The following is a 56,491-nucleotide window of genomic DNA, read 5'->3' as shown; positions in this document are numbered from 1 at the left end:
CGCGCTGATCTACCGCCAGATGCATTACCGGGAGCTGTTCGGCAAGACCGTGCAGCTTGAGTTCATCGTGCCGATGTCGCGCACCACGATGGAACTGCCGGGCGCCACGCGCGACCGCCAGACCGGCGTCGGCGATGTGACGCTGGGGTCGGCCATCTGGCTCTACAACAATGAGCAGACCAAGACCTGGTTTGCCTGGGAGCCGTTCGTGGTGGTGCCGGTGGGCCGCTACGACGGTTCGCGCCCGGACACGTCGCCGGGCAAGAACCGCTGGTCCACCATCCAGGACTTCTCGTTCGTCAAGGGCGTTGGCGAATCCACCTTCCTGGAGGCCATCGGCGAAGTGGAGATCTACGGCCGCAACAGCGACTGGATGAGCCAGACCCTCAAGAAAGACCCGTCCTTTCGCTTCTTCGCGCTGGCCTCGACCAATATCACGGACAACACCTACACCGGCATCCGCTACCGCTACGAGACCGGCGGCCGCGAGCGCGCCGCCGGCGAAACGGTGACCAGCCGCGCCCGCAACCACCAACTGGCGCTGGAGCTGACGCACCAGATCAACGACGCCAACCAGATCCAGATGCAGTACATCCACGACCTCAAGGTCGAGAACGGCCCGCGCATGCGGGGCGTGCAGATGCGCTACGTCTACGCCTTCTAGGAGCAACGGACATGACAGCAGGAGAGATCCAATGATTGCGCTTTGTGCCAACAGGGGCGCCGCGCGGGCGGGCAAATGGGCGCTGTGCGCGGCCCTGGCCGCCGCCGCCGGGCTTGCCCGCGCCGACCTGCCGGTCGAGGAGCTCAAGGGCGGCACCCGCCTGCCGCCCGCCACGCCGCACCGGCTGTACGTGATGGACGCGGTGTTCAATCACCTGGTCGACAGCCGCGTCAACATCTACGACGGCGACACCCTGAAATTCCTGGGGCTGGTGCCCTCGTCGTTCAACGGCCACATGACGGTGTCGGCGGATGGCAAGGACATCTACATCATGACCACCTATTACGAGCGCCTGAACCGCGGCAAGCGCACCGACGTGGTCGAGGCCTGGGACGCCGAGACGCTGACGCCCAAGTACGAGGTGCCGATACCCGAGAAACGCGCGCAGGCGCTGAACTACCGCAACTACCTGCAGCAGAGTTCCGACGGCGGCCTGTTGTTCGTGCAGAACGCCACGCCGGCCTCGTCGGTCACGGTGGTCGACCTGAAGACGCGCAAGTTCGCCGACGAAGTGACCGCGGCCGCCGGCTGCTGGAGCATCATCGTGCCGCCGTCGCGGCCGCGCAGCTTCGCCAGCATCTGCGGCGACGGCTCGTTCGTCACGGTCGACCTGGACGCTGCCGGCAAGCCGTCGGGCCAGCAGCGCAGCAAGCCCATGTTCGAGGTCGAGAAGGATCCGATCTTCACGCATACCGATCGCCTGGGCGACACCTTCTACTTCGTCTCATACAACGGCAACGTCTACAGCGCCGATTTCAGCGGCGAACAGGCCCGCTTCGGCGAGCGCTGGTCGCTGCTGGACGCTTCGGGCAAGGATCGCGGCTGGCGTCCCGGCGGCTACAACCTGCTGGCGGTGAATCGCGCCAGCAAGCGGCTGTACGTGGGCATGCATCCGAATGGCGCCGAGGGAACGCACAAGACGCCGGCGGCCGAGATCTGGGTCTACGACCTGGCCACGCACAAGCGGCTGGCGCGCATTCCCGGCAAGAACGCGTTGTCGATGTCCGTGTCGCAGGACGACAAGCCGCGCCTGTTCACCATCGACGGCGGCAATGTCAACATCTATGACGCGGCGCCAGCGGCGCCGGTGCTCAAGGGCACGATCCAGGGCGCCGGCGAGACGGCGCTGCAGGTCGAGCCGCAGCCGGGAGGCGCGCAATGACCGATCCCGTGCTGCTCTATGCCGCCAGCGCGGCGCTGGCCTGCGTGCTGCTGCTCGGCGCGCTGGAAAAACTCAAGGATATGGCGGCGTTCAGCGCTGCCGTGCATGCCTACGACATTTTGCCGACCGGGTTGGCCAGCCTTTTCTCGTGGGGCTATGTGCTGGCCGAGGCGCTGGCCGGCGCCTTGCTGCTGGCGCCGGGCCTGCGTGCGGCGGGGGCCGCGCTGGCATTGCTGGTGCTGGCCCTGGCGACGGCTGGCGTGGCCCTGAACCTGGCGCGCGGCCGCCGCGATATCGATTGCGGCTGCGGCGGTCCCGCCTTCCGGGGCGCGGCGGCGCGCGGCGCCGGGCTGTCCTGGTGGATGGTGCTGCGCAATGCCCTGCTGGCGTCGTGGACGCTGCCGGTGTTCGCCGCCGCGCAGGGCGCGTCACGCAGCCTCCAATGGACCGACGCCGCCTCGGTCTTCGGCCTGGCGATGAGCGCCGTGGCCCTGTATTTCACCGCCAACCACCTGCTGGCTTCGCACCTGAAACTGCGGCACCTGCACATCTAGGAACAACGGAGCGACACGATATGGAAGCCTTGATCATTTCCAATTTTCTGCTGTGGGGCGTGGTGCTCTGCCTGCTGCTGGTCATCCTGGCGCTGTCGCGCCAGATCGGCGCGGCGTGCTGTATGAACGCGTGGCGCCGATGGGGGCGCTGACCATGGACAAGGGGCCGGCGGTGGGCGAAGCCGCACCGCGCTTCGAACTGGCCGACCTGCTGGGCCGGCGCCTGACTATCGGCGAGCGCGGCCAGCACAGCCAACTGCTGTTCTTCCTGTCGCCGACCTGCCCGGTGTGCAAGAAGCTCTTGCCGATCCTCAAGTCGGTGGCCGGCACGGAAAGCGCGTGGTTGCGCATCGTCCTGGCCAGCGACGGCGAGATGCCGGAGCATCTGGCGTTCTACCGCCAGGCCGGGCTGGAGCGCTTTCCCTACCTGCTGTCGACCGAGCTGGGCATGAAGTTCCAGATCAGCAAGCTGCCGTACGCGGTGTTGATCGACGAGTCCGGCGTGATCCGCGCCAAGGGCCTGATCAATTCGCGCGAACAGTTGGAAAGCCTGTTCACGGCCAAGGAGCTGGGCGTGGCCTCGGTGCAGGAATTCCTGGCCGGCGGCGCGCTGGAAGAGACCCGCATTTCACGCAAGGAGAACGGCAATGCGCTGGTTGGATAAGCTTGGAGAGCGCGCCACGCGCTCCGTCGCCCACGCCACGTCGCGTCGCAGCGTGCTCAACCGCATCGGTCGCGTGCTGGTCGGCACCGCCTTCCTGGTGCCGGTGCTGCCGGTGGCCCGATCCGCGCCGGCGGCGGCCAAGAAGCCGCAGACCGACGAGACCGCCTGCGACTACTGGCGCTATTGCGCGGTGGATGGCTTCCTGTGCTCGTGCTGCGGCGGCAGCATGACCTCTTGCCCGCCGGGCACCTCGCCGTCGGCGGTGTCGTGGGTCGGCACCTGCCACAACCCGCTGGATGGCAAGGACTACCTCATCAGTTACAACGACTGCTGCGGCAAGACGGCCTGCGGCAAGTGCATGTGCGCCTCGGCCGAACGTGAGCGGCCGGGCTACCAGATGTTCCTGCACAACGACGTCAACTGGTGCATGTCCAACGAGTCGTCGATCTTCCACTGCACCACCTCCGTGATCGTGGGGTTGGCCAAGAAGAAGCCATGATGGACGCGGCGGGACGGGGCAGCGGGCGAGGGCGGTGGCGCGGGGCCGCTGCCGGGCTGGCCTGCGCGGCGATCGGGGCGGCGGCCGTGGGGGCGGCGGCGCTCGCCGACGAAGCGGTGCCTGCGGCCGCGCAGGCCGCCGCGGGGCCGCAGGCAGCGGCGAATGGCGTGCCCGGCGCCGACACGCTGAGGCAGGCCGCGCGCGCGGACTACGTGCTGCAATGCGCCGGCTGCCACCGGGTCGACGGCCGCGGCAGCACGCCGCACGGCATTCCCGATTTCCGCAATTCGGTGGGCGCCTTCACGCACCTGCCGGCCGGACGCGAATACCTGGTCCGGGTCCCGGGCGCGGCCTACTCGCAGTTGAGCAATGCCGAGTTGGCCAATGTGTTGAACTGGCTTTTGCTCACGTTCAGTCCAGCGCAATTGCCGGCCGATTTCACGCCCTATACGGAGAGCGAGGTGGCGGCGGCGCGGCCGCGCCGCTACGACGACGTGGTGCCGGTGCGCCATGGCCTGGCGCGCGAGCTGGCGGCGCTGGGCCTGGCGTTGTCCGACTATTCATATGGCAGCGCCCGCAAGCCCTGAGGCCGCGCGGCGCCCGGAGCCTGTGCGGGGATCCTGGCAGGGTGAGCTGGCCCTAGGGGTTGTCACGGATACTCCCGGCCGGGGGCTCGGTGATAGAAAGAAGACCGCCTTTTGTTCCATGCCGCGCGCCGGAGCCGCCATGTCCCACCCTCTCTTACGCAGCGCGCCCCAGCAGTTCCTGGATTGCGCAAGCTGGAAGGAAAACATCAGCAACACCTTTGTGCCGCTGGAGGTGTCGGCCGCCGATCCAAAGCGTTTTCGCAGCAGCGTGGCGGTGGATTCGCTGGGCTGGATGCAGGTCTGCGAAATGCGCACCGGCGCGCAGCGCGTGCGCCGCACGCGCTTGCTCGCGGAGCGTGCCGAGGCGTCCGGCTATAAGGTCACGCTGCAGCTCGATGGCCGCAGCGAGATCCGGCAGGCGGCGCGCACCGCCTTGCTGATGCCGGGCGAGTGGGGCATCTACGACACCACCCGTCCGTACGAAGTCGACGTCGACGACGACGCCCATTTCCTGGTGATGCAGGTGCCGGGCAAGCAATCCGAGGCCTGGCTGCCGGCCATGCGCAACGCGGTGGCGCGCAGCTTCAGCGCCCGCCACGGTTGCGGCCGCATGGCCATGGACCTCTTGCGGGTGGCGTTGAGCGAGCACGCCCATCTGTCGGACAGCGCGGCGCGCGATGCGGCCAACGCCGTCATGCAGATGATGGGGCTGGATATCAGCGAGCGGGCCGGCGGCGCGGGCGCGCTGGACCAACGCGAAATGCGCCAGGCGCAATTGCGCCGCGTGCAGCAGTACCTGATCGAAAACCTGCATGACCCGGACCTGTCGCCGGCGACGGCGGCCGAGGCCCTGCGCGTGTCGCGCCGCTATCTATACAACCTGTTCGCGCAGGCCGCCACGACGCCGGCCGATTTCATTCTCAGCGCGCGCCTGGAGCGTTGCCGCGACATGCTGGCCGACGCCGCGCAGACCGGGCGCCAGATCGGCGAGATCGCGTTTCGTCATGGGTTTTCGGATGCGGCGCGTTTCAGCCACGCGTTCCGCAACCGCTATGGGGTATCGCCGTCGGAATACCGGCGCCAAGGGCGCCTGCCGGGCGAATCGGCCTGATGCGGGAGCTACCGCCCGCGGGCGGGACGACCCGGCGTGATCAGAGGTTTTCCTCGTTGATGAGGTCTTCCTTGCCGTAGAACTTCACGCCGATGTGGATGCGCTCGCGCCCCTGCGCACGGCGGTGGCGATTGGTGTCGCGCAGCGAATAGACGCAGCCGCAGTATTCCTGCTGGTAGAAGTTCTCGCGCTTGCTGATCTCGATCATGCGCGACGAGCCGCCGCCCTTGCGCCAGTTGTAGGTCCAGTAGATCAGGTCGTCGTAGCGCGCGGCCGCGCGTTCGCCGCAGCCGTTGATCTGGTTCATGTCCTTCCAGCGCGAGATGCCGAGCGAGCTGGTGATGGTGTCAAAGCCATGCTCGTGGGCGTACAGCGCGGTGCGCTCGAAGCGCATGTCGAAGCAGGCGGTGCAGCGCTCGCCGCGCTCGGGGGCGTTTTCCATGCCCTTGACGCGCTCGAACCAGTTGTCCATGTCGTAGTCGGCGTCGATGAACTCGATGCCGTGCTGCTCGGCGAAGCGGATATTCTCCTGCTTGCGGATCTCGTACTCCTTGACCGGATGGATGTTCGGGTTGTAGAAGTAGATCGAGTAGTCGATGCCGGAAGCCGTCATGGCTTCCATGACCTCGCCGGAACAGGGCGCGCAGCACGAGTGCATCAGCACCTTGCGGCGGCCGGCGGGCAGGTCGAGTTTGGGGCGCACGAATTCGGACATGATTGAAAGCAGGCGGTAAGGCGGAAAAGTCCTTATTTTACGCTGAGTTGCCGCCTTGGCCTTGGGGCGGCGGCCCGCGCCGCCAGCAAGCCCTTGCCGCGGCTTACCCCAGCACCGCGTCCCATAGCTCGCGCACCGCGGCGCGTTCGGCCTGCAACTGGTCGGGCGCCACGCGGGCTTTCTCCACGCCCTGCATGCGCAACTGGTGCTGCACGCGCCGCAGCGTGCGGTAGGCGTCGCCGGCCCGGGCGGCCAGCGCCGGATCGATCAGCCCGGCCTCGCCGGCCAGGCGCAGCAGGGTGATGTTGCCCAGGTTGCGCACCAGCAGGGGATGGGTGCCCGCGTGGCACAGCACCAGGTACTGGGTCACGAATTCGACGTCGACCATGCCGCCGGCGTCGTGCTTCAGGTCGAACCTGTCGGTGCTGTTGGGATGCCCGGCGTTGATCTTCTCACGCATTGCCAGCACTTCCTGGCGCAGCTTGGCCGTGTCGCGCGGCATCACCAGTATGGCCTCGCGGATCTGCTCGAAGCGCTGGCCGACCCCGGCGTCGCCGGACGCGTAACGGGCACGCGTCAGGGCCTGGTGTTCCCAGGCCCAGGCGTGCTTCTGCTGGTACTGCTCGAAGGCCTCGACTGACACCGCCAGCAGGCCGGCGTCGCCGTCCGGGCGCAGGCGCAGGTCGACCTCGTACAGGCGGCCCGACGAGGTCATCGTGGACAGCCACGAGGTCATGCGGCGGCCCAGCTTGGCGTAGACCTCGGCGGCATCCTCGCGCGGATCGTCATACAGGAACACCAGGTCCAGGTCCGAGGCGTAGCCCAGTTCCTTGCCGCCCAGCTTGCCGTAGGCGATGACGGCGAAGCGCGGCGTGGCGCCGGCGACCTTGTTCACCAGCGGCCAGGTGCGGCGGATGGTTTCCGTCAGCAGCAGGTCGGCCAGCGCCGACAGTTGGTCGGCGAGCTTTTCAACGGTCAGCTCGCCTTCCAGGTCCTGCGCCAGCAACTGGAAGCTGGCCTGGCGCTGCACGTCGCGCATCAGGTTCATCTGGCGCTCGATGTCCGGGTCGCCATCGGGCAGGCGGCAGGCGTCGAGGTCGGCGGACAACTGGCGCGCGATCTGGGCGAAGTCGAGCGGCTCGAACAGCGTGCGCCAGTCGATCAGGCTGTCCAGCAGCAGCGGGTGCTGCGTCAGGTACTGGGCCGCCCAGGGGCTGGCCGCGACCATGCGCGCGACCCGCGCCAGGGTGTCCGGATATTCGGCCAGCAGGGCCAGGTAGGCGCTGCGCTGGGCGATCTTCTCGATCAGGTCGAACAGGCGCACCGCGGCGTCCAGCGGCGCGCTGGTCTGGCGCGCGGCGCGCAGCGCGGCCGGCAGCAGCGTTTCCAGGCGGCGCCGGCTGCTCTCGGGCAGGCTGCGCACGCGGTGGCTGCCCAGCAGCGTTTCGGCGCGTCGCAACAGGTCGTCGGCCTGCTCGCCGAAGGCCTGGCGGATCTGCTCGGCCAGGGCGCATTCCTCGTCGGGTTCGTCGGCGGGCGTGTCGGCGCCGGCATCGGCGGTGTCCTCCTTGTCCATGCCCACCATGCGGAACACGTTACGGAAGGTACGCGAGACGAATTGGCGGTGCGCGGCCAGCGTGCTTTCGAAATCCTGCGGGCTCAGCCCCAGCGCGGCGGCCAGCGCGGCGCGCTGGCCAGGGTCGCCCGGCAGCAGGTGGGTCTGCTCATCCTCGCGGTATTGCAGCGCGTGTTCGGTGCGGCGCAGGAAGCGGTAGGCCTCCTCCAGGCGGCGCGCGTCGTCCTCGGGCACCAGCCCGGCGACCTGTTCGGCGTGCAGCGCCGCCAGCAGCCCGCGCTGCTGCAGCGCCGGCATGCGGCCGCCGCGGATCAATTGCGCCAGTTGCACCACGAACTCGATTTCGCGGATGCCGCCGTCGCCCAGCTTGATGTTGTTGGCGCTGTCGATGCCGTTGCGCGCCGAGGCGCGGCGCTGCCAGTCCTGGCGGATGCGCTCGCGCAGCGCGCGCAGCGCGGCCAGCGCGTCGAAATCGAAATACTTGCGATAGACGAACGGCACGCGCAGGCTTTCCAGTTGGCGGGCCTGGGCCGCGCTGTCGCTGCCCTCGAAGGCCTGGGCCGGCATCAGGCGGGCCTTGAGCCAGGCGTAGCGCTCCCATTCACGGCCCTGGCCGATCAGGTAGTGTTCCAACGCGTCCAGGCTCCAGGCCAGCGGGCCGGCGTCGCCGTCCGGGCGCAGGCGCAGGTCGGTGCGGAAGACCTGGCCGTGGGCGTCGACTTCGGACAGCACCGGCATCATGCGCCGCGTCAGGCGGCCATAGAACTCGTGGTGGCTGATGCGGCGCGGGCCGTCGGTGTCGCCCTCCTCGCCGTACAGCATGATCAGGTCGATATCGGACGAGACATTCAATTCACCGCCGCCCAGTTTGCCCATGCCGACGATCAGCATTTCCTGCGGCAGGCCGGTGGCCGGATCGCGCGGCACGCCGTGCACCGCGGCCAGGTCGGCGGCCACGCTGCGGTAGGCGGCGGCCACCGCCGCGTCGGCCAGCGCCGTCATCGCGCCCACCACTTCTTCCAGGGGCGCCTGGCCGGACAGGTCGCGCACGATCAGGGTGCTGAAGACGCGTTCGCGCAATTTGCGCAGCACCTGGCGGCACAGATCCACTGGCAGGACGTCGGGCGCGCCGGGGCCGGCCAGCTCCGCCTGCCATTGCGCCAGCCGCTCGGCTGTGACCGGCTGTTGCACCGCTTCGGCCAGCCAGGCGGCCAGATCCGGATGGGCGTCGAGACGGCGGCGCAGATGGCCGGACCAGGCGAGGGCGGGGGCAAACAGGGCGGGCGTGGACATGGCGATCGGACGGAGACGAATGGACGCGTTTCAGGTATAAGTGGGGACGATACCGCAAGACTATTCTCCTGCCCACCGATCCGTGTCTGTTTCAAAAAAAGTGCTCTGCTGCCTGTTCTGGGCGGCGCTGACCGTGTACGGCGTCGTGGCCATCGGGCTCCTGGGCGTGCGCTATTGGGTCTTGCCGCGCGTGGACCAGTGGCGTCCCCAGATCGAAGCCTACGCCAGCCAGGCGTTGGGCGCCCGCGTCACGATCGGCGCCATCCAGGCGGACTGGCAGGGGCTCAATCCGCGCCTGGATCTTTCCTCGGTCCAGGTCTACGACGACCAGGCCGCGCCGGTGCTGACGCTGCCTTCGGTGTCGGCGGTGCTGGCCTGGCGCAGCCTGCTGACGCTGTCACCGAAGTTGGTGCGGCTACGCCTGGAACAACCCGAACTGACCCTGCGCCGCGATGCCGACAACCGCCTGTGGGTGGCGGGGCAGGGCATCGACCTGAATGCCAGCGATCACCGCTCGGACCTGGATCATCCGGCGCTGCGCTGGCTGACCGCGCAGCGCGAACTGCTGGTGCGCGGCGCCCGCATCCGCTGGCAGGACGAACTGCGCCGGGCGCCTGAACTGGTCCTGAGCAATGTCGATTTCCTGGTGCGCAACGGCAGCCTGTCGCACCGTTTCGTGCTGCGCGCCGATGCCGATCCGGCGCTGGCGCGCAGGGTGGACCTGCGCGGCGAGTTCAACCGCAGCCTGTTCAGCGCCAGCGCCGCCAGTCCGGCCAACTGGAGCGGGCAGGTCTACGCTGACCTGGATGACGCCGAGCCGATGGCCTGGGCGCCCTGGATGTCGCCGCCGGCCATCAAGGGGCGCGTCAGCGCCCGCGCCTGGCTGCAGTTGGATCATGGCGCCTTCACCAAGCTGACCACCGACGTCGCGGCGCGTGGCGTCGATTGGGCGCCGGCGCCGGATGGCCCGGCGGCGCGGGCCGGCTACGCGCAGTTCCGCATCGAAGGCACGCCGGGCGATTTCGTTCAGAGCGAGCAGGTGCCGCTGGCGCGCAGCGGGGGCGCGGCGGACCTGTCGGTCAGCGGCCGCGTCGAGCAATTGCGCGTGGCCTTGCCCGGCATCTTCGAACAGCCCGAGCTGGGCGCCAGCGAGATCGCGCTGGATGCCCACGTCAAAGGCGCCGACGCGCGCGACTGGTTTGTCGAGGTGGGCCAGCTGCGGGTCGTCAACGACGATCTCGACGTCCGCTTGCGGGGCCAGTGGCGCAAGGAAGGCAAGAGCGCCGCGGGCAGCGTCGACATGCGCGGCACGCTGGTGCGTGGCGCCATGAATGCGATCCACCGCTACCTGCCGCTGGAGGTCAATGCGGACGCGCGCGAATGGCTCGCGACCGGCTTGCCGGCCGGCCAGATGGAGTCGGCCGCCATCACCCTCAAGGGCGACCTGGACGAATTCCCCTTCGGCGCTCCAGGTTCCACCGGAGAGTTTGTCATCGCCGGCGCCTACACCGGCGCCAAGGTCGATTACGCGCCGGCCCGGCCGCATCGCAAGGGCTGGCCGATGCTGGAGAACCTGTCGGGCAACTTCCGAGTCGACAAGGTCGGGCTGGTGCTCGACAGTCCGGGCGGCGCGGTGGCCCATACCGGGCCGGGCCAGACGGTAACGCTGGGGGCGGTTACCGCCAGCATTCCCGACATGGAGCACAACGCCGAGTTGACGGTCAGCGGCGACACCAGCGGGACGGTGCCGGCCTACCTGGCGCTGTCGGACAGCTCGCCGCTGGGCCAGTTGCTGGACGGCGCGCTCGACGAGGCGCGCGGCACGGGTAACTGGCGCATGCCGCTCAAGCTGAAAGTGCCGTTGATGAACACCGACGACACCCAGGTCGAAGGCAAGATCCAGTTCGCCGACAACACCTTCACTTTCATGCCGGAAATGCCGCTGCTCAGCCAGATGCACGGCGACCTGGAGTTTTCGGAAAAGGGCGTGCGCACTAAGGAAATCCGCGCGCAGTTCCTGGGCGGCCCGGTCAAGATCTCGGGCAGCCTGGCGCAGCCGACGGATGCCCTGCGCTTCGAGGGCGTGCTGGCCGGGTCCGGACTGACGCAGATCAGCAATACGCCGTCGATGGGACGCTTTTCGGGCAAGACGGCCTACAAGGGCAAGGTCGGCTACCAGCGCGGCGGTTCGGTGGAGCTGTCGATGGAGTCCGACCTGACCGGACTGGCCATCGACATGCCGGCGCCCGTCGGCAAGGCGGCGCCGCTGGCGCGGCCGCTCAAATTGCAATGGGGCGCGGCGCAGGACCGCGGCGCCAAAGGCCGGCGCTGGCTGACCGCCAGCCTGGGCGACAACATCAACGCGCTGTTCGAGCGCGATCCGGCCGATGCCGCGCCGTCGTACTTCGCGCGCGGGGCGCTCGGCATCGACCGTCCAGCCAGCCTGCCCGAGCGCGGCCTGAGCCTGAGCGCCAGCCTGCCGGAACTGGACATGGATGCCTGGGAGAAGGTGTCCGACGGTTTCGACCCGCCACCCGTCAAGGGACGCGCGGCGCCGCGGCCGCTGCTGCCCGTGGCCGAGCGCATCAGCCTGGCCACCGGCGTGCTGCGCGCCAGCGGCTATACGCTCAACGACCTGACCCTGTACGCCACCCGGCCGGCCCCGGCCCAATGGCGCGTGGATATCCAGTCGCGCCAGGCGGCGGGCTCGCTGTCGTGGCGCGAAGCCTCCGGCGCCATCGCCGGCCAGATCACCGCGCGCTTCAAGCACCTGGCGCTGGGCGGCGCGGACGACGCCAACGAGGCCGACAAGGCGCTGTCCTCGGGCAACGACCTGTCGGACATTCCGGCGATCGACCTGCAGGCCAAGGAATTCCGCCTGTACGGCAAGAACCTGGGGGAGCTGCAGGTGCTGGGCACCAACCTCGAACGTGGCCGCCAGTGGCGCCTGGACAAGCTGTCGATCACCAATGACGCCGCCACCTTGAACGCCACCGGCGCCTGGCGCCTCGAAGGGCCGGACCGCGGCCTGACGGTGGATGCCACTGCCAAGTTCGAGAACGTAGGCAGCTTCATGGACCGCATCGGCTTCGAGCGCGTGGTGTCGGGCGGCACCGGCGCCGTCAAGGCCAATGTGACGTGGCGCAACTTGCCCTGGACCCACGATATCGCCGACGTCATCGGCGATGCCGAGATCTCCCTGGACAAGGGCCGCTTCATGCACGTCAATTCGCGCACGGCGCGCCTGCTGGAGCTGCTGTCGCTGCAATCGCTGCAGCGCCTGGCGCGGCTCGACGTCAACCCGACCAACCTGCTGCGCGACGGTTTCCCGTTCGACACCGTGCGCGGACAGCTCAAGCTGGCGGACGGCGCGCTCAAGACCGAGGGCTACAAGATCAACGGCCCGGTCGCCGCCATCGTGCTGGCGGGCGACGTCAATATCGTGCAGGAGCGCTGGAACCTGAAGGCGGTGGTGATTCCCAACCTGGACGCCAGCGGCGCGGCGATGGTGACGGCGCTGGCGGTCAACCCGCTGATCGGCCTGGGCGCCTTCGTGACGCAATGGTTGCTCAAGCAGCCGCTGGCCCGCGCCATGACCATGGAATACGCCGTGACCGGCAGTTGGGACGATCCCAAGATCGACCCGATCGACGACTCGGGCAAGCCGGCGCCCAAGCAGACACCCAAGCCGCGCAGCCTGGAAGAGTTCATCGAGCACTGATCCGGCGGCCGCCGCCACCTGACATTGGGATACAGACCGGATGGAGTCTTCGCATGGCCAAGTCCCGCATCCGCCTGGCAACCGTCGTCGCATTGACGAGTGTTTCCGCCTGGGCCCAGGCCCAGAACCTGGTCCTGCCCACCATTCCGGAGGCGACGGATGCGATCGTCGACATGCTCGCGGGCACCGGCCTGTCGCGCCCGTCCGAGGTCAAGCTGGGCACCTGCGTGGCCGCCGGGCAGGCCAGCCACCCGGGGCAGGTCGCCTGCACGGTGGCGGTGACGATGGGCGCCACGGTCAACGAGAACCAGATGGACTTCTACAGGCAGGGCAAGACGTGGAAAGCCCAGCCCAGCATGTCCCAGGACAAGCTGCCGTTCCCCGATCCCAAGTTGCGCTGAACGACGGCCGGGCGGCGGATCGGTTGCGGACCGGCCGTGCGCGCTGCCGCGGATAGTGTGCGGGCCGACGGGCCCCCTGCGTGGATTCAATGCGGGCCGGCTCGAAACGCCGGCCCTGAAAGCATTTGGCGAGGACCGCCGTGGGGCAATCCTCGCCAGATCGATGCGTGCACCCGGCGCGCCGGGCGGCGACGGCTTACTTCTTCTTCATCATGTCGAAGAATTCGGCATTGGTCTTGGTGGCGCGCATCTTGTCCAGGATGAATTCCATGGACTGGACTTCGTCCATGTCGTGGATGAACTTGCGCAGCACCCAGACCTTCTGCAGCAGGTCCGGCGCGATCAGCAGTTCTTCGCGGCGGGTGCCCGACTTGTTCAGGTTGATGGACGGGTAGACGCGCTTTTCCGCCAGGCGGCGTTCCAGGTGCACTTCGGAGTTGCCGGTGCCCTTGAATTCTTCGTAGATGACTTCGTCCATGCGGCTGCCGGTCTCGATCAGCGCGGTACCCAGGATGGTCAGCGAACCGCCTTCCTCGAGGTTGCGCGCGGCGCCGAAGAAGCGCTTGGGACGTTGCAGGGCGTTGGCGTCGACACCGCCGGTCAGCACCTTGCCGGAGGCCGGCACCACGGTGTTGTAGGCGCGGGCCAGGCGGGTGATCGAGTCCAGCAGGATCACCACGTCCTTCTTCATTTCGACCAGGCGCTTGGCCTTTTCGATGACCATTTCGGCGACCTGCACGTGGCGGGTGGCGGGCTCATCGAAGGTCGAGGCGACCACTTCGCCGCGCACGGTGCGCTGCATTTCGGTCACTTCCTCGGGGCGCTCGTCCACCAGCAGGACGATCATGACCGCGTCGGGATAGTTGGTGGTGATGGCGTGCGCGATGTGCTGCATCATCACCGTCTTGCCGGACTTGGGGCTGGCGACGATCAGGCCGCGCTGGCCCTTGCCGATGGGGGCGAAGACGTCGAGGATACGGCCGGTGAGGTTTTCCTCGCTCTTGATGTCGCGTTCCAGGCGCAGCGGCTGGTTCGGATGCAGCGGCGTCAGGTTCTCGAACATGATGCGATGCTTGATCGCCTCGGGCGCCACGCCGTTGACCTTGTCCACCTTGACCAGCGCAAAATAGCGCTCGCCATCCTTGGGCGTGCGCACTTCGCCTTCGATCGAGTCGCCGGTGTGCAGGTTGAAGCGGCGGATCTGGGACGGCGAGATGTAGATGTCGTCCGTGCTGGCCAGATACGAGGTCTCGGGCGAGCGCAGGAAACCGAAGCCGTCGGGCAGGACTTCCAGCACGCCGTCGCCAAAGATCTGCTCGCCCTGCTTGGCGCGCCGTTTCATGATGGCGAACATCAGCTCCTGCTTGCGCAGGCGGTTGGCGTTCTCGATTTCCAGGCCAGCGGCCATTTCCAGCAGCTGCGAGACATGCAGCGCCTTCAGTTCGTTGAGGTGCATCGCGGTGAGTGTTGGGGGAAAAGTAAAGGAGGGTTCTGGCGGCGCGCCACGGACGGGCTCGCGCGGTATGGAAGCAGCGCCGCCCCCAGGGCGGCGCCTTCGTTCACAGCACGCAGTTTACAACGCGCCGTCCAGGAATGCGGTGAGTTGCGACTTCGACAGCGCGCCAACCTTGGTGGCGGCAGCCTGGCCGTCTTTAAAGAGCATGAGGGTGGGGATGCCACGGATGCCGTACTTGGCGGCGGTGCCCTGGTTTTCGTCCACGTTGAGCTTGGCGATCGTCAGGCGACCGGCGTATTCGGTGGCGACTTCTTCCAGGATCGGGGCGATCATCTTGCAGGGGCCGCACCAGGCAGCCCAGTAGTCCACCAGCACCGGCTGGCCGGACTTCAACACATCGGCATCGAAGCTCGCGTCACTGACGTTCTTGATTTGGTCGCTCATGATGGTGATTCTCGGGTTCGGCAGCAAAAGGCGAAAAGAGGGACGCCTTGCCGTTGTTCTTGTTTGTGGATTGGATTAAAGCATACCACTGTCAAAAACAACAGGCATACCACTGTTTATAACAACAGTATTCGCCGCTTTTGTGTAGGATATCGCGGCGCAGTTATCGCGATCCGGGGCGTTGAACCCGGATCCGCTGGCTGTGTCTCTATCGTCATCCTACCGAATTCGGAGCTGGTCAGGTCGTGCGCATCCCACCCGGAGCCGCGCAGAATCTGGGCTTATCCGTAAAATGTCGGTTTTTTTCCACAGATGTTGGGGATAACTTGGCCACTCCACGTTACAACGAGGCGTCCATCCGCGTCCTGAAGGGGCTGGAGCCCGTGCGGCAGCGCCCGGGCATGTACACCCGCACCGAAAACCCCCTGCACATCGTGCAGGAAGTCATCGACAACGCCGCGGACGAGGCCCTGGCCGGTCACGGCAAACAGATCCTGGTCACGCTGCACATCGATGGCAGCGTCTCCGTCGAGGACGACGGCCGCGGCATTCCCGTGGGCCTGCACCCCGAGGAAAACGCCCCCGTGGTCGAGCTGGTCTTCACCCGGCTGCACGCGGGCGGCAAGTTCGACAAGGCTGGCGGCGGCGCCTACGCCTTTTCCGGCGGCCTGCACGGCGTCGGCGTGTCCGTCACCAACGCCCTGGCCACCCGCCTCGAAGTGGTGGTCTGGCGCGACGGCGCCGTCAATCGCCTGGTGTTCAAGGGCGGCGACGTCGCCGAACCGCTGGCGCCCTACGACCAAGGCGGCCGCAAGAAATCCGGCACCCGCGTGCGGGTCTGGCCGGACGCCAAATATTTCGACAGCCCCAATATCCCGCTGGGCGAGCTGACCCACCTGCTGCGCAGCAAGGCCGTGCTGCTGCCGGGCGTGAAGGTCTCGCTGGTCAACGAAAAGACCGGCGACACCAAGACCTGGCAGTACCAGGACGGCCTGCGCGGCTACCTGTCCGAGGCGTTGGCGGGCGCGGAACTGATGGTGCCGTTCTTCGAGGGCCAGCAGTACGCCGGCGCCGACCACGAAACCTTCGCCGAAGGCGAGGGCGCCCAATGGGTGGTGGCCTGGACCGAGGACGGCAACGCGGTGCGCGAGTCGTACGTCAACTTGATCCCGACGCCGGCCGGCGGCACCCACGAGTCGGGTCTGCGCGAAGGCCTGTTCGGCGCCGTCAAGGGCTTTGCCGAACTGCACAGCCTGCTGCCCAAGGGCGTGAAGCTGCTGCCCGAAGACGTGTTCGCTCGCGCCAGCTTCGTGCTGTCCGCCAAGGTGCTGGACCCGCAATTCCAGGGTCAGATCAAGGAACGCCTGAACAGCCGCGACGCCGTGCGCCTGGTGGGCGGGTTCGCCAAGAGCGCGCTCGACCTGTGGCTGCACAGCAATGTCGAATACGGCAAGAAGCTGGCCGAACTGGCCATCCGCCAGGCGCAGGCGCGCCAGCGTTCGGCGCAGAAGGTCGAAAAGCGCAAGAGTTCCGGCGTGGCGGTGCTGCCCGGCAAGCTGACCGACTGCGAATCCAGCGATGCCGCCCGCACGGAGGTCTTCCTGGTCGAGGGCGATTCGGCCGGCGGCTCGGCCAAGATGGGCCGCGACAAGGAATTCCAGGCCATCCTGCCGCTGCGCGGCAAGGTGCTCAATTCCTGGGAGGTCGACCGCGACCGCCTGTTCGCCAACAACGAGATCCACGACATCTCCGTCGCCATCGGCGTCGACCCGCACGGCCCGGGCGACACGCCTGACCTGTCGGGGCTGCGCTACGGCCGCATCTGCATCCTGTCCGACGCCGATGTCGACGGTTCGCACATCCAGGTGCTGCTGCTGACGCTGTTCTACAAGCACTTTCCCAAGCTGGTCGAGGCCGGCCACGTCTACGTCGCCAAGCCGCCGCTGTTCCGGCTGGACGTGCCGGCGCAGGGCAAGCGCCCGGCGCGCAAGATCTACTGCCTGGACGAAGGCGAGCTGGAAGCGGCGCAGGACAAGCTGCGCAAGGAAGGCTCGCGCGAAAGCAGTTGGTCGGTCAGCCGCTTCAAGGGCCTGGGCGAAATGAACCCCGAGCAGTTGTGGGAAACCACCATGAATCCGGACACGCGCCGGCTGCTGCCGGTGGGCTACGGCGACCAGACGCCTGAAGACACCACCCGCATGTTCGACATGCTGATGGGCAAGGGAGAGTCCTCGCAACGCCGCGCCTGGATCGAAGAGAAGGGCAACCTGGCGGAGCTGGACATTTGATGTCGTTGCCCTCGTCCCCGCCGCCGTCCGCCGCCATGGCGGTCGACCTGACCGCCGACGACTACGCCGAATTCGCGGCCTACGTGTACAAGCGGCCCGAATTGCGCCGGCGCCGCTACCTGTCGCACCTGCGTTTCGCGGTGTTGATGGTGGTGGTCCTGCTGGGCTACCTGGTCTGGCAGACCTGGGACGGGCACGGCCCGAACTGGGGCCTGCTGCTGCCGGTGTACTTCGAGGGGTTGGCGGTCGGCCTGGGCATCCTGGCGCTGCTGGCGCTGGCCTACGAGTTCGTGCTGCCGGGCCTGGTGCGCATGAACACGCGCCGCATGCTGGCCAAGCGGCCCGACGGCTTGTTCCTGGGGCGCCACCAACTGGTGTTCGGCGCCGACGGCATCGAGGACAGCATTGCCGACGCCTCGGGGCGCATCGACTGGGGCGACGTGCGGCGGGTCGAGGAAACGCCGCAGCATCTGTATGTCATCCTGGGGACGCTGCATGGCGTGATCATTCCCAAGCGCGGGCAGGACGCCGCCACCCTGGACGCGGTGCGCGCCCAGTTGCGTGAGCACGTGGCCGATACCCAGTTGCTGGGCGCCGCGCGTCCCCAATGACGCCGTTTCAATGAATTTGTCTACCTGAAACCATCATGACCGACAGCAATCAACAAGGTTTGTTCGACGCCGCGCCCGACGGGGGCGGCGATGCCGCCATCACCCTGGCGCGCTATGCCGAACAGGCCTATCTGGACTATGCAGTGTCCGTGGTGCGGGGCCGCGCCCTGCCCGACGTCGGCGACGGGCAGAAGCCCGTGCAGCGCCGCATCCTGTTCGCGATGCAGGCCATGGGACTGGGCGCGGGCGCCAAGCCCGTCAAGTCGGCCCGCGTCGTCGGCGACGTGCTGGGCAAGTACCACCCGCACGGCGACCAGGCCGCCTATGACGCCATGGTGCGCATGGCGCAAGACTTCTCCCTGCGCTATCCGCTCATCGATGGCCAGGGCAACTTCGGCTCGCGCGACGGCGACAACGCCGCCGCCATGCGCTACACGGAAGCGCGCCTGACGCCGATCGCCAAGCTGCTGCTGGACGAGCTCGACGAAGGCACGGTCGATTTCGTGCCCAACTACGACGGCAGCCAGCAGGAGCCGCAGATGCTGCCGGCGCGCCTGCCGGTGATGCTGCTGAACGGCGCATCCGGCATTGCGGTCGGCATGGCCACCGAGATCCCGCCGCACAACCTGCGCGAGGTGGCGCAGGCCTGCGTGGCGCTGATCAAGCACCCGCAACTGCCGGACGCCGAGCTGTTCGGCATGATCCCCGGCCCGGACTTCGCCGGCGGCGGCCAGATCATCACGCCGGCCGCCGACATTGCCCAGATCTACGCCGGCGGGCGCGGCTCGCTCAAGGTGCGGGCGCGCTGGCAGTTCGAGGAAATGGCGCGCGGCCAGTGGCAGTTGGTGGTCACCGAGCTGCCGCCGGGCACCTCGTGCCAGAAGGTGCTCGAAGAGATCGAGGAAATCACCAACCCCAAGGTCAAGAGCGGCAAGAAGAGCCTGACGCCCGAGCAGACGCAGGCCAAGGCCGTGATGCTGAACCTGCTGGATGCGGTGCGCGACGAGTCCGGCAAAGACGCCGCCGTGCGCCTGGTGTTCGAACCCAAGACCTCGCGCGTCGACCGCGACGAGTTCGTCAACACGCTGCTGGCGCAGACCAGCATGGAAAGCAGCGCCTCGGTCAACCTGGTCTGCATTGGCACCGACGGCCGTCCGCGCCAGAAGGGGCTGCGCGACATCCTGACCGAATGGCTGGCGTTCCGCACCAATACCGTGCTGCGCCGCACCCGCTTCCGCCTGGACAAGGTCATCGACCGCATCCACGTGCTGGAAGGCCGCATGGTGGTCTACCTGAACGTGGACGAGGTCATCCAGACCATTCGCGAATCCGACGAGCCGCGCGTGGCCTTGATGGAGCGCTTCAATCTGTCCGAGCGGCAGGCCGAGGACATCCTGGAAATGCGCCTGCGTCAGTTGGCGCGCCTGGAAGGCTTCAAGATCGAGCAGGAGCTCGAGGACAAGCGCAAGGAGCAGGTTGCGTTGCAGGAACTGCTGGATAATCCCAACACCCTCAAGCGTCTGTTGATCAAGGAAATCGAGGCCGACGCCAAGCAGTATGGCGACGATCGCCGTACCCTGATCGAGACCGCCGAGCGCGCCGTGCTCGAGACCAAGGTGCTGGACGAGCCGGTCACCGTGATCGTGTCGCAGAAGGGCTGGCTGCGCGCGCGCCAGGGCCACGGCCACGACGCCTCGCAATTCGCCTTCAAGCAGGGCGACGATCTCTACGGCGCCTTCGAATGCCGCACCACCGACACGTTGATCGCCATGGGCGACAACGGCCGTGTCTATTCGGTGCCGGTATCCGGCCTGCCGTCGGCGCGTGGCGACGGCCAGCCGGTCACCACCATGATCGACCTGGAAAGCGGCACCCGCATCGTCCATACCATCGCGGCGGCGGCCGACAGCCGCTGGTTGCTGGCCACGCGCGGCGGCTATGGCTTTGCCGCCAAGCTGTCGGACATGACCAGCCGCCAGCGCGCCGGCAAGCAGTTCATCACGCTGGAGGCGGGCGACGAACTGTTGCGTCCGGTGCCGCTGTTCGAGGGCGCCACGCAACTGGCGCTGCTGTCGCAGAAGGGCAAGTTCCTGGTGTTCGGGCTGGACGAGGTCAAATCGTTGTCCGGCGGCGGACGCGGCACCATCCTGATGGGGCTGGACGGCGCCGACAAGCTGGATCAGACCGTGCCGATCGGCGCGCTGGGCCTGCGCGCGGCGGGAATCTACCGCAACAAGCACACCGAGGACATCCTGGCGGGCGCGGCGCTGGCGGTGTACGTGGGCAAGCGCGCCCGCAAGGGGCGGGCGCTGGACGTGCGGCCCAAGCAGCCGCTGCTGTCGCCGGTGCTGGGCTGACCGCGGCTGGTCGGCGCCATCGATGAACGGCGGCCCCCTGGGGGCCGCCTTTTTTCTGGGGTGCGCTTGACCGTGCACGCGTCGCCGATATTTAATAGATAGACCAATCAGTCTATTAATAAACACCTTCGCAGCATGCGCAAAATCGATCCCGCCCGGCAGCAGGAGCGGCGCCGCCAGATCCTGGCCGCCGCCGCCGAGTGTTTCGCCGAAAACGGCTTTCATGCCACCTCGACCGCGCAGATCTGCGCGCGCGCGGCGATGAGCCCCGGCAACCTGTTCCACTACTACGCCAGCAAGGCCGAGATCATCGAGGCGCTGATCGCGTCCGACACCGACACGCTGCGCGAACGCCGCGAGGCCGGCGACGCGGGCGATGCGCGCGCCGCGCTGACTGGCTGGGTCGACGCAAACCTGGCGCAGTACCGCGATCCCGGTTTCGTCCGCCTCGGCATGGAAATCCTTGCCGAGGCGGTGCGCAACCCCCGGGTGCACGCGTTGGTCATGGCCAACGAAAGCGAACGCAAGGCGTCGCTCGCGGCGCTACTGGCGGCGGTATGGCGGGACGTGCCGCCGGACGCCATGCCGCGACCCGTGTCCGAAATGGCCGATCTGCTGTTGCTGCTGCTGGACGGCATCTATAGCCGTTCGGTGGTGGATCCGCGGTTCGACGCGGCGGCCGGCGGGCGGTTGCTCGACGCGGCATTGCAGGGTTGCCTGCCGCCGGCGCCCGGCGCGGCGGGAGGGCGGCCATGAGCGTCCCCCTGAACGCTCCTGCCAGCGCCGCTGCTGGCGCCGCCGCGACCGCGCCGCAGCGCCTTGCCCACGTCGACGCGCTGCGCGGCTTCGCGCTGTTCGGCATTCTTGTCGTCAACATCGGCGTGTTCGCCTCGCCGTTCTACGCCAACGGCATCACCGACCCCGGCTTCTCGGGGGCGTGGGACGTGGCGGTGCGTTGGCTGGTGGCGTGGTTGTTCGAGACCAAGTTCTACCTGCTTTTCTCGTTTCTGTTCGGCTACAGCTTCACCTTGCAGATGAGCGCGGCTGAACGCGGCGGCGCCGCGTTCGGGCCGCGTTTCCTGCGGCGCCTGGCCGGCCTGGCGCTGCTGGGGCTGGCGCATGCGGTCCTGTTCTACCAGGGGGACATCCTGCTGACGTACGCGGTGCTGGGGCTGCTGTTGATGGCCTGCCGCCGCATGGAGCCGGGGCGCGCCTTGCGCCGCGCGCTATGGCTGATCGGACTGGCGTCGCTGGCCTGGGCCGTGTTGGGAGCGTTGAGCCTGCTCGATCCCGCCGGCACCGTCGAATTGAGCCGTGCCGCCAATGGGGTTTCCGTGGCGGATGCGCAGGCCGCCATCGAAGCCTATCGCGGCACCATCGGCAGCACGGTCGCCCGCCATTGGCATGAGCTGACCACCAGCATCTGGGGCGTCATCCTGCTGGTGCAGGGACCGTTTGTCTTTGCCATGTTCCTGGTCGGCTACGCGCTGGGCCGCCGCCATGCGCTGGCCGATCCGTGGCGCCAGCCGCGCGCGTTGTGGCTGCTGTGCGCGCTGGGAGCGTTGCCCGGGCTGGCCGGGTCCGCCGCTTATGCGACCTCCGCCTTGCCGTCGATATCCCCATTGTGGGAAACCCCGGGCCTGGCCATGGACCTGTTCACGGCGCCGCTACTGAGCATGTCGTATGCGGCGGCGTTGCTGTTGGCGATGCGCACGCGGCCGGGCGCGGCGCTGGCGCGCACGCTGGCGCCGGCCGGCCGCATGGCGCTGAGCAACTACCTGATGCAGTCGGTCGTGTGCGCCTTCCTTTTCACAGGCTGGGGCCTGCGCCTGACGGGCAGCGTGTCGCCGGGGGCTGGCCTGGCGATCGCCGTGGCGATCTTTCTGGCGCAGTTGCCGCTGTCGGCGTGGTGGCTGCGCCGCCACGCCTACGGCCCGGTCGAATGGCTGCTGCGCGCGCTGACCATCGCCGCCTGGCCGGCGTGGCGCCGGCAGTCGGCGCCAGGGGCCGGCTAGGTCGCCTGCGGCTCAGCGGCCACTGTCGGCAATGGCGGCGTCGATGGCGCCAGCCAGGCGTTCGGTCAACTGGTCCAGTTCGTCGTCGGTGATGATGAAGGGCGGGGCCAGCAGCACGTGATCGCCCTGGCGGCCGTCGATGGTGCCGCCCATCGGATAGACCATCAGGCCGCGCGCCATGGCTTCGCGCTTGATGCGCGCATGCAGCGACAGAGCCGGGTCGAAGGTCGCCTTGCTGGCGCGGTCCTGCACCAGCTCCACGCCCATGAACAGTCCGCGGCCGCGGATATCGCCGACGTGCGGATGGTCGCCCAGCGCCTGGTGCAGGCGCTGGCGCAGCCCCTCGCCCTGGGCGCGCACGCGCGCCAGCAGGTTGTCGCGCTTGATCACCTGCTGCACCGCCAGCGAGGCCGCGCACGCGGTGGCATGGCCCAGGTAGGTGTGGCCGTGCTGGAAGAAGCCGCTGCCCCGCTGCATCGCCTGCACGATGCGTTCCTGCGCCATGACCGCGCCGATCGGCTGGTAACCGCCGCCCAGGCCCTTGGCGATGGTGATCAGGTCGGGCGTGATGCCTTCCTGTTCGACGGCATACAGCGTACCGGTGCGGCCCATGCCGCACATCACCTCATCGGCGATCAACAGCACGCCGTGGCGGTCGCAGACCTCGCGGATGCGGCGGAAATAGCCCGGCACCGCGGTCACCGCGCCCGAGGTCGCGCCCACCACCGGCTCGGCGACGAAGGCCATCACGCTGTCGGGGCCGAGACGCTGGAAGGTCTGCTCCAGTTCCTGCGCCAGGCGTTCGGCGTATTGGTCATCGGTTTCGCCAGCCGTTTGGTCGCGGTAGGCATAGCACGGCGACACGTGCGCCACGTCGATCAGCAGCGGCGCGAACTGCGCCCGGCGCCAGGCGTTGCCGCCCACCGCCAGCGCGCCCAGCGTGTTGCCGTGGTAGCTCTGGCGCCGGGCCACGATGTGGCGGCGCTGGGGCTGGCCGATCTCGACGTAGTACTGGCGCGCCATCTTCAGCGCGGCCTCGATCGCCTCCGAGCCGCCGGAGACGAAGTACGCATGCGAGGTGCCGGCCGGCGCGTCGGCGACGAGCGTCGCGGCCAACCGCTCGGCGACCTCGGTGGTGAAGAAGCTGGTGTGGGCATAGGCCAGCGCGTCGATCTGCGCGTGCATCGCGGCCTGCACGTCGGGATGGTTGTGCCCCAGGCACGAGACCGCGGCGCCTCCCGAACCGTCCAGATAGGCGCGGCCGTCCTGGTCATAGAGCCAGGCGCCCTGGCCGCGGACCGCGACCGGGGGCGTGCTGCGCAGGGAACGATGAAGGACTCGGGTATGGGTCATGATGAGGAGCTCCGGAGCGGGAAGGGCGGATGACGGATGGCGAAGAGGTGGGAAGCGGCGCGCGGCGGGGTCATTCCGGAGCCGGCGCCGCGCTGCGCCCGCGCGGCGGCTCGCGCCAATAGGCGCCGTCGGCCTGCAGCCGCGCTTCGATCTCGTCCAGGCGTTGCAGCACCGCCTCGCCGCCGCGGGCCGCGAGCCGCGCGATCAGGTGTTCGGCCAGGCCCAGCAGACCCGCGGTGCTGTGGAAGAAGGACGCGGGATCCCGCGCCTCGCCGTCATCCGGCCCGGTGTCGGCGGGACGGGTGAAGCGCAACACATGGCGGGCGGCCCGCGCCACCGGGCTGGTGTCGCTGTCGGTCAGCGCCAGCACGGCAACGCCGCGGGCGGCGATCTCGCGGGTCAGGCGCACCGTCGCGGTCGGATAAGGGGCCTGCGATATCACCACGAGGGCGTCGCCGGCCTGCAGGCTGTCGGCATCCTCGGCCGCGGCGCCGCCCAAACCATCGATCAGGATGCCGTTGCGGCGCAGCAGGTGGTAGGCATAGCGCATCTGGAAGGCGACGCCGAAGGCCGAGCGCGTCCCCAGGAAGCCGACCTGGCGCGCCCGCAGCAAGGTATCGACGGCCGCGTCGAACGCCATCGCGTCGTTGGCTTGCCAGACCGAGGCCAGGGCCGCCGTCTGCCATTGCGTCAGCGCATCCTGCCCCGTGCCGCCGGCCGGGTGGGCGTGCGCGGCCTGCAGACGCGCCGCGCGCTCGCGCAAGCCGTTGTCGGCGGCGCCGGCCAAAGCGCGTTGGAATGGCGCGCGAAAGGCCTCGTAGCTGTCATGCCCGGCAGCGCGCGCCAGGCGCAGCATGGTGGCGGGGGAGACGCCCACTGCCTGCGCCTGCCGGCGCATCGACCACAGTCCCACTTCGGCCGGATTGGCCAGCACCCAATGCGCCGCGCGCTGCAATTCGGCGGGCAGGGTGGCGCTGAGGCGGCGCAGGTGGTCTTGCAGGGGCGCGATCATGGCGGAAAAAGTGAAAGGAATAAAACAAATGCTACCGCTGTCTGGATAAAAATAAAACAGATGTTTTATTTGCGAAATGTAGAACGATTCCCGCAAATCGTAACGACCGCCGTTCCCGGGAACGCCCCCGGCGACTTGACGACGGAATGCGCGGAAATGATTACAAAATGAGGGTCGATCCGGTTTGACACAGGGATAGGTCACCCATATCATTCGTATAGAAATCAATTTAGCTGAACTAATTCAGTCATGAATAAACAGACCGTAACCGACCCCGCGCAGCAATATGACCTGCGCATCCTGCGGGCGCTGCGCCGGATCACACGATCCATCGCGTTGCATTCGCGCCAGTTGTCGGCGGTGAGTCATATCACCGCGCCGCAGCTTATGTGCCTGCGCACGGTCATTGCCAATGGGCCGATGACGGCCACGGCGATCAGCCGCGAGATCCATGTCAGCCCCAGCACGGTCGTCGGCATTCTCGACCGCCTGGAAGACAAGGGCCTGATCCGCCGCGAACGCGGCCGTGAAGACCGCCGCATTGTTTTCGTGACTGCCACCGACGCCGGCCGCGAGGTCGCGCAGCAGGCGCCGTCGCCGCTGCAAAAGCACCTGGCCGACGCGCTCAACGCGTTGCCGGAGCTGGAGCAGGCCACCATCACCCTGTCGCTCGAGCGCATCGTCGCGCTCATGGAAGAAGAGAGCGGGGTGGCGACGGAACCCCAGGGCGACGCGTCGTCGCCCATCCTCGAGGTGCCCACCGGTGGCGCGCCTCCCGAATCAGGATTGGTTGTATGAGAGCAAACGAACTGCACGACCCTACGAACTCAAGTGCCGTGGCGCCGGCGGCGGGCAGCAAAACGCATCTGTTGCGTGAGCCCCGCCGCAAGGACGGCGCCGCGATCCACCAGCTCATTTCCGAGTGCCCGCCACTCGACCTCAATTCCCTATACGCGTACCTGCTCCTGTGCGAGCACAACCGCGGCACCTGCGTCCTGGCCGAAAGCGCCGGAGGACGCATCGATGGATTTATCTCCGCTTACGTGCTTGCCGACCGGCCCGACGTGTTGTTCGTCTGGCAGGTCGCCGTGCACACCCGCGCACGCGGCCAACGGTTAGGCCGCGCCATGCTTCGGGCGCTCTTGCAACGCGAGGGGCTCGCGCATGTTCGTCATCTTGAAACCACGGTGGCGCCTGACAACCAGGCCTCGCGCCGCACCTTCGCCGGCCTGGCCGGCGAACTGGGCGCCCACGTCTCCGAGCAGCCGTTCTTCGACCGGCAACTGTTCGGCGGCGCGGACCATGACGACGAGATGTTGTTGAGGATAGGCCCGTTCACCTTGCCCGCTCCCTAGGCGGCAACGCGGACCTGTCGAAAACCGGGATGGCTTTGACGCATCCGGATGCGCCTAGCGCATGCGGAAGGGATCTGGCCGTCTGTCAACTTATGAGATGAAAGGGAGGAATAATCACATGGACTTGAAAATCTTCGACCGGATGGAGTCGGAAGTACGGGGCTATATCCGGTCGTTTCCCGTGATCTTCAGCCAGGCCAGGGGATCGACGCTGGTGGATGAGGACGGTGGCGAGTACATCGACTTCTTCAGCGGCGCCGGCACGTTGAACTACGGCCACAACAATCCCATCTTCAAGGAAAAGCTGCTCGAGTACGTGCAGGCGGACGGCGTGGTGCACGGCCTGGACATGGCCACCAGCGCCAAGAAAAGCTTCCTCGAGGCGGTCGACCGCGTGCTGCTCAAGCCGCGCAACTGGCAATACACCCTGCAATTCACCGGCCCCACCGGCACCAACGCGGTCGAGGCGGCGCTCAAGATCGCGCGCCAGGTGAAGGGGCGTCCCAATGTGATTTCCTTCACGCACGGCTTTCACGGCGTCAGCGGCGGCTCGCTGGCGGTGACCGCCAACATGAAGTTCCGCGACGCCTCCGGCTACCCGCTGGCCAACACCACCTTCATGCCCTATGACGGCTACTTCGGCCCGGACGTGGACACCATGGCCTACCTCGAGCGCATGCTGGAAGATCCCAGCAGCGGCATGGACAAGCCCGCCGCCGTCATCGTCGAGACGGTGCAGGGCGAGGGCGGCGTCAATGTCGCCACGCTGCGCTGGCTCAAGGAACTGGACAAGCTCTGCAAGCGCCACGACATGCTGCTGATCGTGGACGACATCCAGGTCGGCTGCGGCCGCACCGGCACCTTCTTCAGCTTCGAGGCCGCCGGCATCCGCCCCGACATCATCACGCTGTCCAAGTCGCTGTCGGGCTTTGGCCTGCCGATGTCGCTGGTGCTGATGAAGCCGGAGCTGGACGTCTGGAAGCCCGGCGCCCATAGCGGCACTTTCCGCGGCAACAACCTGGCCTTCGTCACCGCCACCCAGGCGCTGGAAACCTACTGGACCAACACCGCGTTCACCGCCGAGATCCAGCGCAAGGAGCGCCTGGTGCGCGACTGGCTGGAAAACCTGGTGCACAGCTATCCCAACGCCGGCCTGTCGGTGCGTGGCCGCGGCCTGATCCAGGGCCTGGTCAGCAATGCCACCCCGGCGCTGTCCAACCGCATCGCCGCCAACGCCTTCAAGCGCGGCGTGGTCATCGAGACCTCGGGCGCGCATGACGAAGTGCTCAAGCTGCTGCCGGCCCTGACCATCGAGGAAGAACTGCTGTCCAAGGGCCTGGAAGTGATCGAGGCCAGCGTGGCCGACGCGCTGGCCGAAGAGGGGCAGTCCGCCCGCATCCTGAAATTTGGAGGAAAACGTCAATGATCGTACGCAATGTCAAAGATGTGATCGGCACCGCCGACGAAGTCCGCACCGATACCTGGGTCAGCCGCCGCGTGCTGCTCAAGAAGGACGGCATGGGCTTTTCCTTCCACGAGACCACCATTTTTCCGGGCGGGCGCACCCACATCCACTACAAGAATCACCTGGAGGCGGTGTGGTGCATCGAGGGCGACGGCTCCATCGAGACGATTGCCGACGGCAAGAAGTATGAACTCGGCCCGGGCGTGGTCTACGCGCTGAACGAGCATGACGAGCACTGGCTGTGCGGCGGCAAGGAGCCGCTGCGCGTCATCTGCGTCTTCAACCCGCCGCTGACCGGCCAGGAAGTGCACGACAAAGAGGGCGTCTACGCCCTGCCTGAAGCCGAAGCCCAAGCGGCCTGATACAAGGAGGTTCGCATGATCTCACCTGCGCAGGATCCGTACGCCTCCCGTACGGATCGCAGTTCCGCCATCATTTCCCGCCAGGATCCGGTGGTCTACGGAGAAGGCAAGTACGCCAACGCCCTGAGCGGCGAACAGGTCGGCAGCTATGAGCGCGATGGCTTCCTGCTGCTGGAGGACGTGTTCTCCGAAGCCGAAGTGCGGGCGCTGTCGGCCGAGGTCGAGCGCATGACGCGCGACCCGTCGATCATCCGCCGCGAAGAGTCGATCACCGAGCCCGGCAGCAACGCCGTGCGCTCGATTTTCATGGTGCACGTGCTCAACCCCGTGCTGGCGCGCCTGGTGCGCGATCCGCGGCTGGTCAACGTGGCGCGCCAGATCCTGGGTTCCGAGGTCTACGTCCACCAGTCCCGCGCCAACATGAAGCCCGGCTTCAAGGGCAAGGAGTTCTACTGGCACTCGGATTTCGAGACCTGGCACGTGGAAGACGGCATGCCGTCGATGCGCGCGCTCAGTTGCTCGGTGCTGCTGACCGAGAACAATGATTGCAACGGCCCGCTGATGCTGGTGCCGGGTTCGCACCGGCAGTTCATCTCGTGCGTCGGCGAAACGCCGAACGAGCACTACAAGCAGTCGCTGAAAAAGCAGGAATACGGCGTGCCGGATCCTGTCAGCCTGCAGTTGCTGGTCGAGCAGGGCGGCATCCGCACCATGACGGCCAAGGCCGGCTCGGTGGTGTTCTTCGACTGCAACACCATGCACGGTTCGAACAGCAACATCTCGCCGTGGCCGCGCGCCAACGTGTTCATGGTCTACAACAGCATGGAAAACACGCTGGAGCCGCCCAAGTACGGACTGACCCCGCGTCCCGAGCACATCGCCACCCGCAAGGCGTTCAAGGCGGTCACGCCGCTCGATACGCTGAAGCTGGTCGGCAGCTAGCGCGGCACGTTGTCCGCGGCGGATGCTTGCCGGCGCTGGTCGGGGCGTGGCCTGGCCGGCCGCGCGCGGGGGCGACCCATGCCGTTCCCGCTGCGCGCTTTCCCGTGAGGGAAAGAACGCCCGCGCCGCTTGCGTGCGCCGCAGCCCAGGCCGTTCGGCCTGGGCTTTTTTTCGTCGTTCCGCTATGCTCTGCCGTCTTTCCCTGCCGGAAGCCGCACCATGTCCGCCCGCATCCTCAGTCTGCATATCTACCCCGTCAAATCCTGTGCCGGTATCGACCTGTCCGAGTCGCCCGTGGACCGCGCCGGGTTGGCCCACGACCGTCGCTGGATGCTGGTGGGGGCGGACGGCCATTTCATGACGCAGCGCCAGTGGGCGGCCATGGCCTTGATCCGCACTGCGCTCACGGCCGACACGCTGCGGCTTTCGGCGCCCGGCATGCCCGACCTGGACGTGCCGCTGGACGGCTCGGCGCTGCAGCCCGGGGTCGAAAGCGTGGGCGTCTGGAAGGACACGCTCGACGCGCGCCGCGAGAGCGAGGCGGCGGCGCAGTGGTGCTCGGATTTCCTCAAGACGCCTTGTCGCCTGTACAAGGTCGACACCGGCGCGACGCGGCCCGCCAAGCCGGAATGGGTCGACAAGTGGGCCGAAAGCCATCCAGACCTGGCGCAGACGTTCGGGGGAGATCACTTCTTCGGCTTCGCCGATGGCTTCCCGTTGCTGGTGGCGAACCAGGCGTCGCTCGATGACCTGAATGCCCGCCTGCAGGCCAAGGGCGTGGCCCCGGTGCCGATGGATCGGTTCCGTCCCAACATCGTGGTGCAGGGCGACTGGGAGGCCTTCGAGGAAGACCATACCGCCATAATCACCACGGGCGCGGTCAGCATGGCGTTCGTCAAGCCTTGCACGCGCTGCTCGATTCCCGACATCGACCAGCGCACCGCCGTGCAGCACGACGAGCCGGGCCGCACACTGGCGGGTTATCGCAATCTGGAGATCGGGGTGGTGTTCGGCCAGAATGCGATTGTCGATGCGCCGGCCGGCGCCCGCCTGAAGGTGGGCGACGCGGTCGAGATCGAACTGGATTTCTAACCCGTCGCCGCCCCGGCGCGCGGCCGGGGCGGCGGCATCCGCCCGCTGATCAGGCCGAGGACAGTTTGAGGCCGATCAGGCCCACGACGATCAATGCCACGCTGGCGATGCGCAGCCAGCTGATGGATTCTCCGAACAGGATGATGCCGGCCACGAAGGCGCCGACGGTGCCGATGCCGACCCATACCGCGTAGGCGGTGCCCAGCGGCAGCGTCTTCATCGCCAGCGCCAGCAGCCAGAAGCTGATGAGCATGCCGCCGACAGTGACGGCCGACGGCACCAGGCGGGTGAATCCGTGCGTGTATTTGAGGCCGACGGCCCAGACGATTTCGAACAGGCCGGCCAGGATGAGGATGATCCAGGTCATGACGACTCCTACTTGAGAGGGGTCGTCCCCGGATTGGTGCGCCCGCGGCAATGGCCAATGCCGTCGTTGCCGATGGCAAATGCCGCCATGTGGCGGCCAGCGCAGCAACGGGCCGTCCCGTCGCGGCAAAAATTATAGAATACCGGCTTCCGACGGCAAAACCGGGTGCCGTTCGGCTGCATGCCCGCAGGTGCGCGCCATCCGCGGGTGTTTCGCATTCATCGCATCACTTCGCGTTCCGGCACGCGAAACCAGGATATTCCCATCATGCAACGCATCATGCTGCGGGCGAAGCTGCACCGCGTCACGGTCACCGAAGCCGACCTGCACTACGAAGGGTCTTGCGGCATCGACGAAGACCTGCTGGACGCCGCCGGCATGCGCGAGTTCGAACGCATCGAGCTCTACAACATCAACAACGGCGAACGCTTCGACACCTACATCATCAAGGCGGCCCGCGGCAGCGGCATCATTTCGCTCAATGGCGCGGCCGCGCGCCGGGCGCAGGTCGGCGACCTGATGATCATCTGCACCTACGGTCCCATGTCCGAAGAAGAATCCGCCACCCACAAGCCGCAGGTCGTGCTGGTGGACGACGCCAACCGCGTCAAGGAAATCCGCAAGTTCCCGGCCTGAGGCCGGGCCGGGCGGCGCGCCGTGGGCGGGTCCCGCGAGCGCCGTCAACCCTGATCCCCCCTGATACGTTTCATCATGAGCTTCCAGGTCATCATCCAACCCAGCAAGCATCAATTCCCGGTCGAGCCCGGCCAGACCGTGCTCGACGGCGCCCTGGCCGCGGGCATCGTGCTGCCCTACAGTTGCCGCAACGGCGCCTGCTCCACCTGCAAGGGCAAAGTGGTGTCCGGGGAGTTCGACGCCGGCCAGTACCCCGCGCAGATCCTGTCGCCCGAGGAACTGGCCGATGGCTACACCCTGTTCTGTCAGGCCCGGCCCGCCTCCGACCTGGTGGTCGAGTCCACCGAAGTGCGCCTGGCCAGCGACATCCAGATCCGCAAGCTGCCTTCGCGCGTGCAGACGATGGAACGCGCGGCGCCGGACGTGATCGTGCTCAAGCTGCAATTGCCCGCCTCGGAGCAGTTCCGCTACTACGCCGGCCAGTACATCGAAGTCATCCTCAAGGATGGCCGTCGCCGCAGCTATTCCATGGCCGGCGCGCCGCACACCGGCAGCCCGCTGGAATTGCACATCCGTCACCTGCCGGGCGGCGTGTTCACCGACCACGTGTTCGGCGCCGGCGACACGCAGATGAAAGAGCGCGAGATCCTGCGCCTGGAAGGCCCGTTCGGTTCGTTCTTCCTGCGCGAAGACAGCGACAAGCCGATCATCCTGCTGGCCAGCGGCACCGGCTTCGCGCCGGTCAAGGCCATCGTCGAGCATATGATCCACAAGAACATCCGCCGGCCGGTCTCGCTGTACTGGGGCGGCCGCCGCCCGCGCGACCTGTACATGGACGAACTGGCGAAGTCGTGGGCCCGCGACCTGCCGGATTTCCGTTACGTGCCCGTGGTGTCGAATGCGCTCGAGGAAGACGGCTGGAGCGGCCGTGACGGCTTCGTCCACGAGGCCGTGCTGCAGGACATCCCCGACATGTCGGGCCATCAGGTCTACGCCTGCGGCGCGCCGCCGATGGTGGACGCCGCCCGGCGCGAATTCAGCGCCCAGTGCGGCCTGCCTCCGGAAGAGTTCTACGCCGATGCCTTCACGTCCGAGGCCGATCTGGCAAAGGCCGCGCCCTGAATCAGCAGGACGGCGCATGACGCAAAAGGGAAGCAATCCGGCGGTGGCGGGTTCCTTCCCTTTTTTTGATGGAATCGGCCGTAGGCGGGGGCGGGGCGCCGGGGTAAACTGCGGTGTCATCTTGGCAGCGGCTTGCCGCGGGAGGCGGACATCGTGTCCGCGGGCCCAGCGGGTACGCAGGGAGCAATGCGGGCATGAAAGTAGCGGTATTGGGTAGCGGCATCATCGGAATCTCCAGCGCCTGGTGGCTGAGCCAGGCCGGCCACGACGTCGTGGTCATCGACCGCTGCACCGGACCCGCCCAGGAGACCAGCCTCGCCAACGGCGCACAGATTTCGGTTTCCTATGCGGAGCCCTGGGCCAATCCGCAGGCGCCCCTGAAGCTGCTCAAGTGGATGTTCCAGGACAATGCGCCGCTGCTGTTCCGCCCGCAACTGGACTGGCGCCAGTGGATGTGGGGCCTGGCCTTCCTGCGCGAGTGCCTGCCGGGCCGCCTGGCGCCGAACATCCGCGCCATGGTCCGCATGGCCGAATACAGCCGCGCCACGCTGCGCGGCATGCGCGCCGAGCTGGGCATCGAATACGACCACCTCGAGCGCGGCATCCTGAATTTCTACCGCGACCAGCACGAATTCGAGAACTCGCAGCGCGCTGCCGGCCTGATGCGCGATTTCGGCGTCGAGCGCCGCGTCGTCTCGACGGACGAGGTCATCGCCATCGAACCGGCCCTGGCGCCGCATCGCAACACCATCGTCGGGGGCGACTACACCCCCGAGGACGAAAGCGGCGACGTGCATCTGTTCACCGTCGCGCTGGCCGAACGCTGCGCGCGCGCCGGCGTCGAATTCCGCTACAGCACCCGCGTCACCCGGCTCATCACCGAAGCCGGGGCGGTCAGCGGCGTCGAACTGATCGAGCCCGACGGCCGCTACGGCGCCCTGGCGGCCGACGCCTACGTGGTGGCCATGGGCAGTTTCAGCCCGTCGCTGCTGCGCCCGCTCGGCATCCCGTGCAACGTCTACCCGGCCAAGGGCTATTCGGCGACCTTCCCGGTCCTGAACCCCGGTGGCGCGCCCACGGTCAGCCTGACCGACAGCAGCCACAAGGTGGTGTTCTCGCGCCTGGGCGACCGCCTGCGCATGGCCGGCACGGCCGAGCTGTCCGGCTATTCGCGCGGCCTGAATACCGGTCGCTGCGAAGCCATGACGCGGTTGGCCCGCGAACTCTTTCCCGACGCGCTCGATTTCGAGCGCGTCAGCTATTGGTCGGGCCTGCGCCCGTCCACTCCCTCGAACGTGCCCATCATCGGCCGCAGCCGCATTCCCAATTTGTATATCAATACCGGACACGGTACTCTCGGCTGGACGATGGGCGTCGGCTCGGGCCGGGCACTGGCCGACCTGCTGAGCGGACGTCGTCCAGAACCGGAATTCCCTTTTCTTGGTCTATGAACCTATGAAGAAATTGCAATTGGCGGGCATTGCCCGCGCGATGTTCGCCAGCCGGCGCACATGGGTCTTTGGCGCCGCCATGGCGGTCGCGGGCGCGGTCCATGCCGCTCCCGTCGAAATCCAGGTCTGGCACACGCTGCCGGACGCCAACAAGGCCGAGTTCGAGAAGCTCGCCAAGCAGTACAACAAGGAGCAGGACCAGGTCAAAGTGACCCTGCGCGCCTTCGCCTCGCAGGCGCAACTGCAGCAGGAAGCCACCGCAGCGGTCAAGGCCAAGAAGGCCCCCAACCTGGTGCAGTTGAACGACAACCACTCGCCGGAAGTCGTGGCTGAACACAAGGCCATCCTGCCGATGTACGAATTGCTGGCCAAGTATCCGGTCAAGGACCTGAACTGGTTCGTGCCGGCCACCAGCAGCTTCGTGCGCGACGGCAAGGGCCGCCTGCTGGCGTTCCCCTGGATGGCCGAAGTGCCGGTGATGTTCTACAACACCGCCGCCTACAAGAAGGCCGGCCTCGATCCCAACAAGCCCGCCCGCACCTGGACCGGCCTGCAGGGCGAGCTGTTGAAGCTGCGCGACGTGGCCGACCTCGACTGTCCCTACGCCTCCAGCGACCAGGTCTCGATTCACCTGGAAAACCTGGCGCCGGTAAACAACCAGCAGTACACCAGCAACAACAACGGCCTGGACGCGGTCACCAAGAAGAGCGCGGCGCCGGCGATGCAGTTCGACACGCTCTACATGCGCCACATCTCGCTGATGGTCAGTTGGAAGCGTTCGCTGCTGTTCATGGCGCACACCGCCGACAACAGCGCCGACAAGCTGTTCGCCAAGGGCGAATGCGCGGTGCTGACGGGCAACTCGGGCTCGTTTGGCCAGTTCCTGAACACCAAGTCGCTGGCCTTCGGCGTGGCGCCGCTGCCTTATTACGACCAGGCCACCCAGACCGGCGGCCAGCCGTTCGTGAGCGGCTCGGCCCTGTGGGCCCTGGATGGTCGTCCCAAGGACGAGGAAAAGGCCACGGCGCAGTTCCTGGCCTGGCTGTCCAAGCCCGTGATCGCGGCGGAATGGCATCAGCGCACCGGCTACCTGCCGCTGACCGAAGCCGCGTTCCGCGCCTCGGACGTGTCGTTCTACAAGAGCATCCCCGGCGCGCAAGCCGTGGTGGCCTCGATGAGCACCCGCCCGGTCGCCAACAGCCGCGGTTTCCGCATGGCCAACTACGACCGCATCGAGCCCGTGTTCAACCAGCAGCTCAACGACGCGCTGGAAGGCAAGACGCCGCCGGTGTCGGCGCTGAACAACGCCGCCAACCAGGCCCGCGCCATCGCCACGCAGCGTTGATCGCAGGCCCGTCGGGCAGGCGCCCCGGCGCCGCCCGGCCATCCGAAAGCCCGGTTTCCGAACCGGGCTTTTTTCATGCCCGTGACCCTCGGCGCGGAGGGGGGGCGAGGTTGCGCGGCGCCGGCGGGGGAGGGATGGATTGCTCCCTGCGTACATGCCGGTCTGTGAGGATGGCCGGCACGCCTGCACCATGATGGCGGTGCGGTCCGCTTCCGGGCCGCCGTCTTTACGAGGGTGGCGTGGATGGTACGAAGATTCTTCCTGGCGGCGGGGCTGGCGGGCCTGGCTGGATGCGCGGCCTGGCCGTCCGCTCGGCCGGCGACCGAGGCGGCCTGGCGGTCGGCCGCGGCCGCGTCGCGGGAGTACGATTTCGGTTGGCGGCTCTCCGGCGATCCGGCCGTGGCGCCGTTGCAGGTGTTCGACGACGGCCGCGAAATCTGGCTGCAATTCGCGCCGGACCAGCCTGTGCCGGCCATTTTCGGCGTCGATCCCGGCGGTATGCGAGTGCTGCCTTACGCGCGTCGTGATCCCTATCTGGTGCTGGCCGGCCGCTGGGACGCCCTGGTGTTCCGCGGCGGGCGGCTGGCGGCGCGGGCGCGCCGCGCGTCGCGTCCGCTCCAGGAAGGCCGCGACGCCTGCGGGTCGTCCCCGACGGCGCAAGGCGCCGACAACCCTCTATAATCAAAGATTCGCCTAAATTCTGCTTCATCCACGATGAAATCCTCCGAGATTCGCCAGCAGTTCCTGCAATTCTTCAAGTCCAAGGGACACACCATCGTTCCTTCGTCGTCGCTCGTGCCGGGCAACGATCCGACCCTGCTTTTCACCAATTCGGGCATGGTCCAGTTCAAGGACGTCTTCACGGGCAAGGAATCGCGGTCGTACACGCGTGCCACGTCGTCGCAGCGCAGCGTGCGCGCCGGCGGCAAGCACAACGACCTGGAGAACGTGGGCTACACCGCCCGCCACCATACGTTCTTCGAAATGCTGGGCAATTTCAGCTTTGGCGACTACTTCAAGCGCGATGCCATCCAGTACGCCTGGGAGCTGCTGACGCAGGTCTACAAGCTGCCGGCCGAGAAGCTCTGGGTCACCGTCTACCAGGAAGACGACGAGGCCTATGACATATGGGCCAAGGAAGTCGGCGTGCCGACCGAGCGCATCATCCGCATCGGCGACAACAAGGGCGCGCGCTACGCGTCGGACAACTTCTGGCAGATGGCCGACACCGGTCCCTGCGGCCCGTGCTCGGAAATCTTCTACGACCACGGCCCCGAGATCTGGGGCGGCCCCCCGGGATCGCCCGAGGAAGACGGCGACCGCTACATCGAGATCTGGAACCTGGTGTTCATGCAGTTCGAGCGCGACGCCGCCGGCAACATGCCGCGCCTGCCGCGTCCCTGTGTCGATACCGGCATGGGCCTGGAGCGCATCGCGGCCGTGCTGCAGCACGTCCACTCCAACTACGAAATCGACCTGTTCCAGAACCTGATCGCCGCCGCCGCGCGCGAAACCGGCGTCAAGGACCTTGCGAACAATTCGCTCAAGGTCATCGCCGACCACATCCGCGCCTGCTCGTTCCTGATCGTCGACGGCGTCATCCCCAGCAACGAAGGCCGCGGCTACGTGCTGCGCCGCATCGTCCGCCGCGCGCTGCGCCACGGTTACAAGCTGGGCCAGACCAAGCCGTTCTTCCACCGCCTGGTGCCCGACCTGGTCGCCGAGATGGGCGAGGCCTATCCCGAGCTGGCCGCCACCGCCGAGCGCGTGGCGCAGGTGCTCAAGCAGGAAGAAGAACGCTTCGGCGAAACGCTGGAACACGGCATGCGCATCCTTGACGGCGCGCTGGCCAATGTGCCCAAGGGCGGCCAACTGGACGGCACCACGCTGTTCACGCTGTACGACACCTACGGCTTCCCGGTAGACCTGACCGCCGACATCTGCCGCGAACGCGAAGTCGACGTCGACATGGCCGGCTTCGAAGTCGCCATGGAACGCCAGCGCGACCAGGCGCGCGCCGCCGGCAAGTTCAAGATGGCCGAAGGCCTGAGCTACGAAGGCGCGGAAACGCGTTTCGAAGGCTACGAAAAGCTCGAACTCGACAACGTCAAGGTCACGGCCCTGTACGTCGACGGCACCCAGGTGCAACAGGTGCAGGCCGGCCAGAGCGCCGTGGTGGTGCTGGACGCCACCCCGTTCTACGCCGAGTCCGGCGGCCAGGTCGGTGACACCGGTCTGCTCGAAGCGGTCGGCGTGCGTTTCGCCGTGGGTGACACGCTCAAGATCCAGTCCGGCGTGTTCGGCCATCACGGCACGCTGGAAGAGGGCAAGCTGGCGGTCGGCGACACCGTGCTGGCGCGCGTGGACGCGGTGCGCCGTGCCCGCACCGTGCGCAACCACTCGGCCACCCATTTGATGCACAAGGCCCTGCGCCAGGTGCTGGGCGCGCACGTGCAGCAGCGCGGCTCGCTGGTCGACCCCGACAAGACCCGTTTCGACTTCGCGCAGGACGCGCCCCTGACGGCCGAGCAGATCGCCCGCGTCGAGGCCATCGTCAATGCCGAGATCCTCGCCAACCAGCCCACCGTGGCTCAGGTCATGGCCTACGATGACGCCGTCAAGGGCGGCGCCATGGCGCTGTTCGGCGAAAAGTACGGCGACACCGTGCGCGTGCTCGACATCGGTTTCTCGCGTGAACTGTGCGGTGGCACCCACGTCAGCCGCACTGGCGACATCGGCCTGTTCAAGATCGTGTCCGAAGGCGGCGTGGCCGCCGGCGTGCGCCGTATCGAGGCCATCACGGGCGACAACGCCCTGGCCTGGGTGCAGAACCAGAGCGCGTTGCTGGCCCAGGTGGCCGGCATGCTGCGCAGCACGCCGGCCGACCTGCCGGCCCGCATCGCGCAGGTGCAGGACCAGGTCAAGCAGCTCGAAAAAGACCTGGAACAATCGCGCAGCAAGCTCGCCGCCAGTGCCGGCAACGACCTGGCCAGCTCCGCGGCCGTCGAGGTCAAGGGCATCAAGCTGCTCGCCGCCAGCATCGGCGACGTCGACCCCAAGGCCCTGCGCGGCATGGTCGACAACCTGAAAGACCGCCTCAAGCCCGCCGTGGTGCTGCTGGCCACCGGCTCGGCCGACGGCAAGATCAGCGTCGTCGGCGGCGTCACGGCCGACCTGACCAACCGCATCAAGGCCGGCGACCTGGTGGGCTTCGTCGCCAGCCAGGTGGGCGGCAAGGGCGGCGGTCGTCCGGACATGGCCATGGGCGGCGGCACCGATCTGGCGGCGCTGCCTGCCGCGATCGCCAGCGTGCAGAAGTGGGTCGATGAGCGCCTCTGACATAGACAACGCGTCAGGCGCCACGGCGCCGTCGTTCGACCAGGAGGTGGATGCCAGCGGCCTGACCTGCCCCTTGCCCATCCTGCGCGCCAAGAAGGCCCTGGCGCAGATGGAAAGCGGGCAGGTGCTGCGTGTCGTCACCACCGACCGCAACGCCATCCGCGATTTCCAGGCCTTTTCGCGCCAGACCGGCAACGTGCTGGTCGCGCAACACGAGGCCGACGGTCGCGGCGTGCATTTCCTGCGCCGCCGCTAGCCACGCAGTTGCGCGCGACACATGAAAAAGGCCAGCCTCTCCCCAGGCTGGCCTTTTTTGTCGGCGCTCGTCGCGCCTTATTTATGAATCGCCGCCGCCACGGCTTGCGTGATGGTGAAGTCCACCAGGTCGCCTTCCTTGAGCTGCGCCAACCGGGCCTGCAAGGCGGGGTCCTGCACCTGGATCGTGCGCAGGCCGCCTTGCGGACCCTTCAGTGTCACGAGATTGGCGCTCTTGTTGATGTGCCAGATTTCCGCGGTGATGGTGGTCTGCCGGCCCATCGCGCCACCCGGCTTGGCGCCCTTGGCGCTACGCGTGGCGGCGGTCTCGGTGACCACCTCCGGCGCGCCGGAACCCGCGCGCCGCACGTCGATGGCGACCGATTCGTAATAGTCCAGCGTAAGCGAATCGCCCGGCTTGATTTGCTTGAAGTTGCGCACGTTAGATCCGGCCTGGATATCCACTACGTTGCCATTGGCGCCCTGCAGGGTGATGGTGCGGGTGGCGGGATCCACCGCGGTGACCTTGCCGGTGGCGGTGGTCAACGCGGCGCCGACCACCCGGGCCTGGGCCGCCATCGGCAGCGCCAGCATGCCCGCCAGCAAACCTGTTGCCGCCAGGCGCGCGACAGGGGTGAAGACAGTTTTACGGTTCTTCATGGTGTAGCACCCTCCGGTAGAGGAAGTTGTGGGAAAACGCTGGGGAGAAACAGGGCGCGATCAGCCCCTGCGAAAACGGGGACGTTCGCGCGGGCATGCGGTGCGTGAGGGCGTGGAGGGGCGACGCCGTTGCGGCGCGGCCGGGGGGAGCGGGCTTGCGGATGTGGCGTAGGATGACATTCCGATCTCTCCAATCGGGGAAATGCTTCACACGCACTTGCAAAGGGTGCCGGTCGGGCGGCGCGCCCCGGACGGCAACGCCGCCGGGCGATTTTCATGCGCCCCGGCGCAGCACGGCGGCCCGTGACGGGCTACACTCTGTCTGCGGCGGGCTCCGGCCCGGATTTTGTAGAATACCCGTATGTGGTGCATATGTGGTGTTTTCGCGTATAAATCGCGCCGCGCCTTCCGATATTCAGCATGCGCATTTGCCAGTCGGCTTGTTTAAGTGCTAGAATTTCCCGTTTTTCACAACTAATTCAAGGGATTACCTATGGTGGTGATTCGCCTGGCCCGCGGTGGGTCCAAGAAGCGTCCGTTCTACAACCTGGTGGCCACCGATTCGCGTAACCGTCGCGACGGCCGTTTCATCGAGCGCGTGGGTTTCTACAACCCCGTCGGCAACGAAGGCGCGGAAAACCTGCGCATCGCGCTGGATCGCGTGCAGCACTGGACCAGCAACGGCGCCCAGCTGTCGCCGGCCGTCGAGCGTCTGGTCAAGGACTACTCGGCCAAGGTTTCCGCCGCGGCTTAATGCCTGCGTCGCACGCCTGAACCCTGCTAGTTTCTAGCTACGCTGTACGAAACCGATAGCCCGATACATGTCTGATGCCGCACATTCCAACGCGGCGCCTGCGGACTTGATCGAGTTGGGCCGCATCAGTGCGGCCTACGGTGTGAAAGGCTGGGTCAAGGTGCAGCCGCATTCGGCCAATGCCGAAGTGCTGCTCTCAGCTTCTCAATGGTGGTTGACTCGCCCTGTGCCTGAATTGGCGCGGGGCGCTGTCGCGTCTGCGCCCGTCGCATACAAGGTCGTGCAAGTCCGTTCGCAGGGCGCCACCGTGGTGGCCCGGTTGGCCGGCATTGCCGACCGCGACCAGGCCGAAGCGCTGCGCGGTTATTCCGTGCAGGCGCCGCGGGGTTCCTTCCCCGCGCCCGAGGAAGACGAATACTACTGGGTCGATCTCATTGGCTGTTCGCTGTACACCACGGCGGACGGCGACGCCGCGCTCATTGGCGTGGTGGACGAGGTCCTGGATAACGGCGCTCACGCCGTCTTGAAGGTCTTGCGCCAGAAGGTCGGAGCCGACGGCCCCGAAACCTTGCTGAACGCCAAGGGAAAGCCCGCCGAAATGCTCGTTCCGTTCGTGCGCGCGCACATCCAAGCCGTCGATCTGGCCGCGCGCCGCATCGACAGCGACTGGCCCGCGGATCTCTGATGCGCATCGATGTCGTGACGCTCTTTCCCGAGATGTTCGGGGTGGTGCGCGACTTCGGCGTCACCGGCCGGGCCCATGCCCAGGGCCGGTGGGCGCTGCATGCGTGGAATCCGCGAGATTTCACCACTGATCCCCACCGTACCGTGGACGACCGCCCCTATGGCGGCGGCCCCGGCATGGTGATGATGGCCGCTCCGCTGGAAGCCGCCGTCAATGCCGCCCAGGCGGCGCGCGCGGCCCAAGGCCTGGGGCCGGCCCCGGTGGCGCTACTCGCACCCGTGGGCAAGCGTTACGATCAGGCCGGCGCCGAGGCGCTGGCTGCCAGCGACGGCCTGATTCTCATCTGCGGTCGCTACGAAGGGGTCGACCAGCGCTTCATCGAGCGTTGTGTCACCCACGAAATCTCGCTGGGCGACTTCGTGTTGTCCGGCGGCGAGATCGCGGCGCTGGCCGTGATCGACGCCGCGGTGCGCCTGTTGCCGGGCGTGCTGAACGACGGCGACTCCGCGTTGCAGGACTCCTTCAACGACACGCTGTCCGGCCTGCTGGACAGCCCGCATTACACGCGCCCCGAAGTCTACGAGGGCGCGCCCGTGCCGGCGCCGCTGCTCAGCGGCCACCATGCCAACATCTCGCGCTGGCGCCGTGAACGCTCGCTGGCGTTGACCGTTGCGCGACGTCCCGAGCTGATCGAGTCGGCCCGCGCCCAGGGGTGGCTGTCGCTCGCCGACGAGCGCTTCCTGGCCGAGCTGGCCGGCGAGCCGTTGCCGCCGCTGCCCGCCAAGCGCCGCCGCGGATCCAAGCCCAAGGCTTCCTGAGCCGGCAGGCGCATCCCCCCCCAACTCAAGCCGGCTTTCTTCGCAAGCCTTTTCCCATTTTCCAAGACCCGATCAGCCTAGGGATGCTCCTAGGTTGTAGCGACTCGGCGCGCTCCTTAGTATTGAAAATTACATAAAAATGAAATTTTCATATGAGCCGATCCTCTCCCGTGCCGCGTGATGCCGCCGCGCTCTCCAAGCCAGCGCTGGCGGCGGGTCGCCCTGAGTCCGCCGTCGACATGTGGCTGGGCCAGCAGTTGCGCCAGTTGCGCAAGCAGCACGGCCGCTCGCTGGCGGACGTGGCGCAGGCCTGCGGCATGTCGCTGGGGCTGCTCAGCCAGATCGAGCGCGGGCTGAGCTCCGCGTCGGTCAAGACGCTGCACCAACTGGCGCGCGAGTTCGGCGTGTCGGTCAACGCCTTGCTGCGCAACGCCGAGCACACCGAAGGCGAGGACGGCGGCCGCGTCGCCCGCGCCGGCACGCACCGCTATATCGACCTGCGCGAGAAAGGCATCGTCAAGGAGATGTACACGCCGCCCGCGTGCCGCAGCATGGACCTGTGCCGCGCCACCATCGAGCCCGGCGGCTCGACCGGCAACGAACTGTTCGTGACCGGGCAGGGCGAGCAGATCGGCGTGGTGCTCAAGGGCGCGCTCGAACTCTGGGTGGGCGACCGCGTCGTGCTGCTCAAGGAGGGCGACAGTTTCTGCTATGCCAGCAGCACGCCGCGGCGCTGGCGCAATCCCGGCTCGCAGGTGACCGAAGTCATCTGGGCCATCTCGAATATCAATCAAGCCGCGGGGGATATGACGCAACCGCCGCCTTGAGCGCGCGGGCAGTGAATCGGCGCGATGACACTGGGGATCATCCGCCTTCCGGGCACGCTCCGGAACGCTTTGCCTAGATGAGGAAATGTCATGAAATTCAAGACTCTGGTTGTCTCTGTATTCGCAGCATTGTCCACGGCCACGGCCGCGCAGGCCCAGACGGTGTTGAAGGTGGGATCCACGCCCACCGGCAGTCCGTTCACTTTTCTTGACACCAAGACCAACTCCATCGAAGGGGTGATGGTCGATATTGTGAAAGCGGTCGGCAAGGAGGCTGGCTTTGAGGTGCAGATCGAGCCCATGGCGTTTTCGGCGCTGATCGGTTCGCTGACTTCCAAGCGCATCGACATCGTCTCGGCGGCCATGTTCATCACGCCGCAGCGCCAGCAGGTGGTGAGTTTCTCGGAGCCGGTCTATCGCTATGGCGAAGGCCTGATGGTGCTCAAGAGCGACAACAAGGAATACAAGTCATTCGCCGACATGAAGGGCATGACGGTGGGGGTGCAGGTCGGCACCGCCTTTGTCGAGCCGATCCAGAAGAGCGGCGTGTTCAAGGAGGTGAAGCTCTACGACAATCCGCCGGACATGATGCGCGACGCCAACGCCGGCCGCATCCAGGGCGGGTTCATGGACTATCCCATCGCCGCCTACATCCTGACCCAGGGCAACTATCCCAACCTGAAGATGGCGCAGTCCTACCAGCCCACCGTCATGGGCAGCCTGGGCCTGGCCACGCGCAAGGACGACACCGCCTTGCTCGAACGCATCAACAAGGCGCTGGCCAAGCTCAAGGCCGATGGCGCCATCGACCAGATCCTGAAGAAGTGGGGGCTGGGCGGCTGACGGCCGTTTGATGGCGGGCGTGGCGCCGCGGCAGGCGTCCGCCCGGACTGCGCGCCCTGGCGCGCGGACCGGCCGCGTCCCGGGTTTCCGGAGGCGGCCCAGTTGGGGTGAATCGAGTCATGACGGAATTCTTCAAAGACGCGGCGGAATACCTGCCGATCCTGTTGCAGGGCGCCAAGCTCACCATCCTGGTGACGCTCGGGTCGCTGGTCCTGTCCACGCTGCTGGGGCTGGTGTGGGCGCTGATGCGCGTCTCCGGCAACAAATACCTGTCCAAGTTCAGCGCGGGCGTGATCAACCTGCTGCGCGGCATCCCGATCATCGTGCTGCTGTTCTACATCTATTTCGTGATGCCGGACATGGGCATCGCCCTGACGGCGGTGCAGGCGGCCATCATCGGGCTGGGCATCGCCTACTCGGCCTACCAGGCCGAGAACTTCCGCGCGGGGATCGAAGCCATCGACCGCGGCCAGATCGAGGCGGCCATGGCGATGGGCATGAGCTGGAGCATGACCATGCGCCGCGTGGTGCTGCCGCAGGCCGTCAAGATCGTGCTGCCGCCCTACGGCAACATCATGATCATGATGCTCAAGGACTCGTCGCAGGCGTCCACCATCACGGTGGCCGAGCTTGCCCTGCAAGGCAAGCTGATTGCCGTGTCGACGTTCAAGAACGCCACCGTGTTCTCGCTGGTGGCGCTGATGTACCTGGTGATGTGCGTGCCGCTGATCCTGCTGGTGCGGCATCTGGAAAAGAGGAGTGCCGCCAAATGATCGAACTCAAGGGCGTGCGCAAGAGCTTCGGGTCGCTGGAGGTGCTCAAGGGCATCGATGCCTCGGTCAGCAAGGGCGAAGTCGTATGCGTGATCGGGCCATCCGGCTCGGGCAAGTCCACCATCCTGCGCTGCATCAACGGGCTGGAGCGCTACAACGCCGGCCGCATCACCGTGGATGGCGAACTGGTGGACTGCGATGCGGCCTCCATCGTTTCCATCCGCACGCAGGTGGCGATGGTGTTCCAGCGCTTCAACCTGTTCCCGCATCGCACCGCGCTGGAGAACGTGGTGGAAGGTCCGATCTACGTGAAGGGCGAGCCGCGCGCGCAGGCGCTGGAGCGCGGCCGTGAATTGCTCGCCAGTGTCGGCCTGGCCGACAAGGCCGACGCCCATCCGCCGCAACTGTCCGGCGGCCAGCAGCAGCGCGTGGCGATCGCGCGGGCCCTGGCGATGCAGCCGAAGGCGATCCTGTTCGACGAACCGACCTCGGCGCTCGACCCCGAGCTGGTGGGCGACGTGCTGGGCGTGATGCGCAAGCTGGCCGAGGCCGGCATGACCATGGTCGTCGTGACGCACGAGATGAGCTTCGCGCGCGAGGTTGCCGACCGCGTCATGTTCTTTGACGGCGGCGTGATGGTGGAGCAGGGCGCCGCCCGTGAAGTGCTGAATCAGCCGCAGCACCCGCGCACGCAGGATTTCCTGCGCCGCGTGCTGCATCCCATGTGAGGAACCATCATGTCGCAGACGCCGTTTCCGCTTTCCCCGTCGCTCTGGGCCGCCACCGCGGCGCCGCCGCCGGACACGCAGCCGCTGACGCAGTCCGAGCAGGCCGACGTGCTGGTGGTGGGCGGCGGCTACGCCGGCCTGAGCACCGCGCTGCACCTGGCCGAGCAGGGCGTGCGGGTGGTGCTGCTGGAAGCGCGCGAGATCGGCTTCGGGGGCTCGGGGCGCAACGGCGGCCAGGTCATTCCCGGCCTCAAGTACGATCCCGATGCGCTCGTTTCGATGTTCGGCGCCGAGCGCGGCGAACGCCTGGTGCGCTTCGCTGGCGCCACCGCCGACGCGGTGTTCAACCTGATCGAACGGCATGCCATGGACGTGCCGTATGTGCGCAGGGGGTGGATCCAGGGCGCGCACAATCCCGCCGCGCTGGAACTGGCGCACGCCCGCGCCGCGCAATGGGCGCGCCATGGCGCCGACGCGCAGCCGTTGGACCGGGCCGAGGTGGCGCGGCTGATCGGGGCCGACCGCTACCTGGGCGGCTGGGTCGACCGCCGCGCGGGCGCGGTGCAGCCGCTGAGCTATGCGCGCGGACTGGCCCGCGCCGCCCTGAATGCCGGCGCCGTGATTCATACCGACACGCCAGTCACCGGTCTGAAGCGCGACGGCGGCAAGTGGACCGCCACGACTCCCGGCGGCGCCAGCGTGACCGCCGACCGCGTGGTGATGTGCACCAACGCCTACGGCGCCGATCTGCTGCCGGGCTTGAAGACCTCGATCATCGACGCCAATACCTTCCAGGTCGCCACCACGCCGCTGCCGGAGCGCCTGCGCGCAGGCATCTTTCCGGAAGGCCACGTCACGTCCGATACCCGCAACCTGCTGCTGTATTTTCGCCTGGACCACCAGGGCCGCCTGCTGATGGGCGGGCGTGGGCCCTTCCGCGAGCCCAAGGGGCCGCAGGACTGGGCCCACCTGGAACGGGTGATGGTGAAGATGTTCCCGCAGGTGGCCGGCACGCCGTTCGAGTACCGCTGGTGCGGCCGCGTGGCCATCACCCGCGACTATCTGCCGCACCTGCACGAGCCGCAGCCCGGGCTGCTGGTGGATATCGGCTGCCAGGGGCGCGGCGTGGGCCTGCAGACCAGCATGGGCCGCGCCATGGCGCAGTACCTCGTCAGCGGCGACGCCAAGGCGCTGCCGGTGCCGTTGTCGCCCGTAAAGCCGTTTCCGCTCTATGGACTGCGCCGCCTGTACGTGAACGCCGTGGTCACCTGGTACCGGATGACCGACGGCGGCGTATAGGCCGATGCGATCAGGCCGCGCGAAAAAAAGCCCCGGAGAGGATCCGGGGCCCTTTGCATGAACGCATTGCCGGGCGATCAGTTGCCCAGCTTGCCGCGCTGTTCGCGCACCTTCTGCAGCGTCTCGCCGAATTGAGCCAGGCGGGCCTTTTCCTGCTCGACCACGGCGGCCGGGGCGCGTTCAACGAAGCTGGCGTTGGACAGCTTGCCGTTGGCCTTGGCGATCTCGCCTTCCAGGCGGGCGATTTCCTTGTCCAGGCGCACGCGCTCGGCGGCCACGTCGATCTCGACATGCAACATCAGGCGGCTGGCGCCCACCACCTGCACCGGCGCGCCAGCGTCGGGCAGGGCGTCCAGCACGTCCACCTGGCTGAGCTTGGCCAGCGCGGCCAGGTAGGGGGCGTTGCGCGTCAGCGTGGGCGCGTCGCCCTGGGCGCACAGCGGCACTTTCTGCGCCGGCGACAGGTTCATCTCGCCGCGCAGGGCGCGCACGGCCTCGACCTGGGCCTTCAGTTCGGCCACGTCGGCTTCGGCGGCGGTGTCCACGGCGGCCGGATTGGCCTGCGGGTACGGCTGCACGCTGACACTGTCTGCCACGCCTTGCTTGCGCTTGCCGGCCACCACCGAGACCTTCTGCCACAGCTCTTCCGTGATGAACGGAATGATCGGGTGGGCCAGGCGCAGCACGCCTTCCAGCACGCGGATCAGCGTGCGGCGCGTGCCCAGTTGCTGGGCCGGCGTGCCGGTCTGGATCTGCACCTTGGCCAGTTCCAGGTACCAGTCGCAGTATTCGTCCCAGACGTAGCGGTACAGCGCGTTGGCCACGTTGTCGAAACGGTAGTCGGCGAAGCCGCGGGCCACGTCGGCTTCCAGCGCCTGTAGCTGGCTGACGATCCAGCGGTCGACGAACGAGGTTTCGCCCGCGTCCGGACCGGTCAGGTCGTGGCCTTCGGTGTTCATCAGCACGAAACGGGTGGCGTTCCAGAGCTTGTTGCAGAAGTTGCGATAGCCCTCGCAACGCTTCAGGTCGAAGTTGATGTTGCGGCCCAGGGTCGCGTAGGCGGCCATGGTGAAGCGCAGCGCGTCGGTGCCGAAGGCGGGAATGCCGTCCGGGTACTGGCGGCGCGTGGCCTTTTCGATGGCGCCGGCCTGCTTGGGATTCATCAGGCCGTAGGTGCGCTTGGCCACCAGGCCGTCCAGGTCGATGCCGTCGATCAGGTCGACCGGATCCAGCGTGTTGCCCTTGGACTTGCTCATCTTCTGGCCGTCGGCGTCGCGGATCAGGCCGTGCACGTAGACGTGCTTGAACGGGATCTGGCCGGTCAGGTGCGTGGTCAGCATGACCATGCGCGCGACCCAGAAGAAGATGATGTCAAAGCCGGTGACCAGCACGCTGGACGGCAGGTAGCGCGCCAGGTCGGCCGTCTTGTCGGGCCAGCCAAGCGTGGTGAAGGGTACCAGGCCCGACGAGAACCACGTGTCCAGCACGTCCGGATCGCGCTTGAGCTCGCCGGTGACGCCGGCGGCGCGGGCCTGCTGGACGGCTTCGGCCTCATCGTGCGCGACGAACACCTGGCCGTCATCCGAGTACCAGGCGGGAATCTGGTGGCCCCACCACAGTTGGCGCGAAATGCACCAGTCCTGGATGTTGTTGAGCCACTGGTTGTAGATGGTGGTCCAGTTGTCCGGGTAGAACTGGATGCGGCCGTCGGCGACGACCTCCAGCGCCACTTCGGTGATGCTCTTGCCCGGGTTGAGCGTGCCCTCGGGGGCCGGCTTGCTCATGGCGACGAACCACTGGTCGGTCAGCATGGGCTCGAGCACGACGCCGGTGCGGTCGCCCTTGGGCTGCATCATCTTGTGCGGCTCGACCTTGACGAGGTAGCCTTCGGCTTCCAGTTGGGCCACCACGGCCTTGCGGGCCTCGTAGCGCTCCATGCCCTGGAACTGCTTGGGGCCGTTCTCGTTGATGTGCGCGTCGAGCGTGAAGATCACGATTAGCGGCAGGTCGTGGCGCATCGCGCAGGCGTAGTCGTTGAAGTCGTGCGCGCCGGTGATCTTGACGCAACCGGTGCCGAATTCGGGGTCGACGAAGTCATCCGCGATGATGGGGATGTTGCGGTCGCACAGCGGCAGTTCGACTTCCTTGCCGACCAGGTGCTTGTAGCGCGGGTCTTCAGGGTGCACGCACAGCGCGCCGTCGGCCAGCATGGTCTCGGGGCGGGTGGTGGCGATGGTCATGCCGCGCAGGGTGACCGTCTGGCCGTCCTTGTCGACGATGGTCTGCGGACCGTCGACGAAGGGGTAGAGGATGTGCCACATGTGGCCGTCGGTCTCTTCCGACTGGACTTCCAGGTCGGACACGGCCGTCAGCAGCTTGGGATCCCAGTTGACCAGGCGCTTGCCGCGGTAGATCAGGCCCTGTTTATGCAGGCGCACGAAGGTCTCCACCACGCCGCGCGACATGCGGTCGTCCATGGTGAAGTACTCGCGCGGCCAGTCGGCCGAGGCGCCCAGCCGGCGCACCTGGCCGGTGATGGCGTTGCCCGACTTTTCCTTCCACTCCCACACTTTTTCGACGAATTTCTCGCGGCCGAGGTCGTGGCGGGAAACCTTCTGCGCGTCGAGCTGTCTTTCAACCACGATCTGCGTGGCGATGCCGGCGTGATCCGTCCCCGGAATGAAAACGGTGTCGTCGCCCAGCATGCGGTGGTAGCGGATCAGGCCATCCATGATGGTCTGGTTGAACGCATGGCCCATGTGCAGGGTGCCCGTCACGTTGGGCGGCGGGAACTGGATGACGTAAGGCTGGCCTTCGGTCCCCGTTTTTACGTGCGACCCCGCGGCGAAGTAGCCGCGCTTTTCCCACTCGGCGTACCAGCGGGATTCGAGTTCGGCGGGTTCGAAGCTCTTGGAGAGTTCCGGGGAGTCGGTCGCGGCGGACGCGGCGTTCGGGGGAGCGGCTTGAGTCATTACAGGGTTCCGGCAGACAGGGCGCCCGGTCGATGGAAACGGGCAAGCAAACCGCTCATTTTAAGATGTAATGCGGTCGTATCGGCGTGTTAGAATACCGGGTTACTGTAAACCTTTTAGAAGTCCCTGAATTCATTGAGGTTTCGCCAAAAGTTCATTGAAAAAACGCTGCGAATTTCAGCGCAATGAATCGAGCGAAGCATTCGAGGTGGGACAGCCCGGGGGCAACCCCGGGATCACTCCGAAGGGTTGGCAGTGTCGAATCCCCGCCTTGGCACAGGCGGCCGGGACGGCCCGGAACGCGCTGTCAACGCAGTTGTTCCGAGTCGCTTGCGCGCCCATGGCGCGCTGCCGCTTGAAGGGTGACACCAACGAGCGCAGGCCACGCCAGGCAATCATAGAAACCAGTCAGTATCCGTTTTTGGAGTTCTCATGTCCGTCCAACGCACCCTCTCGATCATCAAGCCCGACGCCGTCGCCAAGAACGTCATCGGCCAGATCGTCGCCCGCTTCGAGCAAGCCGGCCTGAAGGTCATCGCCGCCCGCCTGGCCCAACTGTCGCGCGCCGACGCCGAGCGTTTCTACGCCGTCCACAAAGAACGCCCCTTCTTCAAGGACCTGGTTGACTTCATGGTGTCGGGCCCCGTGTTCGTGCAAGTGCTGGAAGGCGAAGACGCCATCCAGAAGAACCGCGACCTGATGGGCGCCACCGATCCCAAGAAGGCCGCCCCGGGCACCATCCGCGCCGACTTCGCCGACAGCATCGACGCCAACGCCGTGCACGGCTCGGACGCGCCGGAAACGGCCGCTGTCGAAGTGGCTTTCTTCTTCCCCGAAATCAACATCCACAGCCGTTGATTTCCCGGAAATTCCTTTAGCGTCATAGCAATACCCTGGTCATGGAATCCGTCGAACGAATCAACCTGTTGGGGCTGGATGGCTCCGCCCTGTCCGAACTCGTCGGGCAGTGGGGCGGCAAGCCGTTTCGCGCCCGCCAGTTGCAGCGCTGGATGCACCAGCGCGGCGCCGATTCGTTCGACGCCATGACCGACCTGGCCCGCGATTTCCGCGGCCAGTTGGCGTCCCGTTGCGTCATCGAGGCGCTGGCGGTCAACACCGAGCAGCGCTCGTCGGACGGCACCCGCAAGTGGCTGTTCGACGTGGGGCAGGGCAACGCCATCGAAACCGTCTTCATCCCCGAGGACGACCGCGGCACGTTGTGCATCTCCAGCCAGGCGGGCTGCGTGGTGAACTGCCGTTTCTGCTCGACCGGCCACCAGGGGTTCAACCGCAACCTCAAGACCAGCGAGATCATCGGCCAGTTGTGGTGGGCCAAGCGCGTGCTGGAAGCCGACGTTGGCACCGCGCGCCTGGAAGGCGCGCGCGCCACCGAAGACACCCGCGTCATCAGCAACGTGGTCATGATGGGCATGGGCGAGCCCCTGCTCAACTACGACCAGGTGCTGCCGGCCCTGCGCCTGATGCTCGACGACAATGCCTATGGCCTGTCGCGCCGCCGCGTCACGGTGTCCACGTCGGGCGTGGTGCCCATGATGGACCGCCTGTCGCAGGACTGTCCGGTGGCGCTGGCCGTGTCGCTGCATGCGCCCAACGATGCGCTGCGCGACGAGCTGGTGCCGCTGAACAGGAAATACCCGTTGAAGGAGTTGCTGGCCGCGTGCGAACGCTACCTGGCTTTCGCGCCGCGCGACTTCATCACGTTTGAATACTGCATGCTGGATGGCATCAACGATACCGACCAGCACGCCAAGGAACTGATACACATTGCCCGCCAGATCCGCTGCAAGCTCAATCTGATCCCGTTCAATCCCTTCCCCGCCTCCGGCCTGAAGCGTTCGCCTTCGGCCCGCGTCAAGGTGTTCGCCCAGCGTCTGATGGACGCCGGCATCATCACGACGGTGCGCAAGACCCGGGGGGACGATATCGACGCCGCTTGTGGTCAACTGGCTGGAGAAGTGCGCGACCGTACCCGCATCACCGAGCGGAACGCCGCGCAGCGCCAGACCATACCAATTAGACAGGTGCATGCATGACGCAGGATATCGCTTCTGCAGTTTCAGAGACGCCCGCGAGCGCGGGCGGTTCGGGCAATGTGGGCTCGGCGCTGCGCACGCTGCGCCAATCCAAGGGCTGGTCGCTCGACGAAGTGTCCAGCCGCATCAAGTTTTCGGCCAAGCAGATCGAGGCCCTCGAGAACGAACAGTGGGGCGAACTGCCCACCGGCGTCTCGCTGCGCGGCCTGATCCGCAACTACGCCCGCATGCTGGGCGCCGATTCGCAGGCAATCGTTGATTCGCTCGACCCCAAGGCCCGCGTCACCGGCCCGGTCAAGCTGAGTCCGGGGGCGCTGCATTCGGCCCATTCCATTCCCCAGTCCGGCGCCGACGACGATCGCGCGTCCTCGACCTCCTGGGGCTGGCTGATCGCCATCGTGCTGGTGCTTGCCGCCGGCGTCGCCTATGCCTTCTGGCAGGGCTGGCTGCCGCAGCAATGGCTGGCGTTCGACTGGCTTCCCAAGCTGTCCAAGTAAATACCGGTTTCGCCGATGCAAGATTCCTCTCTGCCTTGCCAGGATGCGCCGCCGCCCGCCGTGGGCGCGGCTCCCCGCCGCGCCACGCGTTCGGTGGCGGTGAAGTGGGGCGACCGCACGGTCATGATCGGCGGCGACGCGCCGGTGGTGGTCCAGTCCATGACCAACACCGACACCGCCGATGCCATCGCCACGGCGATCCAGGTCAAGGAATTGGCGCTGGCCGGCTCCGAGATGGTGCGCATCACCGTCAACACGCCCGAAGCCGCCAGGGAAGTCATGGCGATCCGCGAGCAGCTCGACCGCATGGGCGTGGACGTGCCGCTGGTGGGCGATTTCCACTACAACGGCCACAAGCTGCTGACGCAATTCCCGGACTGCGCCCAGGCGCTGTCCAAGTACCGCATCAATCCGGGCAACATGGGCGGCGGCAAGCGTCGTGACGACAATTTCGCCCAGATGATCGAAGTGGCCTGCCGCTACGACAAGCCGGTGCGCATCGGCGTGAACTGGGGCAGCCTGGATCACGAGCTGATGGCGCGCAAGATGGACGAAAACAGCCGCCGCGCCCAGCCCTGGGAAGCGCAGGCGGTGATGCGCGACGCGCTGGTGGTGTCCGCCATCAGCAACGCCCAGCGCGCCGAGGAACTCGGCCTGCGCCGCGATGCCATCATCCTGTCGTGCAAGGTCAGTCACGTGCAGGACCTGATCGCGGTCTACCGCGACCTGTCGGCGCGTTGCGACTATCCGCTGCACCTGGGCCTGACCGAAGCCGGCATGGGCAGCAAGGGCATCGTCGCCTCGACCGCCGCGCTGGCCGTGCTGCTGCAGCAGGGCATTGGCGACACCATCCGCATCTCGCTGACGCCGGAACCGGGCGGCGACCGCGGCCGCGAGGCCGTGGTGGCGCAGGAGATCCTGCAGACCATGGGCCTGCGCGCGTTCACGCCCATGGTGGTGGCCTGCCCCGGTTGCGGCCGCACCAGCAGCACGTTCTTCCAGGAACTGGCCGATAGCATCCAGTCCTACCTGCGCCGGCAGATGCCGGTGTGGCGCGCCCAGTACCCCGGCGTCGAAAACATGAATGTCGCGGTCATGGGCTGTGTGGTCAACGGGCCTGGCGAAAGCCGCCACGCGGACATCGGCATCAGCCTGCCGGGCACCGGCGAGGTGCCGGCTGCGCCGGTGTTCGTCGACGGCGAGCGCACGGTCACCCTGAAGGGCGACCACATCGCCGAAGAATTCCAGGCCATCGTTGAAGACTACGTTGCGCGTCGCTACGGCGCGCTCGCCTCTCATTAAAAGAAAGGGTGTGGCCGCGAGGCGCGCTTGCCGGCGCGCGGAGCGGCATGATCAAGATGACTCAAGCTTTCCAGAAAGTCGCCGCCATTCGCGGCATGAATGACCTGCTGCCAGGGGCCAGCGCCCGCTGGGAGCAATTCGAGGAAATCGTGCGCGGCTGGCTGCGCGGCTACGGCTATCGCAATGTGCGTACGCCCGTGCTTGAGCATACGCGCCTGTTCACGCGCGGCATTGGCGAAGTGACCGACATCGTCGAAAAAGAGATGTACACGTTCACCGACGCGCTCAACGGCGAATCGCTGACCATGCGGCCCGAGATGACCGCCGGCATCGTGCGCGCCTCGATCGAGCACAACCTGCTGTACGACCGCCCGCAGCGCGTCTACTCGATCGGCCCGGTGTTCCGCCACGAGCGCCCGCAGCGCGGCCGCTACCGCCAGTTCCACCAGATCGACGTCGAGGCCCTGGGCTTCGCCGGCCCCGATGTGGACGCCGAACTGATCGTCATGCTGGCCCGCCTGTGGAAGCTGCTGGGCCTGACCGACGTGCGCCTCGAACTGAATTCGCTGGGCCAGCCGGCCGAGCGCGCCGCGCACCGTGCCGCCCTCATCGCGCACCTGGAAAAGCACGTCGACATCCTCGATGAGGATGGCAAGCGCCGCCTGTATACCAATCCGCTGCGCGTGCTGGACACCAAGAACCCCGCCATGCAGGAAATGGCCGACAGCGCCCCGCGCCTGTTCGACTTCCTGGGCGAGGAATCGCGCGCGCACTTCGAGGGCGTGTGCCAGCGCCTGACCGACGCCGGCATCGAATACCGCCTCAACCCGCGCCTGGTGCGCGGGCTGGACTACTACAACCTGACCGTCTTCGAATGGGTGACCGACCGCCTCGGCTCCCAGGGCACCGTCTGCGGCGGCGGCCGCTATGACGGCCTGATCGAGCTGCTGGGCGGCAAGCCCGCGCCGGCCGTCGGTTTCGCCATCGGCATGGAACGCCTGCTGGACCTGTGGGAGCAGAGCGTGCAGATCGAGTCGCCTGCCGAATGCGAGGTCTATGTCGTGCACCAGGGCGAAGCGGCGCAGCGCCTGGCCGCCCGGGTCGGCGAAGACCTGCGCGACGCCGGCCTGTCGGTGGTGGTGCATGCCGGCGCCGCCAGCTTCAAGTCCCAATTCAAGCGCGCGGACGCCAGCGGCGCCCGGGTTGCGGTTATCCTTGGCGCCGATGAAGTGGCTTCGCAGACCGCCAGCATCAAATTCCTGCGCGCCGACGCCCAAGGCGACGCCGCGCAGCAGCAAGTCCCGTTGGCGGGCTTGGCCGACGTATTGAATATCAAGGGTTAGGGCATGGCATACGATCTGGAAGAACAGGAAAAACTCGACGCGATCAAGGCGTGGTGGGCTCGTTACGGCACGCTGGTGCTGTCGCTGGTGGCCGCCGTGGCGGTGGCATGGGGCGGCTGGTGGGGCGCCAAGGCCTACCAGTCGCACAAGGCCAACCAGGCCATGGGTTATTTCGAGGCGCTCGAAGACGCCGCCCGCCTGGGTGGCGCCGATTCGTCGGTGCGCATCAAGGCCGCCGCGGCGACCTTGCGCGACCAATACGGCTCGACCGGCTACGCCGCCCGCGGCGCGCTGGTGGCGGCCCAGGCGCTGCAGGCCCAAAAGGACGTCGACGGCGCCCGCCAGCAGCTCGAGTGGCTGGCCAGTCAATCCAAGAACCCGTCCATGCAGGCCGTCGCCCGGCTGCGCCTGGCGGGTCTGTTGCTCGATCAGAAGCAATACGACGCCGCGCTGGGCCAACTGAACAACGCCCCGGCCGCGTTCGCCGCCTTGTTCGCCGACCGCCGTGGCGATATCCTCGCGGCGCAAGGCAAGCGCGAGGACGCGCGTGCGGCATGGCAAAGCGCCATTGATGGCCTGGGCACGGCGAATCCGCTGACCCAGGTTGTGCAACTGAAACTGGATGCCCTGAGCGGAGCGTGACTGTAATGCGTAAATTTGCCTTTGGCCGGACGTGGCGTGGCGCTGTTTGCCTGACGAGCTTGCTCGCCCTGGGCGGTTGCGGCCTGTTTTCCCATGACGACGGCCGTTACGACCCTGCTCCCCTGACCGAATACAAGGCCGGCATGTCGGTGCGCCAGGTCTGGTCGACCTCGATCGGCAGCGGCTCCGGCCTTGGCTTTGCGCCTACGGTGCTCGAGAACGCGGTCTACGCCGCCACGCCCGATGGCTCGGTCGGCAAGTTCGACCTGCAGAGCGGTCGTCCCATCTGGAAGTCGCAGGCCGGCGTGAAGCTGACCGCGGGCGCGGGCAGCGACGGCACCACCACGGCCGTGGCCTCCCCCGACGGCGACGTGGTCGCCTTCGACGACAGCGGCAAGGTCAAATGGAAGGTGCGCGCCACCAGCGACGTCAACATCCCGCCAGTGGTGGGTTATGGCATCGTCGTGGTCCGCAGCGGCGACTACCGCATCCAGGCCTTCGACGCCAACAACGGCGAGCGTCTCTGGAGCGTGCAGCGGCCCGGCCCGGCGCTGGCCCTGCGCAGCGCCGCGCAGATGGTGCTGGCCGAAGGCCTCGTCATCACTGGCCTGCCCGGCGGCAAGATGATGGCCATCGCCTCTGACAGCGGCAACGTGCAATGGGAAGGCACCGTCGCCACCCCGCGCGGCGCCAGCGACCTGGAACGCCTGACCGACGTGGTCGGCGCGCCACGCATCGCCGGCAATCTGCTTTGCGCGGTGGCCTACCAAGGGCGTATCGTGTGCTTTGACGTCACGGCCGGCGGCCGTCCGATCTGGGCGAAGGACTTCTCCAGCGTCAGTGGGATGACCCTGGATCAGCGTTTTGCCTACTCTGCCGACCAGAACAGCGTGGTCAACGCCTTTGCGCTGGACAACGGCGGCAATGTCTGGAAGCAGGCTGCGCTGAAGAATCGCCAGCTCACCGCGCCGGCCCTGCTGGGCGGCGCGCTCGCGGTCGGCGACCTGGACGGCTACGTGCATTTCCTGTCGCGCAGCGACGGCAGCCTGATGGCGCGCCTGTCGGTGGGCGGCGGTGCCATCGTTTCGCCGCCGCAGACGACTCCCCAAGGTGTGCTGGTCCAGACGGGCAATGGCAATCTCGTCCTGATCGGCACCAACTAAACCCTCAAGAACAAAGCCTTACACCGTGTCTTTCAAGCCTGTCGTTGCCCTGGTCGGCCGCCCCAATGTGGGGAAATCGACCCTATTCAATCGCCTGACGCGATCGCGCGCCGCGCTGGTGGCCGATTTTTCCGGCCTGACCCGCGATCGCCACTACGGCGAGGGCAGGGTGGGCGATATCCCCTTCATCGTCATCGACACGGGCGGTTTCGAGCCGGTCGCCAAGGACGGCATCCTGCTGGAGATGGCGCGCCAGACCCGGCAGGCCATCGCCGAGGCCGACGTCGTGGTGTTCCTGGTGGACGCCCGCGCCGGCCTGAACGCGCATGACCACGAGATCGCGACGCTGCTGCGCAAGTCGGGACAGCAGCGCGTGCTGCTGGCGGTGAACAAGGCCGAGGGCATGGGGGCGGGCGCCGCCATCGCCGAATTCCACGAGCTGGGTCTGGGGCAACCCTATCCCATCTCGGCGGCGCACGGTGACGGCATCGTCGACCTGATCGAACTCGCGCTGCAGGACCTGGCCGAGCCGCCGGCCGAGGAAGAAGAGCCGGCCGAAGAGGGCGAGCACGACCACCGCATCAAGCTGGCCATCGTCGGCCGTCCCAACGTCGGCAAGTCGACGCTGATCAACACCCTGATGGGCGAAGAGCGCGTGATCGCGTTCGACATGCCCGGCACCACGCGCGACGCCATCGAGATCGACTTCGAACGCGATGGCCGCCGCTACACGTTGATCGACACCGCCGGCCTGCGCAAGCGCGGCAAGGTGTTCGAGGCGGTCGAGAAGTTCTCGGTCATCAAGACGCTGCAGGCCATCGAGGCCAGCAACGTCGTGCTGCTGATGCTGGACGCGC

The 56,491-nt window shown here is 67.1% G+C and carries 51 protein-coding genes and 1 pseudogene (1 of these 52 cut by a window edge); 43 read left to right on the top strand and 9 right to left on the bottom strand.

Annotated features, from left to right (window positions below):
• The 7 genes and pseudogenes from SB816_RS29300 to SB816_RS29270 form a co-directional block, all read left to right on the top strand.
• Window positions 1-664 carry the 3' portion of a transporter gene (locus tag SB816_RS29300; protein WP_410547936.1) on the top strand. It extends 218 nt beyond the left edge of the window, so 664 of the gene's 882 nt are visible here — the last part of the coding sequence; the start codon falls outside the window, past its left edge; its stop codon occupies window positions 662-664.
• Window positions 665-695: 31 nt separating this feature from the next.
• Window positions 696-1,886 (top strand): amine dehydrogenase large subunit, encoded by a 1,191-nt coding sequence (locus SB816_RS29295; protein WP_054503948.1) that lies wholly within the window; start codon window positions 696-698, stop codon window positions 1,884-1,886.
• Entirely contained in the window at window positions 1,883-2,440 is a 558-nt protein-coding gene (locus SB816_RS29290) for a MauE/DoxX family redox-associated membrane protein (RefSeq protein WP_144655249.1), read from the top strand. The genes SB816_RS29295 and SB816_RS29290 overlap by 4 nt, the downstream gene beginning before the upstream one ends.
• 20 nt (window positions 2,441-2,460) lie before the next feature.
• Window positions 2,461-3,104, top strand: a pseudogene (gene mauD / locus SB816_RS29285) (methylamine dehydrogenase accessory protein MauD).
• Window positions 3,088-3,603, top strand: a complete 516-nt coding sequence (locus SB816_RS29280) for a methylamine dehydrogenase light chain (RefSeq protein WP_049075261.1) — start codon at window positions 3,088-3,090, stop codon at window positions 3,601-3,603. The pseudogene mauD and the gene SB816_RS29280 overlap by 17 nt, the downstream one beginning before the upstream one ends.
• Window positions 3,600-4,190, top strand: a complete 591-nt coding sequence (locus SB816_RS29275; protein ID WP_410547935.1) for a c-type cytochrome — start codon at window positions 3,600-3,602, stop codon at window positions 4,188-4,190. Before SB816_RS29280 ends, SB816_RS29275 begins: the two co-directional genes overlap by 4 nt.
• A 139-nt stretch (window positions 4,191-4,329) precedes the next feature.
• Window positions 4,330-5,301, top strand: a complete 972-nt coding sequence (locus SB816_RS29270; protein WP_054503946.1) for a helix-turn-helix domain-containing protein — start codon at window positions 4,330-4,332, stop codon at window positions 5,299-5,301.
• 40 nt (window positions 5,302-5,341) lie between these two features.
• Here SB816_RS29270 and SB816_RS29265 read toward each other — a convergent pair whose 3' ends face one another.
• Together SB816_RS29265 and glnE are read right to left on the bottom strand one after the other, a co-directional pair.
• Window positions 5,342-6,016: an epoxyqueuosine reductase QueH gene (locus SB816_RS29265; RefSeq protein ID WP_054503945.1), complete on the bottom strand. Its 675-nt coding sequence runs from the start codon at window positions 6,014-6,016 to the stop codon at window positions 5,342-5,344.
• Window positions 6,017-6,119: 103 nt separating this feature from the next.
• A complete protein-coding gene (gene glnE, locus SB816_RS29260) occupies window positions 6,120-8,885 on the bottom strand; it encodes a bifunctional [glutamate--ammonia ligase]-adenylyl-L-tyrosine phosphorylase/[glutamate--ammonia-ligase] adenylyltransferase (protein ID WP_175144035.1) in 2,766 nt (921 codons plus the stop codon).
• A 100-nt stretch (window positions 8,886-8,985) separates the two neighbouring features.
• On the opposite strand from glnE, the gene SB816_RS29255 reads away from it, so the two are divergent.
• Window positions 8,986-12,606, top strand: a complete 3,621-nt coding sequence (locus SB816_RS29255) for a YhdP family protein (RefSeq protein WP_410547940.1) — start codon at window positions 8,986-8,988, stop codon at window positions 12,604-12,606.
• Window positions 12,607-12,659: 53 nt separating this feature from the next.
• Complete coding sequence (locus SB816_RS29250; RefSeq protein WP_410547934.1) at window positions 12,660-13,007, top strand: hypothetical protein; 348 nt, start codon at window positions 12,660-12,662, stop codon at window positions 13,005-13,007.
• 196 nt (window positions 13,008-13,203) lie between these two features.
• Here SB816_RS29250 and rho read toward each other — a convergent pair whose 3' ends face one another.
• Entirely contained in the window at window positions 13,204-14,463 is a 1,260-nt protein-coding gene (gene rho, locus SB816_RS29245; RefSeq protein ID WP_006387816.1) for a transcription termination factor Rho, read from the bottom strand.
• Window positions 14,464-14,580: 117 nt separating this feature from the next.
• Window positions 14,581-14,907 carry a thioredoxin TrxA gene (gene trxA, locus SB816_RS29240; RefSeq protein ID WP_006387817.1) on the bottom strand — a complete coding sequence of 109 codons (327 nt, stop codon included), beginning with the start codon at window positions 14,905-14,907 and terminating at the stop codon, window positions 14,581-14,583.
• 326 nt (window positions 14,908-15,233) lie between these two features.
• On the opposite strand from trxA, the gene parE reads away from it, so the two are divergent.
• The 5 genes from parE (at window position 15,234) to SB816_RS29215 (ending at window position 22,178) form a co-directional block, all read left to right on the top strand.
• Window positions 15,234-17,195, top strand: a complete 1,962-nt coding sequence (gene parE, locus SB816_RS29235) for a DNA topoisomerase IV subunit B (protein WP_054503942.1) — start codon at window positions 15,234-15,236, stop codon at window positions 17,193-17,195.
• Entirely contained in the window at window positions 17,195-17,806 is a 612-nt protein-coding gene (locus SB816_RS29230; protein ID WP_410547933.1) for a YcxB family protein, read from the top strand. The genes parE and SB816_RS29230 overlap by 1 nt, the downstream gene beginning before the upstream one ends.
• Before the next feature lie 35 nt (window positions 17,807-17,841).
• Complete coding sequence (gene parC, locus SB816_RS29225; protein ID WP_175144033.1) at window positions 17,842-20,163, top strand: DNA topoisomerase IV subunit A; 2,322 nt, start codon at window positions 17,842-17,844, stop codon at window positions 20,161-20,163.
• Window positions 20,164-20,298: 135 nt separating this feature from the next.
• Complete coding sequence (locus SB816_RS29220) at window positions 20,299-20,919, top strand: TetR/AcrR family transcriptional regulator (RefSeq protein ID WP_064526308.1); 621 nt, start codon at window positions 20,299-20,301, stop codon at window positions 20,917-20,919.
• Window positions 20,916-22,178: a DUF418 domain-containing protein gene (locus tag SB816_RS29215; protein WP_269873691.1), complete on the top strand. Its 1,263-nt coding sequence runs from the start codon at window positions 20,916-20,918 to the stop codon at window positions 22,176-22,178. Before SB816_RS29220 ends, SB816_RS29215 begins: the two co-directional genes overlap by 4 nt.
• 12 nt (window positions 22,179-22,190) lie before the next feature.
• Here the strand turns inward: SB816_RS29215 and SB816_RS29210 are convergent, their stop codons facing one another.
• Both SB816_RS29210 and SB816_RS29205 read right to left on the bottom strand, forming a co-directional pair.
• Window positions 22,191-23,531, bottom strand: a complete 1,341-nt coding sequence (locus SB816_RS29210) for an aspartate aminotransferase family protein (protein ID WP_395757541.1) — start codon at window positions 23,529-23,531, stop codon at window positions 22,191-22,193.
• 70 nt (window positions 23,532-23,601) lie between these two features.
• Window positions 23,602-24,543: a MurR/RpiR family transcriptional regulator gene (locus SB816_RS29205; protein WP_054503937.1), complete on the bottom strand. Its 942-nt coding sequence runs from the start codon at window positions 24,541-24,543 to the stop codon at window positions 23,602-23,604.
• A 249-nt stretch (window positions 24,544-24,792) separates the two neighbouring features.
• On the opposite strand from SB816_RS29205, the gene SB816_RS29200 reads away from it, so the two are divergent.
• The 6 genes from SB816_RS29200 to SB816_RS29175 all read left to right on the top strand — a co-directional run bounded on the left by SB816_RS29200 (window position 24,793) and on the right by SB816_RS29175 (window position 29,759).
• Window positions 24,793-25,341 carry a MarR family winged helix-turn-helix transcriptional regulator gene (locus SB816_RS29200; protein ID WP_049075229.1) on the top strand — a complete coding sequence of 183 codons (549 nt, stop codon included), beginning with the start codon at window positions 24,793-24,795 and terminating at the stop codon, window positions 25,339-25,341.
• A complete protein-coding gene (gene ectA / locus SB816_RS29195; RefSeq protein WP_049075228.1) occupies window positions 25,338-25,898 on the top strand; it encodes a diaminobutyrate acetyltransferase in 561 nt (186 codons plus the stop codon). Before SB816_RS29200 ends, ectA begins: the two co-directional genes overlap by 4 nt.
• Window positions 25,899-26,016: 118 nt before the next feature.
• Window positions 26,017-27,324 (top strand): diaminobutyrate--2-oxoglutarate transaminase, encoded by a 1,308-nt coding sequence (ectB, locus tag SB816_RS29190; protein WP_054503936.1) that lies wholly within the window; start codon window positions 26,017-26,019, stop codon window positions 27,322-27,324.
• Entirely contained in the window at window positions 27,321-27,725 is a 405-nt protein-coding gene (locus tag SB816_RS29185) for an ectoine synthase (RefSeq protein ID WP_006387829.1), read from the top strand. Before ectB ends, SB816_RS29185 begins: the two co-directional genes overlap by 4 nt.
• Window positions 27,726-27,740: 15 nt before the next feature.
• Window positions 27,741-28,667, top strand: a complete 927-nt coding sequence (gene thpD / locus SB816_RS29180) for an ectoine hydroxylase (protein ID WP_336235446.1) — start codon at window positions 27,741-27,743, stop codon at window positions 28,665-28,667.
• A gap of 219 nt (window positions 28,668-28,886) precedes the next feature.
• The gene (locus SB816_RS29175; RefSeq protein WP_410547932.1) at window positions 28,887-29,759 is read left to right on the top strand and encodes an MOSC domain-containing protein; all 873 of its coding nucleotides are present in this window, start codon (window positions 28,887-28,889) and stop codon (window positions 29,757-29,759) included.
• 49 nt (window positions 29,760-29,808) lie between these two features.
• On the opposite strand, the gene sugE is transcribed toward SB816_RS29175, so the two are convergent.
• Window positions 29,809-30,126 (bottom strand): quaternary ammonium compound efflux SMR transporter SugE, encoded by a 318-nt coding sequence (gene sugE / locus SB816_RS29170; RefSeq protein WP_054503933.1) that lies wholly within the window; start codon window positions 30,124-30,126, stop codon window positions 29,809-29,811.
• A 267-nt stretch (window positions 30,127-30,393) separates the two neighbouring features.
• Between sugE and panD the strand changes: the two genes are divergently transcribed.
• From panD to SB816_RS29135, 7 genes are all read left to right on the top strand, one after another.
• The gene (panD, locus tag SB816_RS29165; protein ID WP_054503932.1) at window positions 30,394-30,762 is read left to right on the top strand and encodes an aspartate 1-decarboxylase; all 369 of its coding nucleotides are present in this window, start codon (window positions 30,394-30,396) and stop codon (window positions 30,760-30,762) included.
• A gap of 75 nt (window positions 30,763-30,837) precedes the next feature.
• Window positions 30,838-31,884, top strand: a complete 1,047-nt coding sequence (locus SB816_RS29160; protein WP_054503931.1) for a CDP-6-deoxy-delta-3,4-glucoseen reductase — start codon at window positions 30,838-30,840, stop codon at window positions 31,882-31,884.
• A 194-nt stretch (window positions 31,885-32,078) separates the two neighbouring features.
• Complete coding sequence (locus SB816_RS29155) at window positions 32,079-33,335, top strand: D-amino acid dehydrogenase (protein WP_054503930.1); 1,257 nt, start codon at window positions 32,079-32,081, stop codon at window positions 33,333-33,335.
• A 4-nt stretch (window positions 33,336-33,339) separates the two neighbouring features.
• Entirely contained in the window at window positions 33,340-34,680 is a 1,341-nt protein-coding gene (locus tag SB816_RS29150; protein WP_054503929.1) for an extracellular solute-binding protein, read from the top strand.
• Between the two features lie 243 nt (window positions 34,681-34,923).
• Window positions 34,924-35,361 (top strand): TrbG/VirB9 family P-type conjugative transfer protein, encoded by a 438-nt coding sequence (locus SB816_RS29145; RefSeq protein WP_372415374.1) that lies wholly within the window; start codon window positions 34,924-34,926, stop codon window positions 35,359-35,361.
• A 33-nt stretch (window positions 35,362-35,394) separates the two neighbouring features.
• Window positions 35,395-38,019: an alanine--tRNA ligase gene (alaS, locus tag SB816_RS29140; RefSeq protein WP_343719395.1), complete on the top strand. Its 2,625-nt coding sequence runs from the start codon at window positions 35,395-35,397 to the stop codon at window positions 38,017-38,019.
• Entirely contained in the window at window positions 38,006-38,275 is a 270-nt protein-coding gene (locus SB816_RS29135) for a sulfurtransferase TusA family protein (protein WP_175189088.1), read from the top strand. The genes alaS and SB816_RS29135 overlap by 14 nt, the downstream gene beginning before the upstream one ends.
• 77 nt (window positions 38,276-38,352) lie before the next feature.
• Here SB816_RS29135 and SB816_RS29130 read toward each other — a convergent pair whose 3' ends face one another.
• Complete coding sequence (locus SB816_RS29130) at window positions 38,353-38,934, bottom strand: hypothetical protein (RefSeq protein ID WP_175144029.1); 582 nt, start codon at window positions 38,932-38,934, stop codon at window positions 38,353-38,355.
• Between the two features lie 493 nt (window positions 38,935-39,427).
• On the opposite strand from SB816_RS29130, the gene rpsP reads away from it, so the two are divergent.
• From rpsP to SB816_RS29090, 8 genes are all read left to right on the top strand, one after another.
• Window positions 39,428-39,688, top strand: coding sequence for a 30S ribosomal protein S16 (gene rpsP, locus SB816_RS29125; RefSeq protein WP_006387841.1), 261 nt, complete (start codon window positions 39,428-39,430; stop codon window positions 39,686-39,688).
• A 67-nt stretch (window positions 39,689-39,755) separates the two neighbouring features.
• A complete protein-coding gene (rimM, locus tag SB816_RS29120; protein ID WP_410547931.1) occupies window positions 39,756-40,373 on the top strand; it encodes a ribosome maturation factor RimM in 618 nt (205 codons plus the stop codon).
• Window positions 40,373-41,191 carry a tRNA (guanosine(37)-N1)-methyltransferase TrmD gene (trmD, locus tag SB816_RS29115; protein ID WP_410547930.1) on the top strand — a complete coding sequence of 273 codons (819 nt, stop codon included), beginning with the start codon at window positions 40,373-40,375 and terminating at the stop codon, window positions 41,189-41,191. The genes rimM and trmD overlap by 1 nt, the downstream gene beginning before the upstream one ends.
• 152 nt (window positions 41,192-41,343) lie before the next feature.
• Window positions 41,344-42,018, top strand: coding sequence for a helix-turn-helix domain-containing protein (locus tag SB816_RS29110; protein ID WP_064523196.1), 675 nt, complete (start codon window positions 41,344-41,346; stop codon window positions 42,016-42,018).
• Between the two features lie 90 nt (window positions 42,019-42,108).
• Window positions 42,109-42,861, top strand: a complete 753-nt coding sequence (locus SB816_RS29105) for an ABC transporter substrate-binding protein (RefSeq protein WP_024068344.1) — start codon at window positions 42,109-42,111, stop codon at window positions 42,859-42,861.
• 119 nt (window positions 42,862-42,980) lie between these two features.
• Window positions 42,981-43,634, top strand: a complete 654-nt coding sequence (locus SB816_RS29100) for an amino acid ABC transporter permease (RefSeq protein ID WP_006393967.1) — start codon at window positions 42,981-42,983, stop codon at window positions 43,632-43,634.
• Entirely contained in the window at window positions 43,631-44,362 is a 732-nt protein-coding gene (locus SB816_RS29095; protein ID WP_024068345.1) for an amino acid ABC transporter ATP-binding protein, read from the top strand. The genes SB816_RS29100 and SB816_RS29095 overlap by 4 nt, the downstream gene beginning before the upstream one ends.
• 9 nt (window positions 44,363-44,371) lie before the next feature.
• Window positions 44,372-45,661 (top strand): NAD(P)/FAD-dependent oxidoreductase, encoded by a 1,290-nt coding sequence (locus SB816_RS29090; RefSeq protein WP_410547929.1) that lies wholly within the window; start codon window positions 44,372-44,374, stop codon window positions 45,659-45,661.
• Window positions 45,662-45,738: 77 nt separating this feature from the next.
• On the opposite strand, the gene SB816_RS29085 is transcribed toward SB816_RS29090, so the two are convergent.
• Window positions 45,739-48,633, bottom strand: coding sequence for a valine--tRNA ligase (locus SB816_RS29085; RefSeq protein ID WP_024068347.1), 2,895 nt, complete (start codon window positions 48,631-48,633; stop codon window positions 45,739-45,741).
• A gap of 432 nt (window positions 48,634-49,065) precedes the next feature.
• On the opposite strand from SB816_RS29085, the gene ndk reads away from it, so the two are divergent.
• The 8 genes from ndk to der form a co-directional block, all read left to right on the top strand.
• Window positions 49,066-49,491, top strand: a complete 426-nt coding sequence (gene ndk, locus SB816_RS29080) for a nucleoside-diphosphate kinase (RefSeq protein WP_006387851.1) — start codon at window positions 49,066-49,068, stop codon at window positions 49,489-49,491.
• A gap of 41 nt (window positions 49,492-49,532) precedes the next feature.
• Window positions 49,533-50,687 (top strand): 23S rRNA (adenine(2503)-C(2))-methyltransferase RlmN, encoded by a 1,155-nt coding sequence (gene rlmN / locus SB816_RS29075; protein WP_111727654.1) that lies wholly within the window; start codon window positions 49,533-49,535, stop codon window positions 50,685-50,687.
• Entirely contained in the window at window positions 50,684-51,184 is a 501-nt protein-coding gene (locus SB816_RS29070; protein ID WP_006387853.1) for a helix-turn-helix domain-containing protein, read from the top strand. Before rlmN ends, SB816_RS29070 begins: the two co-directional genes overlap by 4 nt.
• Window positions 51,185-51,199: 15 nt before the next feature.
• A complete protein-coding gene (gene ispG / locus SB816_RS29065) occupies window positions 51,200-52,486 on the top strand; it encodes a flavodoxin-dependent (E)-4-hydroxy-3-methylbut-2-enyl-diphosphate synthase (protein WP_410547928.1) in 1,287 nt (428 codons plus the stop codon).
• 56 nt (window positions 52,487-52,542) lie between these two features.
• Entirely contained in the window at window positions 52,543-53,829 is a 1,287-nt protein-coding gene (gene hisS, locus SB816_RS29060; RefSeq protein WP_116793158.1) for a histidine--tRNA ligase, read from the top strand.
• A gap of 3 nt (window positions 53,830-53,832) precedes the next feature.
• Entirely contained in the window at window positions 53,833-54,471 is a 639-nt protein-coding gene (locus SB816_RS29055; RefSeq protein ID WP_054503919.1) for a YfgM family protein, read from the top strand.
• 5 nt (window positions 54,472-54,476) lie between these two features.
• On the top strand, window positions 54,477-55,634 hold the full coding sequence (bamB, locus tag SB816_RS29050; RefSeq protein WP_175167649.1) for an outer membrane protein assembly factor BamB: 1,158 nt from the start codon (window positions 54,477-54,479) through the stop codon (window positions 55,632-55,634).
• Window positions 55,635-55,659: 25 nt separating this feature from the next.
• The coding region (der, locus tag SB816_RS29045) for a ribosome biogenesis GTPase Der (RefSeq protein ID WP_410547927.1) at window positions 55,660-56,491 on the top strand (832 nt) is incomplete at its 3' end.

It is taken from the genome of Achromobacter sp. SIMBA_011 (genome assembly GCF_046535435.1).
GTDB lineage: Bacteria > Pseudomonadota > Gammaproteobacteria > Burkholderiales > Burkholderiaceae_B > Achromobacter > Achromobacter dolens.
This window is presented reverse-complemented; position numbering and strand designations above follow the sequence as displayed.

Excerpts from the sequence above, each read along its gene's own strand:
- SB816_RS29295 (WP_054503948.1), top strand. The coding sequence starts at position 696 with ATGATTGCGCTTTGTGCCAACAGGGGCGCCGCGCGGGCGGGCAAATGG.
- SB816_RS29290 (WP_144655249.1), top strand. The coding sequence starts at position 1,883 with ATGACCGATCCCGTGCTGCTCTATGCCGCCAGCGCGGCGCTGGCCTGC.
- SB816_RS29280 (WP_049075261.1), top strand. The coding sequence starts at position 3,088 with ATGCGCTGGTTGGATAAGCTTGGAGAGCGCGCCACGCGCTCCGTCGCC.
- SB816_RS29275 (WP_410547935.1), top strand. The coding sequence starts at position 3,600 with ATGATGGACGCGGCGGGACGGGGCAGCGGGCGAGGGCGGTGGCGCGGG.
- SB816_RS29270 (WP_054503946.1), top strand. The coding sequence starts at position 4,330 with ATGTCCCACCCTCTCTTACGCAGCGCGCCCCAGCAGTTCCTGGATTGC.
- SB816_RS29265 (WP_054503945.1), bottom strand. The coding sequence starts at position 6,016 with ATGTCCGAATTCGTGCGCCCCAAACTCGACCTGCCCGCCGGCCGCCGC.
- glnE (WP_175144035.1), bottom strand. The coding sequence starts at position 8,885 with ATGTCCACGCCCGCCCTGTTTGCCCCCGCCCTCGCCTGGTCCGGCCAT.
- SB816_RS29250 (WP_410547934.1), top strand. The coding sequence starts at position 12,660 with ATGGCCAAGTCCCGCATCCGCCTGGCAACCGTCGTCGCATTGACGAGT.
- rho (WP_006387816.1), bottom strand. The coding sequence starts at position 14,463 with ATGCACCTCAACGAACTGAAGGCGCTGCATGTCTCGCAGCTGCTGGAA.
- trxA (WP_006387817.1), bottom strand. The coding sequence starts at position 14,907 with ATGAGCGACCAAATCAAGAACGTCAGTGACGCGAGCTTCGATGCCGAT.
- SB816_RS29230 (WP_410547933.1), top strand. The coding sequence starts at position 17,195 with ATGTCGTTGCCCTCGTCCCCGCCGCCGTCCGCCGCCATGGCGGTCGAC.
- parC (WP_175144033.1), top strand. The coding sequence starts at position 17,842 with ATGACCGACAGCAATCAACAAGGTTTGTTCGACGCCGCGCCCGACGGG.
- SB816_RS29220 (WP_064526308.1), top strand. The coding sequence starts at position 20,299 with ATGCGCAAAATCGATCCCGCCCGGCAGCAGGAGCGGCGCCGCCAGATC.
- SB816_RS29215 (WP_269873691.1), top strand. The coding sequence starts at position 20,916 with ATGAGCGTCCCCCTGAACGCTCCTGCCAGCGCCGCTGCTGGCGCCGCC.
- SB816_RS29210 (WP_395757541.1), bottom strand. The coding sequence starts at position 23,531 with ATGACCCATACCCGAGTCCTTCATCGTTCCCTGCGCAGCACGCCCCCG.
- SB816_RS29205 (WP_054503937.1), bottom strand. The coding sequence starts at position 24,543 with ATGATCGCGCCCCTGCAAGACCACCTGCGCCGCCTCAGCGCCACCCTG.
- SB816_RS29200 (WP_049075229.1), top strand. The coding sequence starts at position 24,793 with ATGAATAAACAGACCGTAACCGACCCCGCGCAGCAATATGACCTGCGC.
- ectA (WP_049075228.1), top strand. The coding sequence starts at position 25,338 with ATGAGAGCAAACGAACTGCACGACCCTACGAACTCAAGTGCCGTGGCG.
- ectB (WP_054503936.1), top strand. The coding sequence starts at position 26,017 with ATGGACTTGAAAATCTTCGACCGGATGGAGTCGGAAGTACGGGGCTAT.
- SB816_RS29185 (WP_006387829.1), top strand. The coding sequence starts at position 27,321 with ATGATCGTACGCAATGTCAAAGATGTGATCGGCACCGCCGACGAAGTC.
- thpD (WP_336235446.1), top strand. The coding sequence starts at position 27,741 with ATGATCTCACCTGCGCAGGATCCGTACGCCTCCCGTACGGATCGCAGT.
- SB816_RS29175 (WP_410547932.1), top strand. The coding sequence starts at position 28,887 with ATGTCCGCCCGCATCCTCAGTCTGCATATCTACCCCGTCAAATCCTGT.
- sugE (WP_054503933.1), bottom strand. The coding sequence starts at position 30,126 with ATGACCTGGATCATCCTCATCCTGGCCGGCCTGTTCGAAATCGTCTGG.
- panD (WP_054503932.1), top strand. The coding sequence starts at position 30,394 with ATGCAACGCATCATGCTGCGGGCGAAGCTGCACCGCGTCACGGTCACC.
- SB816_RS29160 (WP_054503931.1), top strand. The coding sequence starts at position 30,838 with ATGAGCTTCCAGGTCATCATCCAACCCAGCAAGCATCAATTCCCGGTC.
- SB816_RS29155 (WP_054503930.1), top strand. The coding sequence starts at position 32,079 with ATGAAAGTAGCGGTATTGGGTAGCGGCATCATCGGAATCTCCAGCGCC.
- SB816_RS29150 (WP_054503929.1), top strand. The coding sequence starts at position 33,340 with ATGAAGAAATTGCAATTGGCGGGCATTGCCCGCGCGATGTTCGCCAGC.
- SB816_RS29145 (WP_372415374.1), top strand. The coding sequence starts at position 34,924 with ATGGTACGAAGATTCTTCCTGGCGGCGGGGCTGGCGGGCCTGGCTGGA.
- alaS (WP_343719395.1), top strand. The coding sequence starts at position 35,395 with ATGAAATCCTCCGAGATTCGCCAGCAGTTCCTGCAATTCTTCAAGTCC.
- SB816_RS29135 (WP_175189088.1), top strand. The coding sequence starts at position 38,006 with ATGAGCGCCTCTGACATAGACAACGCGTCAGGCGCCACGGCGCCGTCG.
- SB816_RS29130 (WP_175144029.1), bottom strand. The coding sequence starts at position 38,934 with ATGAAGAACCGTAAAACTGTCTTCACCCCTGTCGCGCGCCTGGCGGCA.
- rpsP (WP_006387841.1), top strand. The coding sequence starts at position 39,428 with ATGGTGGTGATTCGCCTGGCCCGCGGTGGGTCCAAGAAGCGTCCGTTC.
- rimM (WP_410547931.1), top strand. The coding sequence starts at position 39,756 with ATGTCTGATGCCGCACATTCCAACGCGGCGCCTGCGGACTTGATCGAG.
- trmD (WP_410547930.1), top strand. The coding sequence starts at position 40,373 with ATGCGCATCGATGTCGTGACGCTCTTTCCCGAGATGTTCGGGGTGGTG.
- SB816_RS29110 (WP_064523196.1), top strand. The coding sequence starts at position 41,344 with ATGAGCCGATCCTCTCCCGTGCCGCGTGATGCCGCCGCGCTCTCCAAG.
- SB816_RS29105 (WP_024068344.1), top strand. The coding sequence starts at position 42,109 with ATGAAATTCAAGACTCTGGTTGTCTCTGTATTCGCAGCATTGTCCACG.
- SB816_RS29100 (WP_006393967.1), top strand. The coding sequence starts at position 42,981 with ATGACGGAATTCTTCAAAGACGCGGCGGAATACCTGCCGATCCTGTTG.
- SB816_RS29095 (WP_024068345.1), top strand. The coding sequence starts at position 43,631 with ATGATCGAACTCAAGGGCGTGCGCAAGAGCTTCGGGTCGCTGGAGGTG.
- SB816_RS29090 (WP_410547929.1), top strand. The coding sequence starts at position 44,372 with ATGTCGCAGACGCCGTTTCCGCTTTCCCCGTCGCTCTGGGCCGCCACC.
- SB816_RS29085 (WP_024068347.1), bottom strand. The coding sequence starts at position 48,633 with ATGACTCAAGCCGCTCCCCCGAACGCCGCGTCCGCCGCGACCGACTCC.
- ndk (WP_006387851.1), top strand. The coding sequence starts at position 49,066 with ATGTCCGTCCAACGCACCCTCTCGATCATCAAGCCCGACGCCGTCGCC.
- rlmN (WP_111727654.1), top strand. The coding sequence starts at position 49,533 with ATGGAATCCGTCGAACGAATCAACCTGTTGGGGCTGGATGGCTCCGCC.
- SB816_RS29070 (WP_006387853.1), top strand. The coding sequence starts at position 50,684 with ATGACGCAGGATATCGCTTCTGCAGTTTCAGAGACGCCCGCGAGCGCG.
- ispG (WP_410547928.1), top strand. The coding sequence starts at position 51,200 with ATGCAAGATTCCTCTCTGCCTTGCCAGGATGCGCCGCCGCCCGCCGTG.
- hisS (WP_116793158.1), top strand. The coding sequence starts at position 52,543 with ATGACTCAAGCTTTCCAGAAAGTCGCCGCCATTCGCGGCATGAATGAC.
- SB816_RS29055 (WP_054503919.1), top strand. The coding sequence starts at position 53,833 with ATGGCATACGATCTGGAAGAACAGGAAAAACTCGACGCGATCAAGGCG.
- bamB (WP_175167649.1), top strand. The coding sequence starts at position 54,477 with ATGCGTAAATTTGCCTTTGGCCGGACGTGGCGTGGCGCTGTTTGCCTG.